48 protein-coding genes, 1 tRNA gene and 1 pseudogene are annotated in these 57,671 nt (G+C 67.5%); 28 read left to right on the top strand and 22 right to left on the bottom strand.

The genetic code is table 11. The features are described from left to right. Positions 1 to 671 precede the first annotated feature (671 nt). Both IEY91_RS11845 and IEY91_RS11840 read left to right on the top strand, forming a co-directional pair. Positions 672 to 2,114 (top strand): DNA phosphorothioation-associated putative methyltransferase, encoded by a 1,443-nt coding sequence (locus tag IEY91_RS11845; protein ID WP_189173934.1) that lies wholly within the window; start codon positions 672 to 674, stop codon positions 2,112 to 2,114. Positions 2,115 to 2,173: 59 nt separating this feature from the next. Next, positions 2,174 to 3,025 (top strand): hypothetical protein, encoded by an 852-nt coding sequence (locus IEY91_RS11840; protein WP_189173933.1) that lies wholly within the window; start codon positions 2,174 to 2,176, stop codon positions 3,023 to 3,025. Between the two features lie 113 nt (positions 3,026 to 3,138). Here the strand turns inward: IEY91_RS11840 and IEY91_RS11835 are convergent, their stop codons facing one another. The 5 genes from IEY91_RS11835 to IEY91_RS11815 all read right to left on the bottom strand — a co-directional run bounded on the left by IEY91_RS11835 (position 3,139) and on the right by IEY91_RS11815 (position 9,305). Then, positions 3,139 to 3,939, bottom strand: coding sequence for an adenine nucleotide alpha hydrolase family protein (locus tag IEY91_RS11835; protein ID WP_189174178.1), 801 nt, complete (start codon positions 3,937 to 3,939; stop codon positions 3,139 to 3,141). 230 nt (positions 3,940 to 4,169) lie between these two features. Then, the gene (locus IEY91_RS11830; RefSeq protein ID WP_189173932.1) at positions 4,170 to 4,817 is read right to left on the bottom strand and encodes a hypothetical protein; all 648 of its coding nucleotides are present in this window, start codon (positions 4,815 to 4,817) and stop codon (positions 4,170 to 4,172) included. Between the two features lie 86 nt (positions 4,818 to 4,903). Then, positions 4,904 to 5,800, bottom strand: a complete 897-nt coding sequence (locus tag IEY91_RS11825) for a phospholipase D family protein (protein ID WP_189173931.1) — start codon at positions 5,798 to 5,800, stop codon at positions 4,904 to 4,906. After that, complete coding sequence (locus tag IEY91_RS11820) at positions 5,797 to 7,680, bottom strand: ATP-binding protein (protein ID WP_229696891.1); 1,884 nt, start codon at positions 7,678 to 7,680, stop codon at positions 5,797 to 5,799. Before IEY91_RS11820 ends, IEY91_RS11825 begins: the two co-directional genes overlap by 4 nt. Continuing rightward, positions 7,677 to 9,305, bottom strand: a complete 1,629-nt coding sequence (locus IEY91_RS11815) for a DEAD/DEAH box helicase (protein WP_229696890.1) — start codon at positions 9,303 to 9,305, stop codon at positions 7,677 to 7,679. The genes IEY91_RS11820 and IEY91_RS11815 overlap by 4 nt, the downstream gene beginning before the upstream one ends. 436 nt (positions 9,306 to 9,741) lie before the next feature. On the opposite strand from IEY91_RS11815, the gene IEY91_RS11810 reads away from it, so the two are divergent. The 4 genes from IEY91_RS11810 to IEY91_RS11795 are packed head-to-tail and all read left to right on the top strand — an operon-like array spanning position 9,742 to position 16,542. Beyond that, positions 9,742 to 10,950 (top strand): cysteine desulfurase family protein, encoded by a 1,209-nt coding sequence (locus tag IEY91_RS11810; RefSeq protein ID WP_229696889.1) that lies wholly within the window; start codon positions 9,742 to 9,744, stop codon positions 10,948 to 10,950. Between the two features lie 44 nt (positions 10,951 to 10,994). Next, positions 10,995 to 12,116, top strand: coding sequence for a DUF4007 family protein (locus IEY91_RS11805; protein ID WP_189173929.1), 1,122 nt, complete (start codon positions 10,995 to 10,997; stop codon positions 12,114 to 12,116). Beyond that, the gene (locus tag IEY91_RS11800) at positions 12,113 to 15,712 is read left to right on the top strand and encodes a P-loop NTPase fold protein (protein WP_189173928.1); all 3,600 of its coding nucleotides are present in this window, start codon (positions 12,113 to 12,115) and stop codon (positions 15,710 to 15,712) included. The genes IEY91_RS11805 and IEY91_RS11800 overlap by 4 nt, the downstream gene beginning before the upstream one ends. Then, positions 15,709 to 16,542: a phosphoadenosine phosphosulfate reductase family protein gene (locus IEY91_RS11795; protein WP_189173927.1), complete on the top strand. Its 834-nt coding sequence runs from the start codon at positions 15,709 to 15,711 to the stop codon at positions 16,540 to 16,542. The genes IEY91_RS11800 and IEY91_RS11795 overlap by 4 nt, the downstream gene beginning before the upstream one ends. 328 nt (positions 16,543 to 16,870) lie before the next feature. Here IEY91_RS11795 and IEY91_RS11790 read toward each other — a convergent pair whose 3' ends face one another. Further along, positions 16,871 to 18,055 (bottom strand): IS701 family transposase, encoded by a 1,185-nt coding sequence (locus IEY91_RS11790; protein WP_189173926.1) that lies wholly within the window; start codon positions 18,053 to 18,055, stop codon positions 16,871 to 16,873. A 122-nt stretch (positions 18,056 to 18,177) separates the two neighbouring features. Here IEY91_RS11790 and IEY91_RS11785 point away from each other — a divergent pair. The 3 genes and pseudogenes from IEY91_RS11785 to IEY91_RS11775 all read left to right on the top strand — a co-directional run bounded on the left by IEY91_RS11785 (position 18,178) and on the right by IEY91_RS11775 (position 21,897). After that, positions 18,178 to 18,964, top strand: a pseudogene (locus IEY91_RS11785) (IS5 family transposase). A 251-nt stretch (positions 18,965 to 19,215) separates the two neighbouring features. Further along, the gene (locus tag IEY91_RS11780) at positions 19,216 to 19,407 is read left to right on the top strand and encodes a hypothetical protein (RefSeq protein ID WP_189173925.1); all 192 of its coding nucleotides are present in this window, start codon (positions 19,216 to 19,218) and stop codon (positions 19,405 to 19,407) included. 30 nt (positions 19,408 to 19,437) lie between these two features. Beyond that, positions 19,438 to 21,897 (top strand): DUF262 domain-containing protein, encoded by a 2,460-nt coding sequence (locus IEY91_RS11775; RefSeq protein WP_189173924.1) that lies wholly within the window; start codon positions 19,438 to 19,440, stop codon positions 21,895 to 21,897. 781 nt (positions 21,898 to 22,678) lie between these two features. On the opposite strand, the gene IEY91_RS11770 is transcribed toward IEY91_RS11775, so the two are convergent. Then, positions 22,679 to 23,116, bottom strand: a complete 438-nt coding sequence (locus tag IEY91_RS11770; RefSeq protein WP_189173923.1) for a hypothetical protein — start codon at positions 23,114 to 23,116, stop codon at positions 22,679 to 22,681. Positions 23,117 to 23,136: 20 nt separating this feature from the next. Further along, positions 23,137 to 23,781, bottom strand: a complete 645-nt coding sequence (locus IEY91_RS11765; protein WP_189173922.1) for a hypothetical protein — start codon at positions 23,779 to 23,781, stop codon at positions 23,137 to 23,139. Positions 23,782 to 24,439: 658 nt separating this feature from the next. Here IEY91_RS11765 and IEY91_RS11760 point away from each other — a divergent pair. The 8 genes from IEY91_RS11760 (at position 24,440) to IEY91_RS11725 (ending at position 30,708) form a co-directional block, all read left to right on the top strand. Further along, a complete protein-coding gene (locus tag IEY91_RS11760) occupies positions 24,440 to 24,679 on the top strand; it encodes an SPDY domain-containing protein (protein WP_373287928.1) in 240 nt (79 codons plus the stop codon). A gap of 27 nt (positions 24,680 to 24,706) precedes the next feature. Then, complete coding sequence (locus tag IEY91_RS11755; protein WP_229696888.1) at positions 24,707 to 25,237, top strand: hypothetical protein; 531 nt, start codon at positions 24,707 to 24,709, stop codon at positions 25,235 to 25,237. Between the two features lie 145 nt (positions 25,238 to 25,382). Beyond that, positions 25,383 to 26,612, top strand: coding sequence for a helix-turn-helix domain-containing protein (locus tag IEY91_RS11750; protein WP_189173921.1), 1,230 nt, complete (start codon positions 25,383 to 25,385; stop codon positions 26,610 to 26,612). A gap of 119 nt (positions 26,613 to 26,731) precedes the next feature. Continuing rightward, positions 26,732 to 27,151, top strand: a complete 420-nt coding sequence (locus IEY91_RS11745; RefSeq protein WP_189173920.1) for a hypothetical protein — start codon at positions 26,732 to 26,734, stop codon at positions 27,149 to 27,151. A 173-nt stretch (positions 27,152 to 27,324) separates the two neighbouring features. After that, positions 27,325 to 27,684 carry a hypothetical protein gene (locus IEY91_RS11740; protein ID WP_189173919.1) on the top strand — a complete coding sequence of 120 codons (360 nt, stop codon included), beginning with the start codon at positions 27,325 to 27,327 and terminating at the stop codon, positions 27,682 to 27,684. A 5-nt stretch (positions 27,685 to 27,689) separates the two neighbouring features. Beyond that, positions 27,690 to 28,991, top strand: a complete 1,302-nt coding sequence (locus IEY91_RS11735) for a radical SAM protein (protein ID WP_189173918.1) — start codon at positions 27,690 to 27,692, stop codon at positions 28,989 to 28,991. Beyond that, positions 28,988 to 29,896 carry a radical SAM protein gene (locus IEY91_RS11730; protein WP_189173917.1) on the top strand — a complete coding sequence of 303 codons (909 nt, stop codon included), beginning with the start codon at positions 28,988 to 28,990 and terminating at the stop codon, positions 29,894 to 29,896. Before IEY91_RS11735 ends, IEY91_RS11730 begins: the two co-directional genes overlap by 4 nt. A gap of 41 nt (positions 29,897 to 29,937) precedes the next feature. Continuing rightward, a complete protein-coding gene (locus IEY91_RS11725; protein ID WP_189173916.1) occupies positions 29,938 to 30,708 on the top strand; it encodes a hypothetical protein in 771 nt (256 codons plus the stop codon). Between the two features lie 58 nt (positions 30,709 to 30,766). On the opposite strand, the gene aspS is transcribed toward IEY91_RS11725, so the two are convergent. Next, positions 30,767 to 32,077 (bottom strand): aspartate--tRNA(Asn) ligase, encoded by a 1,311-nt coding sequence (gene aspS / locus IEY91_RS11720; protein ID WP_189173915.1) that lies wholly within the window; start codon positions 32,075 to 32,077, stop codon positions 30,767 to 30,769. 338 nt (positions 32,078 to 32,415) lie between these two features. Between aspS and IEY91_RS11715 the strand changes: the two genes are divergently transcribed. From IEY91_RS11715 to IEY91_RS11705, 3 genes are all read left to right on the top strand, one after another. Next, the gene (locus IEY91_RS11715) at positions 32,416 to 32,898 is read left to right on the top strand and encodes a GNAT family N-acetyltransferase (RefSeq protein ID WP_189173914.1); all 483 of its coding nucleotides are present in this window, start codon (positions 32,416 to 32,418) and stop codon (positions 32,896 to 32,898) included. A gap of 92 nt (positions 32,899 to 32,990) precedes the next feature. Further along, the gene (locus IEY91_RS11710; RefSeq protein WP_189173913.1) at positions 32,991 to 33,842 is read left to right on the top strand and encodes a hypothetical protein; all 852 of its coding nucleotides are present in this window, start codon (positions 32,991 to 32,993) and stop codon (positions 33,840 to 33,842) included. 44 nt (positions 33,843 to 33,886) lie between these two features. Next, positions 33,887 to 35,404: an amino acid permease gene (locus IEY91_RS11705; protein WP_229696887.1), complete on the top strand. Its 1,518-nt coding sequence runs from the start codon at positions 33,887 to 33,889 to the stop codon at positions 35,402 to 35,404. A 45-nt stretch (positions 35,405 to 35,449) separates the two neighbouring features. On the opposite strand, the gene IEY91_RS11700 is transcribed toward IEY91_RS11705, so the two are convergent. The 5 genes from IEY91_RS11700 to IEY91_RS11680 form a co-directional block, all read right to left on the bottom strand. Further along, complete coding sequence (locus IEY91_RS11700; protein WP_189173912.1) at positions 35,450 to 37,129, bottom strand: relaxase family protein; 1,680 nt, start codon at positions 37,127 to 37,129, stop codon at positions 35,450 to 35,452. Between the two features lie 4 nt (positions 37,130 to 37,133). Further along, on the bottom strand, positions 37,134 to 37,535 hold the full coding sequence (locus IEY91_RS11695; protein ID WP_189173911.1) for a plasmid mobilization protein: 402 nt from the start codon (positions 37,533 to 37,535) through the stop codon (positions 37,134 to 37,136). A gap of 319 nt (positions 37,536 to 37,854) precedes the next feature. Further along, positions 37,855 to 38,871, bottom strand: coding sequence for a DUF2637 domain-containing protein (locus tag IEY91_RS11690; protein WP_189173910.1), 1,017 nt, complete (start codon positions 38,869 to 38,871; stop codon positions 37,855 to 37,857). A 457-nt stretch (positions 38,872 to 39,328) separates the two neighbouring features. Continuing rightward, positions 39,329 to 40,042 (bottom strand): ATP-binding protein, encoded by a 714-nt coding sequence (locus IEY91_RS11685; protein ID WP_189173909.1) that lies wholly within the window; start codon positions 40,040 to 40,042, stop codon positions 39,329 to 39,331. Then, positions 40,039 to 40,959 carry a hypothetical protein gene (locus IEY91_RS11680; RefSeq protein ID WP_189173908.1) on the bottom strand — a complete coding sequence of 307 codons (921 nt, stop codon included), beginning with the start codon at positions 40,957 to 40,959 and terminating at the stop codon, positions 40,039 to 40,041. Before IEY91_RS11680 ends, IEY91_RS11685 begins: the two co-directional genes overlap by 4 nt. A 475-nt stretch (positions 40,960 to 41,434) precedes the next feature. Between IEY91_RS11680 and IEY91_RS11675 the strand changes: the two genes are divergently transcribed. The 5 genes from IEY91_RS11675 (at position 41,435) to IEY91_RS11655 (ending at position 45,600) form a co-directional block, all read left to right on the top strand. Continuing rightward, the gene (locus IEY91_RS11675; protein ID WP_189173907.1) at positions 41,435 to 41,692 is read left to right on the top strand and encodes a helix-turn-helix domain-containing protein; all 258 of its coding nucleotides are present in this window, start codon (positions 41,435 to 41,437) and stop codon (positions 41,690 to 41,692) included. A gap of 56 nt (positions 41,693 to 41,748) precedes the next feature. Continuing rightward, entirely contained in the window at positions 41,749 to 42,132 is a 384-nt protein-coding gene (locus IEY91_RS11670) for a helix-turn-helix domain-containing protein (protein ID WP_373287927.1), read from the top strand. Between the two features lie 27 nt (positions 42,133 to 42,159). After that, the gene (locus IEY91_RS11665; RefSeq protein ID WP_189173906.1) at positions 42,160 to 43,686 is read left to right on the top strand and encodes a LacI family DNA-binding transcriptional regulator; all 1,527 of its coding nucleotides are present in this window, start codon (positions 42,160 to 42,162) and stop codon (positions 43,684 to 43,686) included. A gap of 738 nt (positions 43,687 to 44,424) precedes the next feature. Then, the gene (locus IEY91_RS11660; protein WP_189173905.1) at positions 44,425 to 44,652 is read left to right on the top strand and encodes a hypothetical protein; all 228 of its coding nucleotides are present in this window, start codon (positions 44,425 to 44,427) and stop codon (positions 44,650 to 44,652) included. 105 nt (positions 44,653 to 44,757) lie between these two features. Beyond that, complete coding sequence (locus IEY91_RS11655; protein WP_189173904.1) at positions 44,758 to 45,600, top strand: PE-PGRS family protein; 843 nt, start codon at positions 44,758 to 44,760, stop codon at positions 45,598 to 45,600. Here the strand turns inward: IEY91_RS11655 and IEY91_RS41750 are convergent. The 5 genes from IEY91_RS41750 to IEY91_RS11635 form a co-directional block, all read right to left on the bottom strand. Next, complete coding sequence (locus tag IEY91_RS41750) at positions 45,530 to 46,159, bottom strand: hypothetical protein (RefSeq protein ID WP_229696886.1); 630 nt, start codon at positions 46,157 to 46,159, stop codon at positions 45,530 to 45,532. The two genes, IEY91_RS11655 and IEY91_RS41750, sit on opposite strands and share 71 nt — an antisense overlap. 33 nt (positions 46,160 to 46,192) lie before the next feature. Next, positions 46,193 to 46,615, bottom strand: a complete 423-nt coding sequence (locus IEY91_RS41745; RefSeq protein WP_229696885.1) for a hypothetical protein — start codon at positions 46,613 to 46,615, stop codon at positions 46,193 to 46,195. A 638-nt stretch (positions 46,616 to 47,253) separates the two neighbouring features. Continuing rightward, positions 47,254 to 48,042, bottom strand: coding sequence for a DUF1883 domain-containing protein (locus IEY91_RS11645; protein ID WP_189173903.1), 789 nt, complete (start codon positions 48,040 to 48,042; stop codon positions 47,254 to 47,256). A 273-nt stretch (positions 48,043 to 48,315) separates the two neighbouring features. Beyond that, positions 48,316 to 48,389: transfer RNA gene (locus IEY91_RS11640), tRNA-Pro, on the bottom strand. A 121-nt stretch (positions 48,390 to 48,510) separates the two neighbouring features. Then, entirely contained in the window at positions 48,511 to 49,446 is a 936-nt protein-coding gene (locus IEY91_RS11635) for a metallophosphoesterase (protein ID WP_189173902.1), read from the bottom strand. A 147-nt stretch (positions 49,447 to 49,593) separates the two neighbouring features. On the opposite strand from IEY91_RS11635, the gene IEY91_RS11630 reads away from it, so the two are divergent. Further along, positions 49,594 to 50,061: a GatB/YqeY domain-containing protein gene (locus tag IEY91_RS11630; protein ID WP_164322419.1), complete on the top strand. Its 468-nt coding sequence runs from the start codon at positions 49,594 to 49,596 to the stop codon at positions 50,059 to 50,061. 154 nt (positions 50,062 to 50,215) lie between these two features. Here the strand turns inward: IEY91_RS11630 and IEY91_RS11625 are convergent, their stop codons facing one another. Next, positions 50,216 to 52,504 (bottom strand): transglycosylase domain-containing protein, encoded by a 2,289-nt coding sequence (locus tag IEY91_RS11625; protein WP_189173901.1) that lies wholly within the window; start codon positions 52,502 to 52,504, stop codon positions 50,216 to 50,218. A gap of 591 nt (positions 52,505 to 53,095) precedes the next feature. On the opposite strand from IEY91_RS11625, the gene IEY91_RS11620 reads away from it, so the two are divergent. Both IEY91_RS11620 and IEY91_RS11615 read left to right on the top strand, forming a co-directional pair. Continuing rightward, positions 53,096 to 54,322 carry an IS110 family RNA-guided transposase gene (locus tag IEY91_RS11620; RefSeq protein ID WP_189173900.1) on the top strand — a complete coding sequence of 409 codons (1,227 nt, stop codon included), beginning with the start codon at positions 53,096 to 53,098 and terminating at the stop codon, positions 54,320 to 54,322. Positions 54,323 to 54,749: 427 nt separating this feature from the next. Next, positions 54,750 to 55,091, top strand: a complete 342-nt coding sequence (locus tag IEY91_RS11615) for a WhiB family transcriptional regulator (protein WP_189173899.1) — start codon at positions 54,750 to 54,752, stop codon at positions 55,089 to 55,091. Positions 55,092 to 55,235: 144 nt separating this feature from the next. On the opposite strand, the gene bagB is transcribed toward IEY91_RS11615, so the two are convergent. Both bagB and bagA read right to left on the bottom strand, forming a co-directional pair. Further along, positions 55,236 to 56,630, bottom strand: a complete 1,395-nt coding sequence (gene bagB / locus IEY91_RS11610; protein ID WP_189173898.1) for an ATPase BagB — start codon at positions 56,628 to 56,630, stop codon at positions 55,236 to 55,238. Next, the gene (gene bagA / locus IEY91_RS11605) at positions 56,627 to 57,601 is read right to left on the bottom strand and encodes an ATPase BagA (protein WP_164322414.1); all 975 of its coding nucleotides are present in this window, start codon (positions 57,599 to 57,601) and stop codon (positions 56,627 to 56,629) included. Before bagA ends, bagB begins: the two co-directional genes overlap by 4 nt. Positions 57,602 to 57,671: the final 70 nt, after the last annotated feature.

The raw sequence follows: 57,671 nt of genomic DNA, 5'->3' as shown, positions 1-57,671 counted from the left end.
CGGTCTCGAAGCGGAGCTCTTCGGCACCTGGACGTCATCGCCGCACAGTCCCCATCCAGGCCCCTCACGAGCTGACCCACGGCCCCTACGACTCTGGTGACGCTCCCGGCCAACTGTGCATCACACATACGGAAGACAGCGGCGGCCCCTTCACCTGCTGAACCTTGTGGGTCGGGGTCAACCTGGGCCAAGCCGGAGTCGCGTGTGACTCGCCGGGGTGGCCGGATTCCGAACTCGGGTCCATGCGCAAACCACTCAGGGGCCTGATCCGTAAAACGGATCAGGCCCCTGACCTGGTACTTCAGCTGTCGGGGTGGCGGGATTTGAACCCACGACCTCTTCGTCCCGAATGAGGTTCGGGTGGGAGTGGCACCGGCTGTGTTGCTGTTTTGCCTGTTCAGGACGTTGGTGTGCGGTGGTCCCGGACGGTCCGGGAGGGTTCCCGGGAGGGATCCGGCTCCCAGATGGCTCCCAAGGGGGAGTCATCACTAGGACGCGTCGCTTAGATACCAAGGCTATGCCGGTGGTGTGGTCGACGGCGGAGCCCCGAGCCGTGTGGCATGAGATCAGTCTTGGCACGCGTCTCGCCTGTAAGCCGGACCGCTGGAGCGAGTGTCACGTAAAGTTCGGAGCTGTCGCACGCTGGCCTATCCGTGAATCAGGGAACGCTGATGACGCAGCAGCTCTGGACCAGTCAGAGACATAACACCGCCATCGGTCGTGTCGGCCTGTCGCTCCCCGCTCGTCGTGCCGTTGGCGACCTTCAGCTGGAACCAGACATGGGGGTACTCGATTACGGGTGTGGACGTGGCGGCGATGTACGGGCATTGCTGCACCTCGGCCTCGATGCTGTGGGCTGGGACCCGGTGCACTTTCCTAACGGGCGGCGTGAGCCGGCCGAGGTGGTCCTTCTCACCTATGTCCTGAACGTGATTGAGAATCCCGCCGAACGACGCGAGACGCTCCTTCGGGCCTGGGACCTTGCCAAGTCGGTGCTAGTGGTGTCCGCGAGGTTGAGGTGGGAGCGCAACCAGATCAAAGGCACCGAGTACGGCGACGGCATCCTCACCCAACGCCGTACCTTCCAACACCTCTACGCCGCCGGCGAGCTTCGCGACTACGTCGAGGAGGCCACCGGTGTCCGCTGCGTGTCGGCTGCGCCCGGGGTCGTTTACGCGTTCAAGGACGATGCGGCCCGCCTGAGTTACCTCGCCCGACAGGTCGCTCCTGACGGGGGGTGGCTGGCGTCCGAGGACACCGCCTCGGCGATCACCTCGGTCGTCGATCATCTCGAACAGCGCGGCAGGATGCCTCAGCTGGAGGAAATGCCGCAGCCCATCATCAGCCTCCTTGGCCACCTGCGCCCCGCTGAACTCAAGCGCCTTGCCGAGCAGGAAGCCGACCCCGCGAAGGTAGAACGAAGCGCCGAGCGCGGAGCCCTCGACACACTGCAGTTCCTCGCGCTGGAGCTGTTTCACGGCCGAGGCCCGGTTAGCAGTCTGCCCCTGCCGGTTCAACTGGACATCCGTGCCTTCTTCCCGTCGTATACCGAGGCGTGCCACCGAGCGGATCGGCTGCTGTTCAAACTGCGCGACGACGCCTACGTCCGCCGGGCGATGAACGGATCGATCGCCGGCAAGTTCACCGCGACCGCTCTGTACGTTCACCGCCGCGCACTCCATCGGATCCCGGCCGTGCTGCGCCTGTACGAGCAGTGCGCGAGCATTGCCGCCGGCCGTCCTGGCGAGTGGTCTGTCGTCAAGCTCCGCCATCAGGGCCGCGGGGTCAGCTGGCTCGATTATCCCGAGTTCGACGCGGATCCCCACCCGCGAATCGCGGCCTCGTACGCCGTCGACCTGAAGACCCTCAAGTCCTCCTTCACCTCGTACGCGGACTCCACCAACCGTCCCCTGCTGCATCGCAAGCACGAGTTCCTTGCCGAGGATGATCCCGACGCACCCAAGTACCGGAGGCTCACGGACGCCGAGGTTCGCGCCGGTCTTTACGAGAGCCCGCACCTGATCGGCACAGAAGAGGGATGGGAGCGCGAACTCGTTCGCTGCGAGCGGGAGTTGCGAGGCCACAGGCTCGTACGGCGCACCACCAGTACCTGAGCCTCGCTCCGGCTCTCGGCACCGCAGTGATTGTCAGTGCCGTGTGCCACGCTCCACCCATGACCACCACCCGGATGGAGGGCTCCTGCTTGCCCTCATACCGAACGCTGTCCACCCTCGCGCTGTCCGAGCCCGAGGACCATGTCCGTGAACTCACCGACTGGGTGGAGCATGCCTCCGCCGTCACAGGAGCCCCCGGGGCGCAGAGCGGCTGGGATACGGCCTACAAGTGGCTGCGTCTCGCCCAGGGCCTGCGCACGGTGACGTTCGACATGTCCTACGACGACGGCGGCATGTGCTCAGCGGGCCTCGACTTCGACGCCGTCTGGACCGAGATGATGGAGGAGTGGCAGCAGCACCAGGTCCGTCTCGGCTACCTGCGCGCAGCACTCGAAGGATTCGTCCGGCTGCTGCACCCGGACACCGCGGAGTCTGGTCTGGCGGTGGAGGCCGCTGAGCAGCAGTTGCAACACCACGCCGACGCGTGGCCGGTGCACGCGCATGCAGTCGCCGACCATTTGCGGACGCATGCCTCGGACGGCGTGCCGGGCGCTGGCCCCTCGGTGGCGGCAGCGGTGACCCAGGCGATTGTCCTGCACGAGATGGCCGTCCGGGGCCGCGCCGCCATCCCCGAGCCGGGAAGCCACGATGACGGAAAGGTCTTTCCCACTGGACACGCCGAGGTCTGTGCGACCAAGGAAGCCTCCACGGTACTGCTGCTGGGGATCCAGCTGTTGATGACCGCGGCGGTGAAGGAAAACCGCGTCGCTGTCTTCGACGACAAGTACCTCCTCGACGGCATGTGGATTCCCGACTCCGCAGGCGGCAGTCGATGGGTGGGCGAAGAAATGCCCTACGGCGAGTACCTCGCCGTTCTCCACCTCCAGCCCGGCGAGCCGCCCGAGCTCTGATTCCGCCACCAGCAGCGCCCTGCGACGGCCACGTCGGCAGCCTAGAGGCAAACGACGGGTGGGCCCGACGCCAATGGCTTCGGGCCCACCCGTCGTGGCCTGCTCGGCAGGTATCAGGTCATGCACCAGCCGGAGTCACATGCCCCGTCATCCTCATCGGCTTCGCCTTCCCCCGGGCTCTCATCGGGGATGGCTTGAGTGAGCGGGATCCCGTACCGCGTGAGATAGACGTCATCCCGGCCGAGCGCCGCCCGTCGGTGGTTGATCGTCTCCTCCAGCCGGACCGACTGTGCGAACAATTCGGGCTCGTGGCGACGCTGGTGACGCCAGGCGTCGACGGTACGGAAGGGACAGAAGAAGCAGGAGCTCTTGGGCGGTACCGGCAGGCCGGCCTCGGTGATGATGCGCTCGCAGTCGTCTCGGCGCAGCCCGAGGTCGAGGAGGGGGTACTCGATGACCTCGTGGGCTTCCCTCCGCCGACGGTTGGCGCGATGGATTTCGTCGAGCGAAATGCCGATGCCGACCGCCGCCGGTGCCTTCGCGGTGGCGCCATGCTCCCGAAGCCACCGCCCGACCACCTTGATCTTGAAGTCTGCGGTGCAGTTGCGGCGGCCAGGAGCGCCGTTGGCCATACGGACCGGGATGGGGATCGACCGGGTATCCGGCCGGTTCAGCCGCTGCATGAGGGTTTCCGTGGCCCCGTCACGGCGGCGTCGCTTGAGCTCGTAGATGTGCAGTCCCGCACGCTCGGCGTAAGGGATGGCGATCTCGCGAACGTACGCGAGAGTCGCCGGGTGCTCGCTGTCGTCCCCGACATTGGCGAAGAGGAAGGTGGAGAAGTCGATCCCGCGCTGGGCGGCTAGCACCAGCAGCGCCGTCGACTGGACGCCTCCTCCGTAGGAGATAACCCTCATCGGGGATTCACTTGACTGGTGAGCCGCCAGGTCGAGGACGGCCCGTGGGCTCGATTCCGTCGGGTTGTCGTGGTGGGCTCCGGGGGTGCGTGACAAGATCGACATGTGAGAGACGGTATGGATGAAGCATCGCGGCATCAAGTGTTTCTCTCACAGCTGTCGGCGAACACTGCTTAGCTAGGCGGCATAGCGTCTTGGGGATCCGTCCCAGTCAGGCAGGGGGAGGCCGACTAAGGTCGCGGCTCGATGACCACAGAGTGTCCCTCCGCCAGGACTGCTGCCAGGAACTCGGCCGCGGCTACTTGGTCGGCACCAGTGAATGTTCGTGCTGCGGGCGGGGCCTTGTGTGGCGGCTGGGAGAGGGGCTCTCTTTGCCTGCGCCCACGTGGTTTCTGCGGGGCGCGGTGACCTGTACGCAGCAGCTCGACCTCGGACGAGAGGATGGTGCGCTGCCGCTGTTGCGCATCATCCACGATGGTGTCCAGGAGCCAGAGAGGGGACCCGGAGAGGGTCAAGTCAGCCTCGGCGATTTGTCGCCGATTACGCCATCGGGAGATCGCCTGCGCGTCCCGCGCGAGGACGCGGGCGGCCTCCTGGATGCCGAGGATGACGGGCAGGTCCTCCTTGTCCTGGACCTCGTAGCCGCGGGGGATGCTGGTCTTGTAGGAGGCCAGCCGGTCTCGCGCCACGTGGCGGTCGCCGACGTCGTCTAGCCGCATTACCGTCGCCAGCAGCCAGTACGGGTTGCCGGACGCGACCAGGTCAGGTGCGGCGAGGGCGCCCTCTGTCCGCCATTTCTGCGATGTTTGGCGCTCCACTCGATAGAGGGAGGCGATTTCGGCATGGCCCAGCAGGAACGGGACCCGCACCTGTGCCATGAGGGGGCCTTCCCATCACCTTCGTCTCCGTGGGGTGGCGATGAGCGGGGGAGTTGCTCCGCCGCTCTACGCCGTGCACGCAGATCTTAGGTGTGCTCACGTCCTGGCCGCAGCTCCCACGAGCCCACCTCGGTGTAATAGCGGCCGAAGTGCTGCAACCAGGCCGCGAAGGTCTCCGTCGTCCTCCGGGCCTGGTCTTCCGGGTCTCCTGTCCGTTCCACGATGGCCTTCTCGAGCTCGATGTTGCTGAGGCGCTCGCCGACGAGCAGCTTGTGGAGTTCTGGGATGGCGTGCAGCCGAGCTTCGACCGCCGAGTTGAAGTCGTGCTCCGCCAAACCTGCCGGGACATCGAGCAGGGCAAGGTCCTGGATGATGCCGGCCTCAACCGGCGAGGTGAATCGCGTTCGCCCGCTGTAGAGCGCAAACACGTTCTCCGGGCGCCTCGTCTCCGGGTACCAAAGGGGGGCGGGTTCACCCTCGGCCGGGGGCGCGATGCGTTCCTCCTTGAGAAGTTCTGCTTGCTGCCGGACGAGGGCGGCCACCACAGGTGTGGCCGCTGTCGAGCGGGACTCGATCAGACTGAGAACGCGCTGCACTTCGGGATGGGTGACGGGCGCATCCAGCAAGAGCTCCACGTTGGCGTTGGGGACTCGGCCGGTGGCCTTGCCTGTCAGGTTCGCGGATCCGACCAGGCATCGGTCGTCGGCAACGTAGATCTTGGCATGCAGCGACGGGCAGAGAGTGATCTGCACGCGTTCGTCCCGCTCCGCCGCCTCGATGATCTCGGGATCGGAGACTCCGGCGGCTACCTCCGCGGGAGTCCAGCGCGTGACGCATTCGATCTTCTCCACCGAGGCCGGCACCGAGGCGAGGGTCTCCTCGAAGACGGCCTTCTTGATGAAGGGCGCCACGAGGATCACTTGCGCGGTGGCGTCCTTCATCAGGTCGGCTATCTGCTGCCAGACGTGGTCCGGCTGCGTCACTCGTCATCGCTCCCGTCTTCGATGAAGTCACGGGCGTAGCGGCCCCAGTCGCGCCGGGCGTCCGAGATCCTGGCGCGGTCCCGCTTGTTGGGGATCTCGTCCTCCATGCGGGCCCAGGAGAAGACGAGGAGTTTGAAGGTGTCGGAAGCGCGGGCGAGGCGTTGGCGGAGTTCGGTCTCACTCGCGTCTTCGGGCACGTCTTCAAGGACGATCATCAGCTCGCTGTGCAGCGGGTGTTCGGTGTTGAAGATCACCTGAAGCATGCCGGCCATGAGGTCGATGTTGAAGAACGCCGTGGAGTCCTGCGGGCTGGAGATCCAGCGGACACGCCAGTCTTTCTCGAGTGCCTCGTCGACCATGGACTGGGCGGTGTCCTCGTCGAGGTGATGCCGCTCGGTGAGCGCCGCGAACTGCTCCTGGCGCTTGTCGTTCTCGGTGGCCTCTTCTGCCAGGCGGTCGGTCGTTCCCGTGTGGCCGTCCTCCTGCCGACGCTTCACCGCATCTGTGGCCTTGGACGTGACGACGTCGTCGTGGCGCTTCTTGCCTCCCCGCTTGCCCAGCGTGTGTTGCTTCAGCTTCCGCCGCATTTTGGGCAGGAGGTTCTTCTCCAGGTAGAGCGCGAGATCGATCAGGGGCAGGCGAGGGTCACCGAATTCGGCGATGCGGTCCTTGAACGCCTTGGGCGTCTCGTCCCCTTCGGCCTCGGCCGTCCAGTCGAAGTGAGCGAGCGACGAGAAGACCGTGGCGGTCTGCTTGTTGTTCGTGACGCCGAAGATGTCGTCGAGCTCCGGGGGGAATTCCACCTCGATGCCCCACCAGCGCTCGACGGGGTCGTACCCGATGGCCCATTTGGAATCGAGGTCAAGTTCGCGTCCCTGCCGGACAAGGGAAATCCCGATGTTCCTTCGAGCATGCTGACCCCACGGATGGAAACCGGCGTCGCGGTTGGGGCTCGCGTTGTCGGGCCACGGGTGACCTTCGACGTCGGCACGGCGGGCCTCGGGCCGGGCGATGGATGCCCGCACCTTCACATTGTGCTTCGTCCCGTCGACCGTGATCGGGAAGTAGGCGACTCCGGGTTCCTTCTCGTTGCCCATGTCGAAGGGCTCGAACATAGGCTTGTTCCCGAACGGCGGCGGCGTCCCGGTTGAGTCCATGAGGTACAGGGGATCGTTGGGCTCGGCGAAGTAGGCCCCGTTGTCCCCTTCGAGGACCTTTCCTTCGCGTACCGGCGCCATCTTGATCTCCACCCTGCCGTCGTGGAGGTAGTGCCGGTACACACGGCCGATCAGCTCGGCAGTGTTCCGCAGGGTGGCGCCGGCACCGTGCCATTTGACCCGGTCAAGGTCCGACCAGACCACGAGGGTGCCGGTGGCGCCCAGCGGTGCCTCGCTGAGGTCGCTCCAGTACTCCGGCACAGGGCGGTGTACGGGAGTGGGGACGTCGTCGAGTCCGCTGTTGATCTCCGCAAGATCGAGGTAGGTGTACATGGCGTTCGGGGACCCATTGGTCCAGGACCAGACCTCGACCTTGGTGCACTGGGACATGCTGGAGTTGGGCAGGCCCATGCCGAATCGCCCGATGCGGTTGCGGTCGCCCCCGAGGCCGTCGCCGTACTTCAGGGCGCGCCGCAGGCGTTCGGTGTCCATGCCCTTGCCGTTGTCGAGGACGGCTATGGTGTCCACCCGGTGCCTCGTCTGGGTGGCGCCCTGCACCGGGCTCTCACAGGCGAAGACCTGAACCAGTGTGGCTTCCGCGTCGATGCTGTTGTCGATCAGCTCGGCGAGCGCGTAGGCGGTGTTCTTGTAGCCGCTGTCGCGCATGGCCTTGACGGTCAGCGAAGGGCTGACGATCCGGTATTTGCTTCCCTCGCCGGTCACGCGGTCTCCCATACGTCTTCCCAGTTGGTGAATGCCTCGGCCACGTCTCCGAACCCGGGCAGCTCCGGGTCGACGACGGTGACGATCTCGCAGGTGGCGGTTCCGCCGGCCTTGGGGCCGCGGATGACCCGGCCGACCATCTGGCTGTACAGGACCAGCGACTTGGTCGGTCGGGCGATGATGGCAGCACTGGCCGCCGGGGCATCGAAGCCTGTGGTCAGGACCCCGAAGTTGCACAGAATCATGGGGCGTCGGCCGGCGCCCTTGAAGCGTCTGATGGCATCGTTCCGGTGCCGGGCAGAGGACTCGCCGGTGACGAAGTCGGCATCGAGGCCGAGCGCCGACAGGACGGCGGCGATCAGGCGGCAATGGTCAACGGAGGCCGCGAATACCAGGATCCTGCGGTGCTGGCGTTCCAGTAGCTCCAGCACGGTTTGGACGACCTTGAGGTTCCACTGCTCGTCGCTGGCCAGCGACGCGATGATGTCCGACGGGATGTCGAAGGACTTCGCGAGCAGCTGCTGATCGCGCGCGGACAGATGCAGGCCGGCTTCGGAGGCGACGGTCTTCATGATGGGCTTGGCCAGGTAGCCCTGTTCGATGAGGGCGGTTACCGGGTTGCTGTATCCGTCGATCTGCAGCATGACCTTCTGGCGGGCGAAGAAGTCCGACAGCCGCTCATCTTGCGTGACGTCCGCCCAGGTCCGGCCGGGGGTGGCCGTCAGGCCCAGCAAGCTGGCATCGGGGCGGATGGTGAGGGCGTCCACCACTCGCTGGTAGGTCGGCGCGATGATCTGATGAGCCTCGTCGAAGACTGTGAGGGTGCTGCGCGATGCGAGTTTGCGGAGAAGCTTCGGATCGCTCTTGTCCGCGGAGACGGCCTTCTCTAGCCCGAGGATGACAAGGCCGTCCGTCAGCGCCTCCACATCGGTGGGCGCCTCACCCCACATCCGGACGACCGCAATCGGACGGTCGCCGAGCTTGGACCACGCGCGCTCGAACTCCGCAGCCGCCTGCTCCAGCAGTTCCTGCCCACGCGCCAGCCAGACCACGAGCGTGGGCTCGTGCTGCCGCAGATGGTCGGCGATCAGGTTCATTCCGGTGCGGGTCTTGCCCACGCCTGTCGGCAGGTGAAGGACAACCCGCCGCGGCCCGTCGTACAGCAACTCCTTCACGCGTGCGGCTGCGCGCCGTTGGTGGGGGAACAACCCGTATTCGGGTTCGGAGTCTTGCCGAAAGAGCGGGGGCAGCGCGGGTGCCCTGTCGACGCTGAAGCCGAAGAACTCCAGCAGCTCCCGCTGTTGCTCACTCGCCCACTTCAGACCGTTCAGGTAGACCAGGGCATCGGTGCCCGCGCCGTCCGCCCCAAGACGTTGGGCAAGCTCTGTCTGCTTGTCGGCGGGCAGGAGCCGCAGCAGCTCCTCGCGGTCCGTCTGATTGGACACGAGCTTCTCGGCGTCCACCGCCACGGCAGAGACTGCTCGGAGCCGCTCATCGCCGGCGCTTCCGCCGTCGATGAGGTCGAGCAGAGCGCACATGTGCTTGCCGAGCAGCTCGCGGATGTACGGCATGGGAGCGCTGTCCAGCACGGCTTGGAAGGACAGGCCGGGCGACCACGCTGTCATCGATTCACCACCCCTGCGGAACAGGGGAGATTTCCCCCGATGTCTGAATGTCCGTCAACTTGCGGAGCCCCCGCCTCAGTTCTGTGCATGCAGAGCTGCCCGCAACTCTGAGTCGCCCCAAAGTTACAGTGCCCGATCACCATAAACCCACGTACTGACACTCGGATCTCGGCGATTGATATTCGCAGCTCAGGGGCGCTGATGAGGTGCGGTCGGCCCCTTAGAGGATCCCGTGCCGCCTCTGCGCCGATGTCCTTTCCCGATATCGGTTGCAGGCGCCCAAGCAATAGGGAACATTAGTTCGAGTTACAGTTTGCGCTCCGGGTTGAGTGTCGGTTTCGCTGACTGATCGATCTCGATCGCTACGATCGCGACTCACTCCTGGTGCCGCCCCCGGTGCGCACGTCCGGGTTCCACCAGGAGTAGATTGTGTGCGGTGCTGAGCGAGACGAGGTGGGGCATGAGGGATGAGTCTGATGGGCCGGTTTCGGCATATCTCGACTACAATGCGACGGCGCCAATTCGGCCCGAAGCGTTGGCGGCCGTTGTGGATGCCCTGCAGGTCGTCGGTAACGCGTCGAGCGTGCATCACCCCGGCCGGGATGCCGCCTATCGCGTAGAGGTCGCTCGTCGGCACCTTGCTGACCTGCTGAACTGCTCGCCCGGGGAGATCATCTTCACGTCAGGGGCAACCGAAGCGAACAATCTCGCGCTGCGCGCGGCTCATCGCCGCGGTGCCCGGATTGTGACGGGTAGTGCAGAGCACCCTGCGGTGCTGGAGACATCCCGGGATCTGGCCCAAAACGAGCCGGGATCGCTGACCGTCTTGCCGATGCGGGCGGACGGCCTGGTGGAAACCGTGGCCCTGGAGGAAGAGCTCGGCCGGGGCGACGTCGGTCTCGTCTCCCTGATGGCGGCCAATAATGAAACCGGCGTTCTCACCGACCTCACGCCGGTCGTCAAGGCGGCGCATGCCGCAGGCGCGCTGGTCCACACGGACGCCACACAGATGATCGGCCGGCTGACCCTGGACCTTTCCGAAGTGGACGTCGATCTTCTGTCCCTGTCTGCCCACAAGTTCGGCGGCCCTCAAGGCGTCGGTGCACTGTTCGTACGACGCGGTACACCGCTGCCGTTCAGGCCGCTGATCACCGGTGGCGGGCAGGAGAAGGGGTGGAGGGCCGGCACCCTCAACGTGCCCGGGATCGCCGGTGCCGGAGCTGCCGCTGCGGCCGTCAGCCGTGACCTTGCCGACGACGTCGCCCGCGTGACCCAACTGCGCGATCAGCTCGAACACATGGTGACCACGGCTGTGGACGGATGCCGTATCAACGGGCAGCAAGCCCCCCGCCTGCCCGGTGTGGCGAGCATCACCTTTGCGGGTGCCCCGGCTGACGCAGTCATGGCCGCCATGCCGCGCATAGCCGCATCCGACGGAAGCGCCTGCGCCTCGGGAGCCCCAACCCCCAGCCATGTCCTGCTCGCTATGGGGCTGAGCCGGGAGGAAGCGGAGTGCACTGTGCGCTTCTCGCTCGGCTACGCCACAACCGCAGACGAGATCGCCGTAGCCGCCGAGGCGGTGGTCCGCGCGGTCCACCAGGTGCGCGCCGCCATGGCAGCGACAGCCGGCGCGGCTGCTCACTGACTTCAGCAGTTCCCTTATCTCTTCTTGTATTGAGAGGCCCTCGTATGGCAGACAGTAGGCTCGCGGAAGCCGCACATTCCAGCTTCGCGCGCCATGAGACCTTCGCCCCCCGCTTCGGCTGGCTGCATAAGGCGTACATGCAGGTCAAGGAGAATCCGGCAGCTTTCCTCGCTGAAGATGCTCCGGTCCTGCTCGGCGTGGGTAAGAACATGGTCCATGCCATGCGGTACTGGTCAAAGGCGTTCAAGCTCACCCGTGAGCACGCCGACCCGGCGGGCAAGACGAAGGCCCAGTACGCCTCACCTACTTGGGAAGCGCGATGGCTGCTCGACGAGAAGGATGGCGCCGATCCCTACCTTGAGGAACCCGGCAGCCTGTGGCTGTTGCACTGGTGGCTCGTGTCGTCGCGGCCGGGCGCCAAATGCTGGGCCCCCGCGTGGTACACGGCGTTTCACCTTGCTCCGTTCTCTCGCTTCACCGTCGCGGATATGACGCAGGTCGTGACGCGGCATGTCAACTTCTCCTTCAGTGATGGACCGGTGGAGGCGTCGATCACCCGGGATGTCGAGTGCCTGACCAAGATGTATGCGCGCACGCCTGTCGAACAGAGCGGTTCCCGCGCCACCTATGAAGACCTCTTGGCCTGCCCTTTCCGTGAGCTGGACTTGCTGGCCTCCGTGGGCACCCGGGGCAAGCAGGAGTGGCAGTTCACCACTGGCACGCGCACCTCTCTCCCGGCCCACGTCCTGGTCTATGCGTGCCTCGACTACGCAGCCCGCGACACCCAGGGTCCCGGCTCCATCTCCCTGGCGCGGCTTGCCAACGAGCCCGGAGCGCCCGGCCGGGCCTTCCGGGTCCGCGAGCCTGAGATCGTCGCCGCCCTGGACAAGGTCGCCGTGGGTCGCCCGGAACTCAACAGGGTGGACGCCGTCGGCCAGCGGACCATGTCCTTCTCCAGCGATCCGCGGGCGCTCGCCTGGGACATTCTCGACGAGCAGTACGACCACGTCACCCGGCGCCCCGGCTTTCCCACCCGGGACGAATGGAGCGCGCAGTACCCGCAGTTGGCCGAAGCAGAGGAGGCTGAGAAGGCTGAGAAGGCTGAGAAGGCTGAACGCAAGCCCCAGGACCACCAGCAGCAGTTCACGACTCAGGAGAACGCGTGACCACCGCAGCTCCCACGCGGACCTCCCGCACCCCCCAGGACGAGGCAACCCCTCAGTTCCCGTCCGGAATCGAACTGGTCGGCTCCCAGATGCGGTCGACCAACCTCGAACGCGACGTCGAGGACGAACTGCACGGACCGTATGTCGGCGCGAAGGCAGTTGACGTACTGGAGCGCATCGTCAACGCGGTCAGCGATCTGCGGCGTCCCCGCGCGTGGTCCTTCACCGGACCCTACGGCTCCGGGAAGTCCACGCTGGCTAACCTGATCGAAGCGCTTCTCGGCCGCGACGAGGACCGCCGCGACGAGGCTCACCGGATCCTTGCGGACACCAGCCCAGCCCTCGCCGAGCGTCTCGCCACGGCTCGGGCTGAGCGGACGGGAACCGGGTTCCTCGGAGCCGTGGCCACCGCGCGGCGTGAACCGCTGGTCGCAACTGTGACCCGTGCGCTGGAGACCGCGGCAAGGCGCCGCTGGGGCAAGCGCATCCCGAAGAACATCGCCGCAGCACTCGCGGCCTGCGAAGACCCGACGACGACCGGGCCGAAGACGAAGCAGGTCATGGCCGCCATCAAGGCCCTGACCGACAATCAGCAGCCGCTCCTGCTGATCATCGACGAGTTCGGCAAGACCCTCGAACACCTTGCCGGACACAACGAATTCTCCGGCGCCGAGCACGATCTTTTCCTCCTGCAGGAGCTCGCCGAGCACAGCGCCGGGCCCAACGGCCTGCCCGTCTTCCTGGTCACCCTGCAGCACCTGTCATTCATGGACTACGCGTCACGGTCCAGTGAGCTCAAAATCCGCGAATGGGCAAAGATCCAGGGCCGCTTCGAGGACGTCACCTTCGTCCCGCACCACGGCGACTCCCTGCAGCTCCTGCGCCGGCGTCTCGACCACTCCGCGGTCGACGCAGCGGGTCAGGACCTTATCCGCGCGTCGGCCCAGGCATCAGCCCTCGCGTGGAAGAACCACGGTCTGAACGTCCTTACCGAGCTGTCCAGCGACGACTTCGCTGGCCTCTACCCGTTGCACCCACTGACGGCGATCGCTGCGCCGATCCTGGCGGCGCAAATCGGCCAGCACGACCGCAGCCTGTCGGGCTTCCTCAACAGCGGAGAGCCCAACACTGTCCGCGACTCGCTGGCCGCACACTCCCAGCCGGATGCCGAACTCGCCAGCACAGTGCAGCTGCCACAGCTGTACGACTACTTCCTCAACTCCGGCCGGACCTCGCTGCTCGCGGCCTCCAACGCCGGCCGCTGGATCGAAGTCGACGCGCGAATCAAGGAAGCCAACGGACTGCCCGACGCTGACCAGGCGCTGCTGAAGACCATCGGCGTTCTGAACCTCATCGACGCCGACGGCGCGCTCAGCGCTACCAGCGAGATGATCCACCTCGCGCTCCACGACCCCACCGATCTGACCGACGCGGGCGCTTTCGCCCGCCTTGAGGAGCAGCTCGCCGACCTCGTCCGCCGCGGCTTCCTCGTCCACCGGGAGTTCAGCGGTGAGTATCGCGTCTGGCAGGGCACAGACTTCGACATCGACGCCCGCCTGAAGGAGATCATCAGTCACCTGGACGATGCCTCCATCGTCCAGCGCCTTGGCGCACACCTCCCCAGCGCCGTGGTCGCCGGCCGCCACAGCCAGGTCACCGGGATGATGCGGGTGTTCCTCACCGCCGTCAGCGGCCCAGAGACCCGCGAAATCCAGGCGCCGGACGAGCTGAAGGACCCGGCCGACGGCCTCCTCGTCTTCCACCTCGGCCCCCGGGACCAGCTGCCCACCGTCAATTCGGCGCTGCCGGTGATCCTCGGAACAACCACCCACCCCGACGTGGTACTCAGCTCCGCCACGCACCTCATCGCCCTGAAAGAGCTGCTCGAAGACAAGGAACTCGATCACGTCGCCCGGCGCGAGGTCACCGACCGCGCCGTCCAGGCGGAGGCCGAGCTGCGGGAGGTCATCCAGGCGGCCTTTTACCCGCCGACCCAGGACGCCACCTGGGACCTGTGGAACGCCGGACTCGCCCCGGGGGCGGACCCCGACAGCTCGAGCCTGCCGGCCCGCAGCCTCAGCGGCCTGGTCTCCCTCGCCTGCGAGAGCGTCTACCCGCACACCCCGCACATTCGCAACGAGATGCTCGGACGGCACTCACTCACCAGCAACGCCGCCCGTGCCCGCAGCGATGTGCTGGACGCGATGCTCACCCGCTCCGGCGAGCAGTACCTGGGCTTCGACGCGACGGCCGGAAGATACGGTCCGGAGCGAGCCATCTACAGCGGCGCGCTGGCCTACCTTGGCCTGCACCGGGCCAACGGCACAATCCAGGCAGAGAATTCCCCCAACAGCCTGCTGCCGTACGGCTTCTCCGCTCCAGGCGAGGGCCACGAGCACGCTCAGCCCGTCTGGGAGGCGCTGCAGGAGGCGCTGGACGCAGCAACCCGGCGTACCAGCCTCGACCACATCATCCGGGTCCTGATGAGCCCGCCCTACGGGGTGAAGGCCGGTGTCTGGCCGCTGCTGGTCGTCACCGCCCTAGTGATCCGCCGGCACGATGTCGCCCTCTTCGAAGAGGGCTCCTACTTGCCTCGGCTGACGCCGGACGTCGTCGACCGCATCCTCGCCGCCCCCGCCCGTTTCGACGTGAAGTACACGCCGGTCGGACAGGGGCAGCGCGCCAGCGTGATCAAGAAGCTCCTGGTGTCTTTGAAGGTCGAACCACCACGCTCACAGGCACTGCGTAACCCAGATCTGCTGTCCGTAGCCAGGGCGTTGCTCGAACGCGTCATGGTTTTGAACAGCTACGGCCGCAAGACCAAGCGCATCTCTCCGGATGCACTCGCCGTGCGCAATGCCCTGGCAAATTCCCAGGATCCGGACGACCTGCTCTTCCGGGCTCTGCCTAAGGCGCTGGGCCTCGCCCCCATCGAAGCCGGCACCCGCGCCAACGCGGCAGCCGCCGCCGAGTACGCCGACAGGCTGACCGCAGCGGCAGACGAGATTACCGGAATCGAACGCACGCTGCGGGAAGAAGTGGTCGCGGTTCTCGCCGAAGAGTTCCGTCTGCCCGCGACGCTTCCCGAGCTGCGGTCGACACTCGCCGCGCGGCTGAGCGGCTTCGCCACGGTGTCACTGAACCCGGAGCTGCGGGGCTTCGTCGACTTCGTGCTCAGCGAAAGCCTCGCTGACGAGGACTGGCTCGACCCGATCGTCGTCCGCCTCACCAACAAGGCCCTCGGAGACTGGGACGACCGGGACGCAGGCATGTTCCCTCGCCTTGCACGCGAGATGTCCGCATCCCTCGACCGCGTCGCCCACCTCTACCAGGACAGCAGCGAGACCCGCGAGCAGGAAGTAAATCTGGAGACGCGGCTGTTGACCTTGACGGACAAGACAGGAGCGGAACGACGGACGCTGATCTACGTGCCGGAACAGTCCCGCGGCCAGGCCGACCAGCTCGCGGCCGACGTACTGCAGCAGGCTGAGCAGGCCCTCGGACCCGACGGCGCACGGATCCTGCTCGCCGCTCTTGCACAACGCGTTGCCGATGGGCCGGCTGTCACAGCAACTGAAACGAAGGAGCGGCCATGACGGATCCAGTCACCCAGGAGAAGGTTCGCCACGTCCTAGGTATCTCAGGCGGCAAGGACTCGTCGGCGCTCGCCATCTACATGCGCGATCGCGTGCCGGACATGGAGTACTTCTTCTGCGACACCGGTGCTGAACTCCCAGAGACGTACGAGTACCTCAACCGGCTGGAAGCAGCCCTTGGTAAGCCCATCGAGCGACTCAACGCCGACCGGGACTTCGATCATTGGATGGAGGTCTACCAGGGCACCCTGCCCAGCCCGCAGATGCGCTGGTGCACCAAAAATCTGAAGATCAAGCCGCTGGAGGAATGGGTCGGCGACGACAAGGTCATCTCATACGTCGCGATCCGGGCCGACGAGAACCGCCTCGGCTACGTCAGCACCAAACCGAACATCGATGCCGTCTTCCCCTTCCGCGAGGACGGCATCGACAAGGACGGCGTGATGCGCATCCTCGACGAAGCTGGCATCGGACTCCCCGGCTACTACGAGTGGCGCACGCGTTCTGGCTGCTACTTCTGCTTCTTCCAGCGCAAGCACGAGTGGGTCGGCCTCAAGGAGCGCCACCCCGACCTGTACGACAAGGCCGTCGAGTACGAGGAGAAGGTCCGCTACCGGCACACCGCCATGAAGGGCCGCAACTACACCTGGTCGCAAGGTGAATCTCTTCCGGAGCTCATAGAGCGCAAGGACGAGATCGAAGCCAAGCACCAGGCGGCCCTTGACCGCGCGGCCAAGCGGATCAAGCCCAACCGACCCCTCCTGGAAGTCCTCTCGGACGCACTCGACTCTGATGACGATGAGGCCGGCTGCTCCGTCTGCCACCTCTGACGCGCAACCACACACACAGCGGCCCCAGCAGCTCGAGCTGGGGCCGCTGTTGCTTTCCCGACTTCCAATCAACCTTGTCCCGCTTGAGGTTGTGACCTCGCCCAGACTCTGTCCCTGACCTCTCGAAGGAACGCAGCGCACTCGTCTCCACGACAAGTCGAGTTAGTACTGCAACGGTGTTTGTGGTGTCTGCTGGGCAGTTGTCATGGGCTGTGTCCGCGTCGTTTGTGGTGGCTGACGCGGGCTTGGTGTTGTCGTCTGCGGCGCCATGTCGACCAGTGCCAGATGTGGTCGATGGGCGGGGGCTGGCGGTGGGTGAGGCGGGTGATCAGGCGTCTGATCTCCGCGAGGCTGAGGTGGATGAGCTGGGAGGATCCGTTTCTGCTTTCTCTGTGTCGAGTTCGCGGGCCCGCAGGACGGTCAGGCAGGCGTGAGCGGCGATGGCCAGGGTCATGTGGCGGTGCCAGCCGGGGTAGCGGCGGACTTGGTAGTCGTCCAGGCCGCACTCCTGCTTCGCGCTCTGGAAGCACTCCTCAACAGCCCACCGGCTGCCCGCAACTGAGACCAGCTGGTCCAGGGTGGTCTGGGCGGGACAGTAGGCAATGTAGTAGGAGATCTCCTCGGGCCGGCTGACGCTGCGGCGGGCGATGACCCAGTGTCGGCGGTCTTCGCGATGCCAGGGCCGGACCTCGACGCGAGCCCAGTCATAGAGCCGCGGGCCGTGTGCTCCCGCACCGCACGAACGACGTTTCCACTTCTGCCGTGGCAGGCCGGGAAACAGATCGTGGACGGGGTGGTCGACGGACCAGCGGGTGACGACGGTGTCGTGCCGGGTGGTGGCCATGACGTGGAAGACATCGGCCTGTTCCAGCTCAAAGCGCCAGCCCTTGCTGAAGCCGTAGGCGGCATCCGCCGTCACCCAGCCGAAGGGAATCTTGTCCCGGACCGCCCGGCGAACCATTGCCTTGGCCATGACCACCTTCGTTGCGAAGGCGACACTGTCGTCGATGCCGGCGCCTCGGCACCTTTCCCGGTCATCGGTCCATGACGTGGGCAGATACAAGCGGCGATCGATCAGTGTGCGTCCGCGGGGCGTGGCGTAGGCGAGGAACACGCCGATCTGGCTGTTCTCGGTGCGTCCCGCGGTGCCGGAGTACTGCCGTTGCACGCCGGCCGAGCGAATGCCCTTCTTGAGGAATCCGGTGTCATCCACGATCAGGACAGCCTGCGGGTCTCCAAGATGTTCCACGACGTAGCCGCGGACATCGTCCAGGACCTCGTCCGCGTCCCACTCGATCCGGTTCAGCAACCGGTGGATGCGATCAGGCCCCGCGTGCCCGGCCTCCTCCGCGAGCGTCCAGCCGTTCTTCCGCTCCAGCGAAGCGATCAGCCCTCGCATGTAGACCAGCGCAGTCTGACGCGGCTCCTGCCGATTGAACCGGTGCACGAACCGCTCGTGCACCATGCTCAGTTCACCGGCCCACAACCTGACATCAGCAATACCCCCACCCATAACCACACCAACGACTGACCTGCCCAGCAGTCACCACAAACACCGTTGCAGTATTAGACGCCATTTCGTTTGGCGTGATCTTGCGGCAGTCTGAAACGGTGACTGCCTCGCTTGTTGAGCGGATGGCGCCGGATGGCCTGTGGGAGTTGTTCGAGCGGGTGGTGCCGCCGGCTCCGGAGCGCCCGCAGGGCGGCGGCCGACGCCGGCACGGGGATCGGGAGGTATTGGCCGCGATCATTTTCGTAGCCACCTCGGGGTGCACGTGGAACCAACTGCCGCCGGGCTTCGGTGCCTCGGGAGTGACCGCCTTCCGCCGGTTCACCGAGTGGACCGAGGCGCGAGTGTGGGCCAAGCTCCATCGCCTGGTCCTGGACGAGCTCGGCGCCCGGGGCGAGCTGGACTGGTCGCGGTGTGCGATCGACTCCGTCAGCGTCCGCGCCCTCAAAGGGGGCGGCTGACGGGACCGAATCCGACCGACCGTGGCAAGAGCGGATCGAAAATCCACCTCATCGTCGACCGGCACGGCCTGCCGATCTCGCTCGGGATCTCGGCCGCCAACCTCCACGACAGCCAGGCCCTCATCCCGCTGGTGCGGGGCATCCCGCCCATCCGCTCCCGCCGCGGTCCCCGGCGCAGACGACCCGCGAAACTCCATGGCGACAAGGGATACGACTACGCCCACCTGCGGCGTTGGCTCTCCTTGCGCCAAATCACCCCCCCCGCATCGCCCGCAAAGGCACCGAGTCCTCTCAGCGCCTGGGCCGCCACCGCTGGGTCGTAGAGCGGACGGTTTCTTGGCTGTCCGGATGCCGACGCCTGCACCGCCGTTACGAACGCAAGCCCGAGCACTTCCTCGCCTTCACCGCCATCGCAGCAACCCTCATATGCCACCGCCACATCTCCAAATGAAATGGCGTCTTAGTATGCGATGGAGTGACGTAACGTCACATGTGGGACATGATGGACACATGGCTCTCCTGCTACCTCTGCCGACCACTCATATGCCACCATGAGTGACGGATTGCTCACAGGTGTGGAGCGGTGACGGAGAGAAACCGGGGACATGGAAACTCGCGGGTTTTTGATGCGGCACGGATGTCAGCTTTTCAGTTCCTCAGTGAGTCCAGTCAAGGGCTCTATGCCCCCTCCTATCAGTGTGCATGCGGCTGGAGCTGCCCGAGATCGGACGCCTTCTCGGTGGCGTCGCGCCCGGTCTTGACAGCTTGCCGAGTTCGAGGGGCTCGATCTGTTTCCTCGGTACTTTCATCGCGCTTCGCGACATCAACTACACGATCGTTGAGCCGAAATGCAGGTTGCAGGTCCCTTTCAAGGTGACGCCGAATCTGATCTGATGAAACCTGCTGAACGAAAAGGGACTACGCATGCCTACGCAGGCCAAGGAAATATTCGAGGCGCAGAGTAAGAGTGTCCGCGAGCTGCTCTCTGACAATGGCTTGGGCCTCTATCTGCCGCCCTACCAGCGTCCGTACGGCTGGGGCAAAGACAAGGTCGAGAAATTGCTCGACGACACGCTGCATGGCCTCAAGAATCTAGGTAAGGCGCCGGACAGCTTCACTTTCTTGGGGACCGTAATCACCATCCATGATGTCAACCACGTTACGGTGAAGCCAATTGTCAAGTCCGAGGTCCCGTCCAAGGTCCTTACCGTGATCGATGGGCAGCAGCGTTTGTCGAGCCTTCTGATCCTGCTGGTCGGCCTGCACAACCTCATTCGTCAGCGTGCATGGAAGGTCTTCAAGGGCAAGACGCCGGATCCGACTGACAGCGCTCGGACTCACCTCTACTCGGAAACGAGCGACATCCTGCAGATGCTCGGGGCAGCGTTCTACGAGCGAAAGAACTTCGGAACTACGCCGATCTACCCGCGCCTCATTCGGGCCTTCGATGATCAGTGGGCTAGGGACGAGAAGTACAAGCAGTATGAGTCGCCGATCGCCAATCTTATCTACCAGTACTCATTGCTAGCCGAGAGCGAGTCGGCAAATTTTAAGCCGACGGACTTCAGGCCGACGGCGCGACAGAACGCCGGCGAAGGTGAAGGCGACCTCATCAAGAGGTACAACGAAATCCGCACAGGGTTGACCAAGCTGTCGCAACGAAAGTCCATCGAGGAACTGGAGGATCTGCCGCCGCTAGCAACCCTCGCCACCAACATCGAGTTCCAGCGTGCGCTTTTCAACCATGAACTCGACTCCGAACTATGCGCTTGGCTGGGAGAGTTGCAAGACGAGCCCGAGGCTGAGCTGATGCGACTCGTCATGTTTGCCGCCTATGGCTTGAACCGCATCGCTCTGACGGTCGTCCAAGGCAAGGACGAGGACTACGCCTTCACGATCTTCGAGTCATTGAATACCACGGGCGAGCCCCTGACCGCCTTCGAGACCTTCCTCCCTCGGGTGGTTATGGCAGAGAAGATTCAGGATTACCAGGACTCGGACGCACACGCATACATGAAGGCCGTTCAGGGCTACCTGGACCGTTTCGACGTCGGAGACAAGCTTCAGAGCGCAACTCGAGACCTGCTGGTCACTTTCGCGCTGGCAGAGACTGGAGAGAAGCTATCCAAGCGCCTCCCGGATCAGCGGATCTACATGCGCGATACCTTTGAGCGCCACAAGGACTCAGTCGATGATCGTAGCGCGTACCTGCGCCACCTACGCGACACTGCGGCCTTTATCGGGAATGCCTGGGAGCCCGCGAACAACTCTCCTCGCACGCTACCCGGGCTAGAAGCGACAGCCATGACGGACACCGTGAAATTGTGTCTGGCCTTCCTCAATTCGCTCAATCACACCATTGCCATCGCGCCGCTCTTGCGCTTCTACTCCGAGGCTGTCCAAGCGGACGAAGGGGAAGAGAGGGCCGAGCGCATCGCCGAATTCGAGAAGGCCATTAAGGCAATCACTGCCTTCACGGTCTTCTGGCGAGCAACTCGCCGCGGCACGGGCAACATCGACAGCCAGTACCGTGCGGTCATGGCTGGGGTGGACTCGCTCACGGGCATTGGTCCGCTCGCTCGCCATTGGGCAGCTCCCGATGCGTCGAAGCCTGATCCGATCGTCGACGCCGAGGCGCTGAAGAAGGAACTTGCGGCGCGCTTGTCGCACCCTAAGCACGGCGCTATCCCAAACTTGCCCTCGTTCCTGGCAGATGCTTCCGCGCTACCGCTCTACAAAATTGCCCGCCCGCTGACGCGTTTCCTTCTTCTGGCTGCATATCACGACACAATTGAAGATCTGGAGAATCCGGGACTGATCGTCCAGGGCAAGGCGGGGGTCGCCTCATGCTTCACCGCAGACGGTTGGGATGACGAGAAACACCTCACGATCGAACACATCGCACCACAGCAGGACACGAGCGGGTGGGATAAGGAGTTCTACAGCGACAAGGAGACCGTCCACAAGCTTGGCAACCTGGTCCTGGCTCCGGGCGCTGCCAACACGTCCCTCAGCTCGCGGCCTTGGATCGAGAAGAAGGTGCTGTACGCGGCACTCGGTGCCCCGACGACCGACGACGCCAAGTCAATCCTCAACAGTTCTGGCTTCACTTTCGCGCAGACGACCGAAGACCTAGCGGCCATGTCGCGCTACCTCCCGCACCTGCGAGCACTGGGCCAGCGCGACGACGAGTGGAATCCGACGTTCATGGATCAGCGTGCTGACGTCCTCCTGCGTCTGGCCTACACACGACTCAAGGGTTGGCTTGGCCTGGAGCTGTCTGACTCCAGCAGCGATCTGGTGTTCAAGGTCGACGATGCGGAGATCGAGAACGGTGAGCTCGACGAGAGTGAAAATGCCACGGGCGCGGTTGGAACTGCGTGATGTCACGGGGCAGCTGAGCGGCGGAATGAGATTTGATTGGTGATGTCGGACATGCTGTCCTCGTTTTGTCATCTCCGTCAGCCTCTCGCGCCTAGCTGGGGTGGTTCGACCGAGCGTAAACACGGACAGTGACAGCGCGAGGCGGTCGCTGGCGAGGTTGCCTCCTCACCTGCATCTGCGCATAGCGCACTCGGACGGGTGGTCGTGAGGCAGCCTGGCTGGCAAAGCCAGGTGGGGAGGAACCTTGCCGCTCAACGGCTTGAGTGGAACTGTGCCTCGGGACGTCAGGTGAATGGCTAAATCGGGTTGGTCGAGGCTTGGGGCGCTGCCGCCTGGTAGAGGATCAAAGGCGGTCCAGGCATGCCCATCTGAGTAATTCTGCCCAGCTTTTCGCCAGATCACCAGGGGGGGTGTCGGCACCCCGAAGGCCGCTCTGAAGGCCCTGTGCGCCTGCCGCGTGCAGCACAGGGCAGGGCCCGCGACGCCGCCGCCATGTTGCTGCTTCGGTACGGGGGAGGTTGATGCACACCGCACCACCGAACGGAGGCGACGGACACGGCCATGAGCCAGGGGCCTGATCCTTGGTCGGATCAGGCCCCTGCTGAACTTGATTGGTCGTCTACGGGGACTGCTGCTCTGCCTGGACGACGGGCCCGAGGTCCCGCGTCCGCGCGTTCGCGGAATCGGGGTCACCGGTAAACCGTCTGGCGGAGCGTGCGGGCCACTCGTCGGCGCTGGTGCCGGCACCAGCCGGACGAGCTCGGGCGGTCTGCTCCGTGGCCTACGCGGGTTTTCCGCTCGGCGCGGAGGGTACCGCGTCGTCGAGGGTCACCGCGGGTACCCGGGTGTCGGGCCCGGGGTTGGGTCTGATCGCGTCCACCATGGGGCTGATCACGTCGTACATGCGCTTGGCCTCCTGCTCGTTGATACCTCGGCCCCATTCGGGGCCGTAGGCATCGCGTTCGAGCTCTCGGAGGTACTCGACGAGCTCCGAACCGGTCAGCTCGTACGTGTACACCTTCCCCTTGCGACGGGTCACGGTGACCTCGGTGAGGTCGTCGTATGGCTTGGTCGCTTCCCAGATGTCCTTGGTGTAGGTGATCCGGAACCGGGTGACGCCTGCCGACTTGAGGAGCCGCTGTTCATGTCCCTGCGGTGTCTTCCCGCTCCCACAGCCGCCCACGAGTACAGTTCCGACCGCCGCGGCCAAGGCGGCCACTTCGGCCGCGTTTCCGCGTTTCATGCCACGTCGGCCAGTTCGGCCCGGACGCGGTAGGCCGCGATGGCCGCGGCGAATGTCTCGGCCAGGTATCCATTGCGGTACGGCTCGCCCGCCGTCGGGCGGACGGTCCCGTTGTTGGGTCGACTGATGCCGACGTCACGGAGGATCTTGGTCATGTCCTTGCCGACCTGCTGGGCGCGGACGCCGAGGACCTCAGCCAAGTCGGTGCCGTACATCGCACCGCCGGCTGCCAGGACGGCGTGGTAGGCCCGGAGCAGGAGGCGCGGCACCGCACCGTCCGTATCCTCGTCGTCACCTCCGTCGTCGATCCGGTCTTCTCCGTCCCCGGTCGGGCCTTCCACGGTGGTCGTGGTGCCCGAGGCGGACGCGCTCGCAGCTTCCGGACGCGGGGTGACGGTGTCTGTGGCCCCGCCGTCGACAGTGGCACGTGGCACTGGCAGCCGGGTTGCCGTGTACGGCAGCTTGATCCCTCCATCGCGCGGGAGCGGGACATCGGCTTCCGCCAGGAATGCGTAGGCATGGCCCACCTCCACCAGGGCCACGGCGGCTTCTTTCTTGCCGTCAACCAGGGCAGTCCTGGCCCTGCTGGAGAGATAGATGGCTACTTCTGCTGCGCTGAGGTAGCGCTCGTTGTCTGTCACGGCGGGCTAAACCGACCGCGGCCGACTGCGGAAACGCTCCGCCTGTCGACAAGGTGACCGTCGGCGCGCCCGGCGATGTCCGTTCAATCGGATTTACCTGCAGAAACGCTCCTGGAGCCAGATGGCGCAGGCGGCGTGCACGGACCGTGAATACGCGCTCCCGTGCGCGGGGTTCGTCGGCGCACATCCCCCGAGCGGGCCGTGACCTCAAGGCCATGGTTGACGCGCCAGGACAGCCCGGAGTGACTGCGCGAGACAGTGGCTGACGCCCCAGGCGTCAGCGTGACCCGCCACTCGTCCAGGACGCCGCCGCAGAAGGTCAGTTCGGACAGCTGAACCGCTTTGGGATCGGTGGAGGCTCCCGCCTGCCCGCCAGTTCGCCGGGGGCAGACAGGGAAAGCCCAGCTAGGACTGGTGCGCTGGCACAAGCCATGCCAACGTACAACGCCCTGCCGGAGAACCACCCCCGAACCCACGGAGGCGCCCCTGCACCCGCACCTCCCCATGGAGCCCTCCTACCCCAGCGCGCAGGACCCGGTGTACTGGGTCACCCCCCGCCACGGACTGGTGATGACGGCGATCTTGCCGAGCGGATGGGTGACGTCCTGGCCGGCCCCGCACGACCGCCACCGACTCTGGCTCCTCCTGCACAGTGTCCATGGAGCTGCTGCCACCGCTCGTCCAGGACGCCGACCCGCGCCCTGACCTGGTGGGCTGGCAGGCGTGGGCGGAACCCGTTCTCGGCGCCCCGTACCTGTGGTGCGCGAGCTTCAGCGCCAGCGTCCCCCACGACCTGGTCGCCGCGTTCGCCTCCTCGCTCGCCTCACCGGTCCCGGTGCCCCGCCGCAGCCTGCCCAAGTGCGCCGAGGGGCGGCTCAGCGTCGTCCACCGCAGCTGACGATCTGAGCCGCGAGGAGCCGCTGTTGTGCGGCTCGTCGCCGACTTTCCCTGGGTGCTCGTTCGCTGTGCCCGTCAGCCGAGAGAGATGGAGTTGTGCATGTTCTTCCGACGCCGTGCTCGCGCCGACCGCGAGTTCCGTAAGGCTCAGGAGGAGGGGTTCGCGATGCTGCAGAAGCTTGCGCAGGAGCCGTCGCCGTTTGACGCCGCCCAGGCCGAGGTACCGGTGGCACCGGCCGGATCGGGCGCGGAGTCGCTCGCGCCCGACTTCCCGCCAGCCGGTCTGCGGGCACCGTCCCGGCAGGACGTCGACGGGTTCATGATGCGTTGGGTCCAGCCGCTCGTCATTGACGGCGAGGTCCGTACGTGCCCGCAGTGCGGCGCGTACCGGGACTGGATTGTCTTCTGCATGCGCGATGACACGGTGTGGTTGCGCTGTCGGGCCGGTCACGAGGCGAAGGAGGCGGGCTTGGACGCGGCTTGGTACAACCACAACTCCGGTCCGGTAGACCGGTTCCACCCCACCATCGAAGAGGGGCTGCGTCATCTCGGCCACTGACAGTAGGTACTGACAACGGGGTTGGGCAGAAGCATGGCGGGTGAGCAGAGCGGCCGCCCCGTTAACTCTTAGCGATGGGCCTTCTGGACGTCGTTCGAAGTCCGTACTCTGGCCACAATGCTCCGATCAGCGAGGTGATGCCGACGTGGGTGAGAACGTGATGCTGGGGGACCGGCTCCGGGTGGCACGCAAGACGCGAGGGCTGTCCGCCGCGCAGCTCGCCCAGCGGGTAGCGGTGTCCGCCAGCCAGATTCAGAAGCTGGAGTCCGGCGCGCGGAAGGCGACACCGAGTCTGACCCTCGCGTTGTCGCGGGCGCTGCATTTTGGTCCGGAGGTCCTGACCGGTCAGCCGTACTACGGGGCCCCGGAGGCAGAGGACGGGGTGCACGCCGTCATACCGGAGCTCCGCCGCATCCTGCTGTGCTTCGACACCCCCGATGGACTGGAGACCCGTCCGCGGGCGCTGCCGGTTCTGGCCTCGGAGGTCGACCAGATCGCCGCTCTCCGCCGCGATGCTCGTTACGTGCCGATGGGGCCGCTCCTGCCCCCGGTGATCACCGAACTGACCCACGTCGCGCTCAGTGCGCGCAACGACGAACAGCAGAAGGCGTTCTGGCACTTGGCCCGCGCCTACCGTGCGGTGAACAGCCTGGCCCACAAGATGGGGCACCACGACCTGGGCAACACGGCGCTGGAGCGGGTGCGGTGGGCTGCTGACCGATCTGGTGATCCGCTCATGCAAGTCACCGCCGGCTTCCTCGTCGCAGGGTCGATGCTGCGCCAGGGTGCGACCGACTCGGCTCGTCACAAGCTCCAGGGGCTGCGCCGCGAGCTGGAGCGGCTCCAGCCGGAGCGTTCGTACACCGACGACGCCCTGGCGGTCGACGGAGCCCTGCTGTTGAAGCTTGCGGTGGTGGAGTCGCGGGAGAACAACCCTGACGGCGCCGAGGAGCTCCTGCGGGAGGCCGAGGACGTCGCGCGCGTGGCGGGCAACCGGGACAGCCTCGCTTACGAGATGAGCTTCGGGCCGACGAACATCAAGATTCACGCCGTACACGCGCTGATCGACACGGGCGACAGCGAGCAGGCCCTGGCCCGGCTCACCGAATGGGGCCAGGGCGGATCCGAATGGGCACCCCCGGCCTCGACAGTCGGCGAGCGATCCAGCCACCACTACATCGACCTCGGGTACGCGCGCCTGGCGGAAGGCGACCGCTGCGGGGCGTTCGCCGAGCTGAAGCGAGCGAGGAAGATCGCCCCGAACCACACTCGATTCCACCCATCCGTACGCGAAACGCTCGGGTCGCTGCTGCGTATGGACGCGCACCCGTCCGCCGAGCTGTCTGCGTTCGGCGCGTGGGCAGGGGTTGCCTAGCACAACACCCCTTGCGCTTACGGGAGTTGACTCGATTTGGGTGCGGACAGTTTGTCCGCGCACACCCGCCTTGAGAATGGAATGGTCCTCTCACACCCAGTTGTGAGGGGGCCTTTCCTATGTCGGACGCGATCCCGAGCGCGCGGCTGCCGTTGTGGATGCCCATCGGCAGCGAGCCGGAGCTGTGTCCTGGCGGCACGTGGTGGGACGCCATCCGCGTGCCTGAGCAGGTGGGGCACCGGGCCGTGGCTCTGGTCGAGGAGCAGGTGCTGCCCGTAGGCCCCGTGATCCTCGACGACGGGGGTCGCGAGCCGCGGATGTACTTCCTGGTGCCGGTCGGCACCGCGGCGCGGTGGGAAGAGCCGGGAACGGTCGCGCTGGGGCTGACGTGTCACGTCGTGGTTCCGCAGGCGGATCGCACCTCCAAGCCGGGACTGCACTGGTACCGGTTGCCCACAGGACCGCGAGCGTTGGGCCTTCCCGACGGCCTGCACCCTGCCCTGATCAAGGCGCGCCGGGAGCGTGAGGGCACCTTCTAGGACTTGCTCCGCGGCCCCGGGACTTTGTCGGCCTCCGCGATTGCGCACTGGGCCGGTTGCCGCAGGGCTGATAGGCGCCGCCCCGCACTACTCCCCGAGTGGGGCGGTACCCGCCGGACTCCGGCGGACGCACGAGGTAGTTCAACTCATCCAGCACAGAGAGAGGATCAGCCATGCCTCAAGCAAGGCGAGAGAAGCAGGATCACTTAATCTACGCGGACGTCGTGGACTCCAAGACCAAGGCGGGCGTGTGGATGGGCGAGCGCGCCGCCTTCCAGGAGAAGCAGGGCCGCATCATCGAGGCGCTCAAGGAGCAGACCGACTGGGTCGAGCTGAAGGACGCCGTCATGGTCATCGGCACCGACCCGGCCGGCATCACGGTCATCGCACCGAACCCGACGCTGCCCGGTGTGATCGTCCTCGCTGACGGTGGCTCCCCGGCAGCCTCCGCGAAGCTCCAGAGTGCCGCCGAGGAGAAGGTCCGCGCGGTCATGGCAGAGCTCGGCATCGCCGAAGAGGAAACGGCGGCCTGACCACCATGGCCGTCCCCCGGATGCTGTGGGGGAAGTACTTCCAGTACGAGCGGGATGGGGAAGCGGTTCTCCTCGATCCGGTCGCGCTGGACAGTGTGTTCATCGACTCCGGCGAGGTCCACGACCTCGCCGGGGTCCCCCCGACCGCGACTCATGAAGCCCTCGAAGGGCTCGGCTTCACCCCCGGCGGCCCCGCGGCCGACCGGCGCGAAGCACTCCGTGACCGTCTTCGGCTCCTTGGCCTCGACCCCACCCCCTGCCGCATCAGCGGCCTGCGCGTGGTCCTCACCGACCGCTGCAACATGGACTGCACCTACTGCTTCGTCGACACCAATACCGGCAAGCCGGACATGACGAAGGAAGAGCTCGCGGAGGGGCTGGAGTTCCTGTTCGAGCAGAACGCCGAGCAGGAAGAGGTGTCCATCCAGTGGTTCGGCGGCGAGCCGACCATTCGCTTCGACCTCATGCAGTACGGCGACCAGCTCGCCGACACCCTCGCCGACCGATACGACGTGGCGAGAGTGCGGCGCACGGTCGTCACCAACGGCGCTCGCCTGACCGACGAGGCCCTCGACCACTTCGTCCGCTACGAGTACGGGGTCGGCATCTCCATCGACGGACCCCCGGGCATCAACTCCGCGAACCGGCTGCTGCTCGGCGGGCAGCCTGCCGACGCCCGGATCCACCGCAACGTAGCCAGGTTCATCGCAGCCGAGGGGCTGCACGTGGGCTGCAACCTCACCCCGACCGCCGCGAACATCGGACGCCTCGCCGAAACCGTCCGGTGGATCATCGACGACCTTGGGCTGAAGTTCATCTACGTCAACACGCCCATCCCGACCGCGGGCCACTGGCAGGTCAACGGCACCGACCTGGCCCGTGAGCTGTACGAAGCCCGCATCGCCGCCCTGGCGCGGGGCGGGATGCTCTTCTCCGTCGTGGACCGCGCTTTCCAAGCCCTCGACACCCGTCGGCCGATGCTGCTCGACCACATGCAGGGCGACCACAGCTTGAACGCCGCCCTACTGCCCGGCAGCCGGGTCAGCCTGTGCGACATCAACTTCACCGAGCCGTCGTTCCTGCACACCCTCGACGAGCTGCGAGCCGAACCCAGCCTCTTGGCCAAGGTGGCGAAGAAGGTCGCGCCGATCCCGGAATGCGGTGACTGCCCGGCGCTCGCCATCTGCGGCGGACCGTCCCGCAACGAGCAGTCCCTCATCGGCGGCAGCACCCCGGACCCCCAGATGTGCGCCTTCTACAGGACCACCGTGGAGATCGCGGTGTGGGACAACACGGGGGTGCAATGAGCACCCAGATCCGTACCGCACTGGTGTCCACGGCCGGGCACTGCAAGATCGCCTGCGGATTCTGCTTCCGCGCCGACCGCACGGCCGGCTTCCTCGACACCGCTACGTACACCCGCACCCTGTCGCGACTGAAGGAAGCCGGCGTCGAGGGAGCGTGCCTGACCGGCGGTGAACCGACCCACCATCCGGAGATCCGGCAACTCGTCAGGCTGGCGCACCAGTTCGGCATACCGGTGTCCATGGTGACCTCGGCCCGCACCGTCACTGAGGTCGCCACCCTCTCGAAGCTGGCGCACCTGCTGGAGAACGTGACCGTCTCCGCCGACTCCCAGGGAGCGATGGAGCTGGGTCGCACGACTCGCACGGTCGAGTCCGCCCTCAGCACGCTGCGCGCCATCAGTACCGACACGAAGATCCTGCACGTCACCTGCTGGGATCTGACCGATGGCGAGTGCCAGGACTTGGCCAGCCTCGTGGCCGGGGCTGGGGTGGACCTTCAGTTCAGCCCGGTCGTCCTCGACGCGAGCGCGCTGCACCGCGAGCGCCGATCGGTCCAGGACTACCTCCTTCAGCAGCTACTCGACGCCAAGCTTCTGGACCGCTACTTCCACCTGTCCGAGCGGTACTGGGCCAACCTTGAGGAGCTGCGGGCCCTGCACTTGCCCCCGGACAAGGGCGAGCGGCGGCGGTGCTGCGCAGAGAGCGCGTACGTATCCGCCGACGGCGACCTGCGGCGCTGCCCCTACGGCCAGGCGTCGGTCAGCGTCCATGCGCCCCGCGCGGAGATCCACCGGTTCCTCACCGACCCGGCGCAAGACCGCGTGACTCCGGACTGCGCCGCCATCTGCCGCCCTGCCGACCTGGCTGACGAGTACGACACCTCGTGCGACATCGCGTCGGCGTAAGGCCGGCGAGACACCCCCGACACGTCTTCCTGGACTGCTCCATGACGATCACAACGCCCGAAGACTTCACCCGCCGATGGCGCCAGCCCCCGAACTTCCCGCTGGAGATCCCCTTCGACTACACATTTCTGCCCGCCGTCGACGTCCTCGACTACCTCCGCAAGGACGAGGAGGTCAGGTTCACGCTCCTCGGGGACGACGACTGGCAGGTGCGCATGGACCGCACCGCTGCTTTCCGCACCGCACCGATCGAGGAGATCATCAGCTGGCCGTTCAGGCTGGTGCACTTCAACCTCACCCGGTTCTACAGCGACCTCCTGGACGACTTCCCGGAGGAGGTCATGGTCCCGTGGCGGACCCACCTGTCGGCCCTGGGCTTCACCTGGCAGCGCCTGGCACCGATCCTGTTCCTCTCCACCGAGGGTGCGTCCTCGACGTACCACAACGACAACTCTCATGGCCTGGTGTGGCAGGTCTACGGCACCAAGACGTTCCACAGCTACCTCGATCCCGACAAGCACCTGTCGGCCGAGGCGGCGGTCGTCGGTGAGACCACCGGCGAGGAACCGCCCGAGTACGACGTAGCCGACCGCCAGTCCATCACCATGCGGCCCGGAGACCAGCTGTGGAGTCACGCGCTGACACCGCACTGGGTCACCACGGCGTCCGCGCTCGCCATGAGCGTCACCCTCTCCCACGGCGGACTGTGTCACCAGGGCCGCTTCTCCGAGCGTGAGCTGGCGCTGCGGGCCTACTGGGACAAGAACCCCGCCGAGGCGTGGACGCATGACCTGCGCAATGTCCGGTACTGAGACCGCGTCCCACGGCACGAGGCAACCGCTCGTGCCGTGGGACGCGGCCCGCGGCCGATTAGGGGGTGAGCCGGTTCGGCCCGCGGAAGAGAAAGGTCGCCTCACGGATCGAGTCCAGGCCGAGCATCACCATCAGCACCCGCCCAAGCCCCATGCCGAGCCCACCGTGCGGAGGGCACCCGAACCGGAACGCGTTCAGGTAGTCCTGCAACGGCTCGGTGTTCATGCCCTTCTCGGCGGCCTGCTTGAGCAGCACGTCGTAGCGGTGCTCGCGCTGGGCGCCGGTGGTGACCTCCAGGCCCTTCCACAGCAGGTCGAAGCTCAAGGTCACATCCGGGTCGTCGGCCGATCGCATGTGGTAGAAGGGCCGGATGCCGACCGGGTAGTGCGTGATGAACACGAACTCATGCCCGGTGGCCTCCTTGATGTGAGCCGAGATGCTCCGCTCACCCTCCGGGTCCAGGTCCTCCTTGCCCCCTTCCGGGTCCCAGCCGCCCTTACGCAGGATCTCGTGCGCCTCGGCCATGGTGATGCGCGGGAAGGGCGTCGTGGGCACGGTGACCTCGACGCCGAAGTGCTCGGCGATCGCCTCGCCGTGCGCGTCGGCGACCTTCGCGATCGCGTGGGCGAGCATCTGCTCCTCGAACGCCATCACGTCCTCGACGCCGTCGATCCAGGCGAGCTCCACGTCGACGCCGGTGAACTCGGTGGCGTGCCGGGAGGTGAACGACGGCTCGGCGCGGAAGACCGGCCCGATCTCGAAGACCTTCTCGATCCCGGCCGAGATCGCCATCTGCTTGTAGAACTGCGGCGACTGCGCCAGGTAGGCGGAGCGGTCGAAGTAGCCGAGCTTGAAGACCTCCGCGCCGGACTCCGAGGCGGTGCCCATGAGCTTGGGCGTGTGCATTTCGGTGGCGCCCAGCCGGTAGGCGTACTCGCGCATCCCCTGTTCCAGGGTGGTCTGCACTGCAAACAGCAGCTGGATGGCCGGGCGGCGCCGGACGTCCAGGAAGCGCCAGTCGAGACGCTGCTCCAGGCCGGTGTGCTCGTCGATCGGCAGCGGTGTGGCGGCCCGGTTCAGGACCTCCACCTTCTCGGGGACGAGCTCCAGGCCGCCGAGGTTGACCTGGGCGGCGTCGACGATGCGGCCGGTGATCCGTACGGCGGACTCGGGGGTGAGGGCTTCGAGCTGGGCCTCCAGCGGCCCGTCGTCGCGCTTGTGCGTCACCTGCACCATGCCGGTGCTGTCGCGCACGATGACGAACTGCATCTTGCGCTGCAGGCGGAGGGTGTTCACCCACCCGCAGACGGAGACGGTTTGGCCGTCGTGTTCTCGCAGGTCGGAGACGTGTACGCGGCTGTGGATCATTTCGGTCCTCCGAAGGACGTCGTCATGATCCCTTGGGAGTGCGGGCGAGAAGGGTGCTCGCGGTACCACCGCACTTTCGCCGCCAAGAGCTGGCGGCCTCATTCAGGCCCGGTGACGGGGGCCAGCCGGCGGGGCATTGGACCACGACGTGGTCGTTCCTCCCCGCGCTCGGGAGGGTCTTCACCTCGGGGCGCGAGACCGCCTTCCCAGCTACCGGCGGCTCTCTCGGCTCGCGTGATCCTTGGCTACTCGTCTCCGTCAGCGCGTTGCCCAGCAGGATACGGACCTCGCGGGCACCGCCGCAATCAAGAACGCACCCATGATCGGGAGGACCTGCTGTGACCGCGTCCGTGCGACGGGCGGTGGCCGCCGACGCCGGGGAGCTGGCCCGCCTTCGACATCTTTCGCTGACCTGCCCGGCTGTGCCGTGGACCAAGCCGAGGGCAGTGCCGGACGGGCCGTGGGTCAAGGAGTGCGAGGAGGCCATCGCCGCCCTGCTCCGCGACCAGGACACGGTCGCCGCGTTCGTGGTCGACGCCGCACCCGGCCACATGGCGGCCTGCGCGATGGGCTTGCTGCTGCCCCGGCTGCCGGGTCCTAGCAGCGGCAAACCGTTCAACGGTGACATCAGTACCGTCGCCACCGATCCGGAATTCCGCGGGCGCGGCTACGCGCGGGCCACAGTGACAGCGCTCATGGACTGGATGACCGTCAGCGGCTGCAAACGCATCAGCCTTGCCTCCAGCCCGGAGGGCGAGCCGCTGTACACGTCGCTCGGGTTCACTTACGACGACCCGCGTATGTCCTGGCGGGCCCGTTGAGAGCGCGACACGGCCACGACCGCAGCCCCCCGCTCGACCAGCATCCGGCTCGCGACGACGCGGCGCTACGGCCAGTGGTGGAGGACGCGGCGATGGGGCGGTGGGAGAGCGCCCGGGATCTGCTTGCCGTGACGGGCCCGGACTGGGACCGGAGGATCTTCCGTCTCCAGATCCTCGCCGAAGCGGGGGCGCGGCTCAGGTTTGCCGACACCTGGGCCAAGGCCGAGCCCCGCTCTCCGCACGCCCTCGCTCTCCTCGCAAACGTGCAGGCCCTACGCGCGATGATCGCCGGGCGCGATGCCGGACGACCCCTAATGGAGGAAGCCTGGTCCACCTGCCACACCGCTCTGGACGCGTGGCCCCAGGACGTGGCGCCGCTGGTCGTCATGCTCGCGCTGCTGCGTACCCACACCCCCGACCGGGACACGCTCGGCCGAGTCTGGGAGGAGATCAAGCAGCGCGACCCGTGGAACCGCGAAGCGCACCATGAGGTCGTCACCTACATGTTCCCCCGCCATCACGGCGCTCAGGGTGAGGCGGCGTGGTGGGCCGAGGAGCAGGCGTCCATCGCCCCGCAGGGCTTGCCCGTCGCCGTCCTGCCCCTGGTCGTCCTCGCGGAGGCACACCGGTCCCGTCAGGAGCAGGACGGGAAGGCGTACGGGCTGACGATCCACCCCTGGGTCGATTGCCCGCAGATCGACCCGGTGCTGGAGCGGTGGTGGCGCTACCGCGCCCCGCGCCCGCACGCCTGCTTCGCCGATGACGCCAACTACCTCGCTCACGCCTTGTCGTTCGCGAACCGGCATCACGAGGCCCTGGAGGTCTTCGACGCGATTGGCCCGTACGCCACCCAGGTCCCGTGGGCGTACTGCGGCCAGGCCCGCGAGCTGTTCTTGCGGCACCGCGGCTGGGCCTACAGCCCGCCGCGCCGCCGGCGCCGCTGAGTACCCGAACCATCCCCCTTTCACGTACGAAGGACGGAATCCCTGTGCCTCTCGATGTCTCCCGCGTCTCCGACGAGGAACGCCTCAAGCAACTCGGCTACCAGCAGACGCTGTCCCGCTCGATGTCCGGCCGTGCGAACTTCGGCGTCAGCTTCACGATCATCTCGATCCTGTCCGGCTGCATGACCATGTACGGCTATGGCATGAACACCGGCGGCCCCGCGGTCATCATGTGGGGCTGGCTGTTCGTCGGCCTCATGACGCTCTTCGTCGGGCTGTCCATGGCGGAGGTCTGCTCCTCCTACCCCACCAGCGCGGGCCTGTACTTCTGGGCCCACCGAATGGCCCCCAAGCGCTCGGCAGCGGCATGGGCGTGGTTCACCGGCTGGTTCAACACCCTGGGCCAGATAGCCGTAACCGCGGGCATCGACTTCGGCGCCGCCACCTTCCTCAACGCCTTACTGGACTTGCAGTTCGGCTTCGAGACCACGCCCGGCCACACGATCACCCTGTTCGGGATCATCCTCGTCCTGCACGGAGTCCTGAACACCTTCGGTGTGCGCATCGTCGCCTTCCTCAACGAGGTGTCGATCTGGTGGCACATCCTCGGCGTCGTCGTCATCTGCGGCGCCCTGGTCCTCGTCCCCGGCCATCACCAGTCATCCGGCTTCGTGTTCGGCGAGTTCGTCAACAACGCCGGCTTCTCGTCCAGCCTCTACGTGGTGGCCATCGGGCTGCTGATGGCGCAGTACACCTTCACCGGCTATGACGCGAGTGCCCACATGACCGAGGAGACCATCGACGCCTCCACCGCCGGGCCCAAGGGCATCGTCCGCTCGATCCTCGTCTCCCTCGCGGCCGGGTTCGTCCTCCTCTTCGGCTTCACCTACGCCATCCAGTCCTATACGGGCTCTCTCGACTCGGCTACGGGCGTGCCCCCGGCGCAGATCCTCATGGACGCCCTCGGCGCGGCGGCCGGAAAGTGGCTGCTGCTCGTCGTCATCGTGGCCCAGCTCTTCTGCGGGATGGCCTCGGTGACCGCCAACTCCCGCATGATCTATGCCTTCTCCCGCGACGGAGCCCTGCCCTTCTCCAGGACGTGGCACAAGCTCCACCCCGGCACTCGCACCCCCACCAACGCCGTCTGGCTCGCAACTGGCGGCGCCTTCGTCCTCGGCCTGCCCTACCTGTGGAACAGCACCGCCTACGCGGCCGTCACCTCGATCGCGACCATCGGCCTCTACATCGCGTACGTGATCCCGACCTTCCTGCGGCTGCGTCTGGGGAGCCGGTTCGAGCGCGGCCCCTGGCACCTCGGTTCCTGGTCCACCGTCGTCGGCACGATCGCCGTCGTGTGGGTCGTGGTGATCACGGTGCTGTTCATGCTGCCGCAGAGCTCCCCGGTCACCGTGGACACCTTCAACTACGCCCCGATCGCGGTCGGCGTCGTCGTCGCCTTCTGCAGCACCTGGTGGCTCGCCTCGGCCCGCAAGTGGTTCCTCAACCCTGGCCACCCCCGCAACGCCAGCCCCGCTCGTGAGCGGGAAGCGGCGCGGTCGTAAGGCCGCGACGGAGGGGAAACGGCGTTGCTCCGCCCGCTTGCGCGGTCAGCGCCGACGAGCGGCACCGTTCGCCGGCCTGACGCCGGGTGTGCTGGTGCCGGGGGCGGGGTGCTGCATGGTGGCCTGGGCGCGGGGGCCGGGGGCGTGGCGTTGGCCGAGGCGCTGGATGCGCCAGGTCAGGGCGCGGGCGGGGTTGCGGGCGTCGTCCAGAGTGCGTTGGCTGACGGCCTGGTCGAGGACGGTGGCCGCGTTGTGCCCTGCCTTCTCGGCCTCGGCGAGCACTGTGGCCAGGGCATCCCAAGCGGCGTCATCAAGGATGCGCTCGGCGTAGGCGGGCGCCGCCCTATGGACGTACTGGGCGAGGCGATGCTTGGTCTTCAGAGTGGGCGCGTGGCGGGCGATGTTGTCCAGCACAGGTGCGGCGATCTGTGTGTACGCGGTCTGCAGGTGGAGGAGGGCCTGTTCGGCTGCCGCTTCCTGCTGGGCGTGCTGGCGGGTGCGGTGCCAGTGTCGGGCGAAGGCGATGGCGGTGAGTGCGGCGTCGATCAGCATCGCCAGGCCGGACCCGTCGCCCACGGATGCGGGGCTGTGCCAGATGGCCTGGACGCTGCGGCGCAGGACACGGGCGCTGTCGAGGTCGGCGGCGGTGCGGGAGCGGGTGGCACGCTCGAACGCCGCAGCGGCCCGTTCCAGTTCGCCCCTCACTGCGGCCGGTGCGGTGAGCGGCAGTAGGTCCAAGGCGGCGCCGAGCGCGACGAGCTGGCCTTGGGCGGCGTGCTCGTCGCCGTGGGTTAGGTGGTGGGGGATGCGTTCGGTGGCGGCGGTGGCCTGGTGCCACGGATTGCCCGGTGGGATGGCGGCGGTTTCGGGGCTGGTGTCCGTGAGGCGCTGGCGGATCTTGGGCAGGGAGAGGTCGCTGGCGAGGGTGGAGCCCGCGAACCAGATGGGTGCGTCCTGTTTGTTGACGTCGCCGGGCAGGGCGACGCTGTAGCCGGTCACGTCGCCGGATGGCTCGGTCTTCGGGCGTACGTTCACGCCGGTCGCCTCCAGGAACGCGAAGAACTCGGCTTCGCTGGAGGCGGCGGCCACGGCGCGGCGTACGCGCAGGCGCAGGATTTCGCGGGAGGTGGCGTCCTGGCCCAGGCGCTTGGCCTTGAAGTGTTCCTTGCTGGTGGGGCGCTTGGCGGCGGTGCCGTCGCCCTGCTTCAACCGGCGCAGCCCGTAGTCGATTTCGATCTTGCGGGCCTCCTCTTGGACGGCGCGTTGGTCGTAGTCGCGTTTGGGGCGGCGGCCGTCCTGGCGGACGAGGGTGGCGGCGATGTGGATGTGGTCGTCGGCGTGGCGGACGGCGACCCAGCGGCAGGCTTCCTCGTCGCCTTTGGGGGCGATGCCGGCGGCGGCCACGATGCGGCGGGCGATGTCGGCCCACTGGGCGTCGGTGAGGATGGGGTCCTCGGGTGCGGCGCGGACGGGGCAGTGCCACACGGTGTACTTGGGCGCCTTGTCGCCCAGCATTTGCACGGGCTGGTCGAGCTGACGGGCGAGCTGGTCCTCCACGTCCTTCGGGTCGCGGTGGGGGCTGCGGCCGGGGTCGGGAGCGAAGTTGTTCCAGGAGGCCACCAGGTGCGGATCGACGTGCTCGTTGGCCCGGCCTTTGCCGAAGAGGTAGCCGATCGTGCGCCGGATGGCCTTCGGTCCCTTGCCAAGGATGATCTTCGGTATCACCGGGTCACCGCCCCTCTGTGATCTGGACGACGGCGCTGTCCAGCTCGGCGATGGATGCCTCGACGCGCTCCAGGAGCCGCTGGACGGTGTCGTGGTGGGGCCAGGCGCCGTCCTTGTTGAGGTGCCATGTGAGCTGGTTGAGGTTGTTGCCGATCTGGCCGAGCTGTCCGTTGGCGGCCATCAGGGTCTTGACCATGGCGCGATAGTCGGCGACGGCTGCCGTGGGGTCGCCGGAGCGGGCAGCGGCGAGAGAGCACTCGGCGACGTAGCCGCCGGGCTTCATGCGACTCAGGGCGGCGGCGTTCTTCACGAGGGCGAACTCGTCGTCGTTGTAGCGGGGATGGACGCGGTGCTCGCGCAGCTGCTTGTCACGCAGACGGCGACGCGGCGCGTTCTGCTGCGGCACGTTCGACGACGGCTCGAAGCCCCCTGCCTCGGTCGGCTCCCCAGGGCCGGTCGACTCCGGTGCCCCCTTGGCGCCGGATGCCTCCGCCCCCTGTGGGGCGGGGGCCGGGTAAGGACTCCTTACCTGACAACTTGCTCGCGCTGTGGGGCTGGCGGGGGCTGCGGTATCTGCGTGGTGGGTGGGGCGTTCCTGGTGCTGCTCGTGCATGGGCTGGTTCTCCGTGGGGTGCTGGCGCCGGGTGCTTGGCTGCGCGCGGCCCCTGTATCCCGTGCTTGTCTGCACGGGACACGGGGTGGGGCTATCGGTGCGTTGGCGGGGGTCAGGCCGCGTCGGCCGGGGCTGTGCTGAGTTCCCTCTGCGGCTGGGAGGCGGCCTCGTCGGGGCCGTCGAGAGGCTCGGCCTCGAAGCCGTCGTACGCGACGGGCTCGGTCTGGACGGTCCGCTCGGCCTGCAGCTGGTCGCGCAAGACGCGAGCGCGCTTCTGGCCGATCCGTAGTTCGGTGCGCAGACGCTCGGCGGTCAGCTCGTCGTCTCCCCAGGCAGCGGTCAGGAGGCGGGCCTCGTCGAGGACTTCGGCGTCGGTACGGGAACGGGTGCGGTCGGTGGTCGACTTGGCGGTGGCGGGGACCCGACCGGTCGCCTGACGCGGGGCGGCTCCGGTCGACTCCGCCACAACCGACCGGAGCGGTCGGGCAGCGCGGGCGGGGGCCGACTCGTCGGTCTCGGTCGGCCTCGTCACGGGCGCCTCGGCGACTTTCTCAGGGGGTGACTCGGCCAGCTGCTCGGGGGCCGATTCGGCCTGGCCAGGTGCCGACCGGACAGCCCGCACGCTGGCTTCCTGACCGGCCGACTCGTCAGCTTGTCGGCTGGCCGACTGGGCAGAGGCCGCTTCGGCGGAGTCGGCCGACTCGGGGTTGTGGTGCAACACCTTCGCCACGAGGTCCGACCCGAAGTAGATCGACCCGACCGGGAGTGAGGTCGCCAGCAGCACGAGGCCCCAGTTCGCAGGGGCCCAGTCGGCCAGTCGGCCCCACCGGTTCGACGAGGTGTACAGGGCCGGAGCGAGGCCGTGCACGTAGTTCAGCAGCAGGCTGGCGATCGTGTAGGTCGCCAGGACCCGTAGCGCGAACTTCCGGTCGGCATCGGGCAGCACGAGTGTGGCGACCAGTGCGAGGGCCATCAGCCCGTCGACCACGATCGGGTAGAGCAGGGCGGCGGTGGAGTCGGCGCCGATGGCACGGGCCACGTCGGACAGCGCGTTCCACGAGACGCGGAAGGCCATGAGGACGACGGCCGCCAGGCCGATTACCAGGGTGATGCGTCCGTTGCGATTCACGCGACGCTCCCCAGTGGGTGCGGGTGCCCGGCGAGCATCGCCAGGATCGTCATGCTGGCGAGGGCCTTGTCGTCGGCGGCCGGATCGAGCGGGAGCAGGGTCGATGCCTGCGTGGGTGCTGCGGTTGCCGCGTATGGCTGTCAGTGCGCTCGGGGCGGGGGAGTGCAAGGCAGTGGGCTCCAGGGTGGAGAGGTGGGGCTTGTGGGGTGGGAGTGAGGGGCATTCACGCGGGCCCGTTCTGAAGGGGGCCCCACGCGTGTATGCCTGGGCGCGTGTACGGCGTGGACGCTCGCGTGATCGCTTCGCGCGCACCGGTAGGGGTTCAGCCGACGGCGGTGAGGTGTTGGGCGGTGGCGTAGGAGCGGGTCTGCTCGCCCCCTCCGGCAACGTCGTCGGCCTTGGTGGCCAGGTTGCTGTCGACGAGGCGGGTGAGGCGGCGCCGGGGCGCAAGGGCCTGTTAATACCCGCGCGGGCCGGTGACCGTGCCGCGCCTGCGGTCGGGGCCGTCGAGGATGACGCGGCGGGTCATCTCTGCGAGGCGGGAGACGACGCGGTCGCCGACGGCGGTGCGCAGGTCGGCGATGGGGAGGTTGGTGGTGATGAGGGTGGGCAGCTCGTGGACGTACCGGTGGTCGATGAGCCGGTAGGTCAGCTCCTCGGTCCACTCGGACGCCTTGGCGGCGCCGAGGTCGTCGAGGAGCAGCAGCGGGCTGCGGGCCAGTTCCTGGAAGTGGCGTTCGCCGTCGTGGCCTTGGCGTGGGCGCAGGGTGGCGTGCAGTTCGGCGGTGGTGATGGCCTCCCATCGCAGCCGGACCCCGGCGCCGAGCAGCGAGCGGATGGCTCCGTACGCTTGGAAGGTCTTGCCGGTTCCGGTCGGGCCCGCGATCAGCAGCGAGGGACCGTAGGCGATGCCCGGTGCGCCGCCTGGCCCCGGTCGTCCGGCAGCCGCGATCTCCTCGACCCAGGCCGATACGTGGGCGTGGTCGGCCAGGGCGTCGCGGTAACGGCGCGGGATGCGGGCGGCGGCCAGCTCCAGCGCGGTCACCGGCTCCGGCGGCGCGGCGTCGACCGCGGCGGCGGGGTCGATGTCGCGGGCGGCCAGGATCGCTTCCAGCTTGGCCACGGCGCCGCCGAGTTGGCGTGGAGCGCGTGCATCGGTTGTCGTGGTCACAGATCACCCCCGTACGCGGCCTGCGCGTCGACCGGGTTGGTCCACGGCCGGTGTCCTGCGGATGTGCCGCCTGGCGTGGGCGGGTTCATGGCCTCGTTGACCAGGCTCGGCAGCACGCTGGGATGCAGGCCCTTGGCACGCAGCCGCTCGAGACCGGCGCGCACGTACGCCGCGTCGATGCCTTCGGCGAGCAGACGGGCGGTCTCCTTGCCGAGATGCCCCAGGAAGCTGCTGGGCGGTCGGTTGGCGCATGCGGCGGCGTACTCGGCGATGAGTGCCTTGGCCGAGACGGACTCGGGTGCGGGGGCGCTCGCGCCCCCCACCGGAGGTGATCCTAGATCCAGGATCCTAGGTCCTAGATCCGGACCATGAGGGCTCACTGAGTCCTCAGTGAGCCCTCCCGGAATCCTCCGTGACGCCTCGCTGTAACCCTCCTGAGCTGCGGGTTCGCCGTTCGTCACCGAAGGCTCCTGCAGAGTGCGCGAGTCCTCGGCGAGGACTCCGGGAGGGCTCACCGAAGGCTCCGCGAGTCCTCCGTGATGGCTCTCGGCGGGCTGCGCGGGCCGTCTGCCCTCGTGATGCGGGCAGGCCGGGAAGCGGCTGCCGCTGGGCCGGTTGATCTTCTGGTGCTTGGCCCAGGTGACGATATGCAGGTAGTTCTTGCCGTCGTCGCCTTCGTAGCGGCAGATCAGTCCGGCCCCGGCGAGCTGGGTGAGGTCGTCCTCGACCGCCAGCGGGCCGTGCTCGGGGCGCAGTGCCCACAAGGCACCGGCGATGACGGCGGCCTGGTCGCGGAAGCGGCCGTGGTCGTCGGCCTGGGTGAGGAGCCCGAAGAAGGTCCGTTCCGCAGAGATCGAGACCTCGGCCAGCGACTCGGAGATGAAGGCTTCCGGCTTGATGGTGCGTATTCGTGCCAAGGCAGGTGGGTGTCCTCACTCGGTGGCCGGGCGGTTGGGGCCAGGGCTCACCGTCGTCGGTCGGGGGAAGGGGAGGGGCGGTTTGGGACCTACGGCGTGGCGTGCGCTGCAGGCATCCGCGTATTCGGGGGTGTCGTCAACACAGCCACACCCCACCGCATAAGTCCATCCCCATCTCTCACGGCAGAAATGCCGCTGGAAATGAGGCGGGCGGTGCCCCGCCAAAACAGTAAGGCGCGATCCCCGGTCGCCGAAATCGTCGGCACAATTGGCCGCGCCAGTAGGATCACATTGCCGAACCGTTGACGGCTCGCTGCCGGGGAAGCTACAACACAACACCGCACGTCAGAGCAGGATCGGGCATTCCACCTCCGATCCCTGAATGCCCGAATTGCCGGTTTGGGAATCGCGGCGGTGCTTTATAGCAGACGATCCCCGGTTAGCGAAACCGGAGAAGGCGAGCTACAAAAAACCCATGGCAGCCCGACCCCTTGAAATCGGTCCAGCAGGAATCCGGACCGCCCGCACCATCGAAATGCTCCGCACCGAGCGCGGGCTTTCCCAACGCCAGCTCGCCGCCCGCATCACCGCCCTTGGCCACCCGATGTCGAACACGGCGCTCTCCCGTATCGAACGCGCCCACCGTCGCTGCGACATCGACGACCTCACTGCCCTGGCCCAGGCCCTCCGCGTCCCGCCCTTCGCCCTCCTGGAGGGCGACACCGCGCTGTGATCGCGGGCATTCCAACTCATGCCCCACAGCACCGTCTACGTAAGGACCCCTCACTCTTGCCCCAAGCCGCAATACCCGCCGCGCCCACGCCTGCTCCGCTCCGACCCGACGGCGGCTCCTCGCTGTCGCGCCTCTACGTCCCCGAGGAGATCGCCGACGTACTCGGCTGCTCCGCCTGGTGGGTCAAGGACCGCGCCCGCCGACGGCTCATCCCCTTCACGAGGGTCGGCCGTGCCTACCGCTTCACCGACGAGCACCTAGCGGAGATCATCCGCATGCACGAGACCCGCCCTGCCATTCCGCGGCAGCGAGCCGAAGCTCCGCCTGCGCCCAAGTCCCCCTCACCTCAGCCTTCTCCGTCGTCTGCCGCGTCCACGGCTCGCCTGCGCGCCCGGCCACCACGCCGAGCCCGCCAGAGCCAGTTCGGGACCGCCGCCTAGCCGACGACGCAGGAAGGGGAGGAATACGTGGGTTTCGCGGAGAAGCGCGGAAACTACTGGCGCGGCCGGTACAAGATCGCGCCCGGCAAGCACCTCACGGTCGCCGACGACAACGGCAAGGCGATTAAGTTCGCCACCAAGGGCGAGGCCCAGCGTGCCGCGAGCGAGGCCGAGAACAAGTACCGGCGCGGCGACTGGCGCGACCCGGCACTGGGCCAGGAGACCTTCGGTGAGTACGCGAGCCGCTGGTATGCCGCCCAGGACCTGGCCGCCTCGACGATGCAGAACTACAAGCGTCACATCGAGGAGCACCTGCTCCCCGACTTCGAGGACAAGGCGCTCGCGGGCATCCTGCGCACGGACGTCGAGCTGTGGGAGAAGAAGGAGCGGGCCGCGTACGCGGCCTCCAGCGTCAAGACCTGGCGCTCGACGCTCCACCTGATCTTCGAGGACGCGATCGACGAGGGGTTGATTACGTCCAACCCGGCGGCCAGGCGACGCGGGCGCGGCAAGCGCGCCGGCCGCTCCCGCGACCGCGGCCCGGAGAAGGTCGTCACCGACGCGCTCGGCATCCTGCTGACCGCCGAGCGGGCTTCCCTGCTCTCCGGCCGCGACGACGAGTTCGTCGCCACGGTCTTCAAGGGCTACACCGGCAAGCGCTGGGGCGAAATCGTCGGCTTGGAGACGGAGTTCGTGCGCCCTGGCGCGTTCCGCGTCGAGTGGCAGCTGTACGAACTGGACACCGGCGAGCTGGTCCGCTGCCCGCCCAAGGACGACAGCTACCGCACCATCGACGCGATGGACTGGCTGTCCGCCCTGGTCTTCAACCACGTCGCCCGTACGAAGCCGACGGCCTGCCCGTGCCACGGCAGGACGTACGTCTTCCGAGGCCAGGGGGCGGCCCGTACCGGTGGCCACCAGGGTGCGAAGCTCGTCGACGTCGCACGCCGTGCCGACGTCTCCACGGGCACGGTGTCCAACGTCCTCAACCACCCCGACCGCGTGCGGGAGGACACTCGAGTCCGCGTCGAGCAGGCGATCGCCGACCTCGGGTTCGTACGGGGCGGCACGACGACCGAGCACGCGGCTCACTGGCGCCGAAACGGCTTTGCCACCTGGCTGTTCACCCCAGCGGTCTCCGGCTGGTACCCGAAGAAGGCGCCCCAGGAGGCCCGCCCGGTGCCGATCCTCGGCGAGCCGTGGCCCGGCATCCCGGCCCGGGGACGAGGCGCCACCGCTCGGGCCGACGCCTGCTGGCTCCCGATCGCCAAGGGCCTCACGCCCCACGGCTTGCGTCACACCCACCGGACCGTGATGGAGGACCTCGGCACCGAGAAGGTCCTCATGGACGAACGAATGGGCCACATCGACGGATCCGTCTCGGCGCGCTATGCCCACGTCACCCCTGGCATGCGCAAGCGCCTCATGGCCGGACTGACCGAGCAATGGGAGACGGCGCTCGACGCCCGTCTGGCGATGTACCCCACGTCACCGGTGCGCGTGCTCAACGAGCTTCTGCAATCGCGCAGGCTCGCTCTCCACGGCGTTGCCTAGACGCGGTTGGGCCTCTGCTGCCGGACGGGGTGAGTCCGGCAGCAGAGGCCCGCGTCACGACCCTGCTCTACTTCCGGGTACTAACGCCTCGTTCCAAGGATCCGGCGGCGATGAGGGCGATGCCTGCTCCCTCGTGGCCGGTCAGGGAGAGGACCACACCGGCGGTGCAGCAGACTGCGGACAGCCCGACGGTGACCCAGGCGAGGGCGTTCTGTGAGCGCGGGCGCTCCGCGGGGGTCTCGTCCGGCGTGTGCGGCTCGGTCGGCGGCGTTCCGTGCGGCTGCGGGTCATCCGGGTGGCCGTTTGTGGTGGGCATGGCAAACCTTTGTTTCTCGGGCGTGCGGCAGCACGCGGTGAATGGGTGAAGGGACCATGGACCGGCAGGGAGTTAGCCACGCAAGTCCGTTGGTCGTGTCCGGTGGCGCCCCCGGACACGGAGGAGACTGCACCGCGCGGGGAGTCGATTCGAGTTCTCGCGAGTTTGCGAGTTCGGGCTCTTGAATGAGTCGCGTGATGCCGTCACGAGCTCGGATTTTCGCGACCGCTTGAATCGGCCCGACCCCGCTGCTACGGCCATCGGCCGTACACCGCTGCCCCGTGCACGTCCCCGTCTTTCGCGCCCTACATGCCTGGGGATAAGCCGCGCAACCGGCATGACCAGGCAGTTCGGCTTCCTCCGTCATCGCCGAGGCCAAGGTCAGCCTGCCGATGAGGGGCGTTTGCGGCCTGGACTCGGCCATGAGCATCGCCATGATGGACGGGAGTAGCACCGACGCCAACTGCCACGCCGGCATCTCGGCGCGCTGCGCCCACGTCACTTCCGGCACGAGCAAGCTCCTCATGCTCGGCCTGGCCCAGCCGTGGGAGATGGCGCTCGACGTCGGCCTGGCGATGAGCCCGACCTCGCGGGTGCGCGTACTCGGCGAACTCCCGTGTGCACGCCGGGAGTCACGCGTGCTTGTGTAGCACTGATGCCTCGATGGAGCAGCGCCAACCTTGTGCGGTCAGCTCGCTCTGGCAGTTAGGGCGAATGCCCAGTGGCGGGGCCAACAGACCTGGCTCAATAGGCACATGGAGATTGGCGAACACTGGGCATACCGCGCGAGGCCGAAGGATCTGGGTAGCGCAGTTCGACAGGTGGAGGTCGTTCGCGTGGGCGGCCCTGGCAGGTCTGGCTGGGTCCACGTGCGGTTTCTCGAAGGTGATGCCGCTGGCCTGCAGGAGTGGGTTAGTTCCGGCTCTCTCGTGGCACCGTGGGCAGATGTCGATACGTTCCGCGCGGATGACGCGGCGGAGTTGGCACTGGTCGAGGCATCCCGCCACGTCCGGGGCAGCACGGATTTTGAGGCCGCCCGCATGATCCTCGGGTTCGTTCGCCCGAAGAACAGGCTGCGCCTGCGCCGAACGGTGGCGGACGCAGGGGTTCTGGAGCTGAGCCGCCTCGACGAGACGGCGCCGCTCATCGGCATGGACGCCGCCGAACTCCGTGGCGACGCCATGGTGTACGAGGACCGCCACGGCATGTGCCTGGCCGGGTGGCCGGTCACCGAGCGCATCGCCCGCCACGTGGCCGGCCGCCTCGCTGACGAGATCCTTCCGGAGGTGGACCGCAAGCAACAGGACATTGAGCAGGAGCGTGCCCAGTCCTCCTGGTACTCCTACAGTCGGCGGGACGAACGAAAACTGGACGCGGAAGCCGCCGTCCTACGAACCGTCCGGGCGTGGTGCGGCCAGGACAAGGCCGACCGCTACGACGAGTTGGTTGCCCTACGTGCCGAGGTCATCCGGCTCGGAGAGCTGGTCGAGAAAGCGGTCAAGGCCCTCCGCGACCGCGGCCACGGTGTCATCGCCTCCACCATTGAGCGCGACCTTGGCGTCCATATCTCCAGCCTTGATCCCGATGTGCGTCGATGAGGCCGTGCCACGGATCCGGATCTGGTTCCGGTGGCGTTGGCTGCGTGGCGGGCTTCTTCTCCTTCTCCGGTCGTTGCGGATGCCAGCCGTCGAGAAATGGTCGTAGCTGATCTCCCGTCGGCTCCGCGTGGAAGTTGAGAGCGGCCAGGCCCTTGCTGTTCCTGGTGGGGTCGATCCGGTCGGCCTCCGCCTTCCCCCAAGACGACCACTCCCGCAACCTCTCGGCTTCGAGGGTGTCCTCCGACGTGGCTGCGGACTCGTCAAGAGCGGCGCAGAACTCCCGGATCTCGCCCGCGGCCCGCCAGCGCTCCAGAGCTGTGCCGAAGTGATCGGTCCGTACCGCGTGAACCGCCTTGACCGAAGCGGCGCTTACGGCGGCCTGCCACTCCTTCCGCGTCCGCTCCTCCCGTTCCGCTTCCAGACGCCGGCGCTCCGCCTCCTGCCGTTCCCGCTCCTCTCGCAGTCGTCGCTGCTCCGCCTCGCCTTCCAGTCGAGCCTGCTCCTGTTCCTCCGCTCGCGCCTTCAACGCCCGGAAGATCGAGCCGATCTGATCCTCCAACGGCTTCTTGGCGGTATCGGCCCACTCCTTCTTCTAGCCGTAGTTGTAGCTGTAGCCCGAGTGCTCGCTGACCACCAGCTCCAGTTCGCCGGACGGCTCGAACTTCTGCGCCGGAGTCACGCGCTGCCAGTCATACGTACGTCGGCCCGGTTGCTTGGGCACATACCGGACTTGCTTCTGCCGCTCACGGAAGCTGATCTCGTACGTCCTGCCGTGGACGGTGAGCAGCGGCCTCGGCTGCCTGCGCTTCTTGGACACCGCGATCTCGCCGTACCTCGCGAGAGCCTGCTCGGCGAGCAGCCGGAGCAGCGCGAGCACCCTCGGCAGGACCTCCTCGGAGATCTCGAAGGTGCTGTGGTCTTTGGTGACCGCAGCGAGCACGTCGTCGACGTCGGTGATCACACGGCTGCGCGCCAGGCGGATCCGGTTCCACTCGGTGTCGTCTTCACCAGTCACCCGGAGCAGGCCGAGGAAGAAGTCCCCTTTCGCCCGCCCGCTGTACTTCAGGTGGTACCCATCCGGAGCGCACTGCCGCGCCGCGTCGAAAGCTCTGCGGTACCGAGCCCGTTCTGCCTCGCTGGGATCCGGAATCCTAAGGAACCGTCCGGCTTCCTGCACTTGCGCGATCAGTGCTGCCCCGACGTTTGCCCCTGGCGGGGGTGGGGGTTGCGAGGCCGACTTCGTCTCGGGAGGGGGAGTGGTGCCCTGCTGAGAGCGAGGGACTGCCGGTGCCTGGGCACCAGGTGCAGTAGAACGAGGTTTGCGTGGGGCTGGCTCGGGGCGGTCTGGATGATGCCCGTGTTCCAGATAGAAGCGTCCAGCGCCGGTGATCTCCGCTCGCCACTTTCCGCTCTTCCTAGGCATAGTGATCAAGCCTCGGTCCTTGAGCGCGCGGGCCGTGATGGCGAACTCGGGGCTGTCCGATGTGACGGGGTCGGCTCCGTCCCCGATGCGGGCGAGGAGTGCGAGCTGCCGGTCATTCAACGGAGACCATCGGTGCATGTCGATCGTCGTACCGTCTGTGGTCTCCCCGGCACAAGCCCACCACTCGCTGGAACCGGTACACACCGAAGCGGCGTGCTGATGGTCTGGAGCTACGCGGCGTTCTCCTCCTGCACTACGTCAGCGATCTGCTGCGCGATCTCCTCGATGGAGTAGTCGCTGGTGCTCATCGCCACCTTGTCTGCGAGGGAGGGGCTGTAGTGCCGGACGCCATCTGCACTCAAGTTGTGCCAGATCGGCAGGAGTGATTGCTCCCCGGCCACGTTACGGGTGACGAGTCCGTCGAGTTCGTGGTTGGTCCAACCCTTGGCGAAGAAGGGGGCCGAGAGCACGACGATGCCGAAGCGGCTCGCCCTGATCCCTTCATCGATCTTGCGGCGGAGGCTGTGGCCGATCCGCATCTGGGCTTCGTCGAGCCAGACAGTCACGCCCAGCTTGGTCAGTGCTTCTCGAAGGGGGCGGGCAACAGCTCCTTTGTCCTCGGACGCGTGGGAGATGAAGACGTCCCAGGTCTGGCCACCAAGCACGTCGCCAGTGGGCTCCTCCGGTTCATGGACTGCGACGGAGCGGGCTGGACTGCCCTGCAGGTCGCGGGCCGGGGGCAGGAAGCCCCGCGGAGGCGGCTGGACTTGGACAGACGCAGAGATGCGGCCGGAATAGCCGCCAAGGTCGATGGCCACGACCCACTGTCCGTTACTGGGGATGGTGATCTGGTGAGGCGAGCGAGCGACGCGACCGCCCAGGTACCGGTAGCTCTTCCCCGACTTGTATTTGCTGTACTCGCTGCGTGTCATCACCTGGACGTTGGCTTGGTTGCGCAGGGTGACGATGACCGTGGAACCTCTCTTGAGGTTGCCGAGGTCCTTGTAAAAGTAGTCCACGGGTGCTCCTGGAGATGTGCGGCCAAGCACGTCTCAGGGTAAAGACTGCCACTGACAACCGGAGGGCGACGATGTCTGAAGCGGGGTGGAAGCCCACGTCGGCTGGACGCTCATCTCTGCCCTGGCACTAGTCCTTCTTGGCAGTACTCGTGGGAGCCGTCCAGGAGCCGCTGCCCGAGGTCGGCTCCCAAATGGCTCCCAAAATGGGCCCACAAAGCAAATCAGGCCCGGTACTGATCTCTCAGTACCGGGCCTGACCTGCTGTTTCAGCTGTCGGGGTGGCGGGATTTGAACCCACGACCTCTTCGTCCCGAACGAAGCGCGCTGCCAAGCTGCGCCACACCCCGATGTCGTTGATCCGACGGCCTGCTGCGCAGGTCTCGGCGACATCGATTACTTTAGCGGACCGGCGGCCGGAGACGAAATCCGGTTTTGCGGGGTGGGCGGCGGGGCCGGAGGCGGCCGGGGTCAGGAGTGCGGGGGGCGTTCCGTGAGGGTGAGAAGGGTGGCCTCCGGGGGGCACGCGAAGCGGATCGGGGTGTAGCGGCTGGTGCCGCAGCCCGCCGAGACGTGGAGGTAGGAGGTGTGGCCCCCGGACGCGTGCGTCGACAGGCCCTTCACGCGGTCCGTGTCCAGGTCGCAGTTGGTGACGAGCGCGCCGTAGAAGGGGATGCAGACCTGCCCGCCGTGGGTGTGGCCCGCGAGGACCAGGGGGTAGCCGTCGGCCGTGAACGCGTCGAGCGCGCGCAGGTAAGGCGCGTGCACGACGCCCATGGAGAAGTCCGCGCCGGCCACAGGCCCGCCCGCCACCTGCGCGTACCGGTCCCGCTTGATGTGCGGGTCGTCCAGGCCGGTCAGCGCGATCTCATAGCCGTCGACCTTCAGGGCGCCGCGGGTGTTCGTGAGGTTGAGCCAGCCCGCCGCGTCGAAGCCGTCCCGCAGGTCCTCCCACGGGTTGTGGACCGCGCCCACCACGGGCTTGTTGCCGTTGAGGCCGTGGCGGCCCTGCGCCTTCTCGATCAGGTAGCGCCCGGGGTTGCGCAGCGTCGGGCCGTAGTAGTCGTTCGACCCGAAGACGTACGCCCCGGGGAACTGCATCAGCGGGCCGAGCGAGTCCAGGACCTCGGGGACGCCCTCGGGGTCCGACAGGTTGTCGCCCGTGTTGATCACGAAGTCGGGGCGCAGGCCCGCGAGCGAGCGCAGCCAGCGCTGCTTCTTGCGCTGCCCGGACACCATGTGGATGTCAGAGACCTGGAGCACGCGCAGCGGCCGCATCCCCGGGGGCAGGGCCGGGACCGTCACTCTCCTGAGGCGGAAGAAGCGGGACTCGATGCCCACCGAGTAGGCGATGCCTGCCACGGCCGTCGCCGTGATTCCCAGAGGTACTGCGTATCGCGCGCGCATACGACCATCGTGTCAGACGCCACACACCGCACGGCGAGTGAGTCCGATGATCGGAGGGGATGGTCGGACGGCGTGGCCGCCGGCGTGATCCGGCAGCGGGCGCGAAAAGCGTGCGCCCCCTCCGTGCCCACCTGCCACAATTGCGCCATGACCACGCTGAAGGCCAGGCTCAAGGAAGACCTCACCGCGTCGATCCGGGAGCGCGACGAGCTGCGCTCCTCGACGCTGCGGCTGACGCTCACCGCCATCTCCAAGGAGGAGGTCTCGGGCACGACCGCCCGCGAGCTCTCCGACGACGAGGTGCAGAAGGTGATCACCCGCGAGGCGAAGAAGCGCCGCGAGGCCGCGGAGGCGTTCGCGCAGGGGGGCCGCGCCGCGCAGGCCGAGCGCGAGAAGGCGGAGGGCGAGGTGCTCGCCGAGTACCTGCCCAAGCAGCTCTCGGACGACGAGCTCGAGCGGATCGTCGCGGAGGCCGTCGCCGAGGCGAAGGGCGCGGGCGCCGAGGGGCCGCGCGCCATGGGCCAGGTCATGAAGATCGTGAACCCGAAGGTGGCCGGCCTCGCCGAGGGCGGCCGCGTCGCCGCGACGGTCAAGAAGCTGCTCGCCGCCGGCTGACACGTTCGTCGGCTGCCATGTCGGCATACGTACGTCTCCACATACGCGTACGACGATGGGGCGCCCCCCGAGTCCGACTCGGGCGGCGCCCCATCGTCGTACGCAACGTATTCAAGGCGAAGCCTCGGCGGCTTCAGCCCCGCCAGCGGCAGCCTCAGTCCCGCCAGCCGCCGTCCCCGCCGTCCCCGCCACCGCCACCGATGACCCCCGGCGGAAGCGAGACACCCGGCCACGGGTTCCCACCACCGTTGTCGTCGTCGCCACCGCCACCGTTGCCGTTCCCGCCCCCATTGCCGTTGCCGCCGCCCGGCTTCCCGTCGTCGTCACCGCCGTCGTCCCCGTCGTCGTCGCCGTCCCCGTGGTCCCGGTCCCGGTCGCGGTCCTTGCCGCCGGGGATGTGGACGGTGTTGAAGTCGGGGTCCGGCTTGCCGGAGAGGGCGCCGCTCATGGCGTCGCGCCAGATCGGGCCGGGGACCTCGCCGCCGAAGACCTTGCCGTAGGAGCGGCCGCCGATGCTGATGGCGACCATGCGGCGCTCGTGGGCCGGGTCGCCGACCCAGACCGCGCCGGACATGTTCGGGGTGTAGCCCGCGAACCAGGCGGCGTACCGGCCGTCGGTCGTACCCGTCTTGCCCGCGCTGTCGCGGGAGCCGAGGCCGGCCTGCTTGCCCGTGCCGTCCTCGACCACGCCCTTGAGGAGGGTGTTGATCGTGTCGGCGGTCTTCTCCGACATGGCGCGCGTGCACGTGGACTTGGGCACCGGCAGGGACTTCCCGCCGAGCGTGCGGATCGACTCGATGGCGATCGGCGTGCAGTGCGTGCCGCGCGAGGCGAAGGTCGCGTACGCGCTCGCCATCGTCAGCGGCGACACCTCCTGGGTGCCGAGCGCGATCGACGGCGCCTGGTCGATCGGCTTGCCGTTGGCGCGCTCGACGCCCATCTTGTCGGCCATCTTCGTCACCGGGCAGATGCCGATGTCGCCGATCATCTCCACGAAGTAGGTGTTGACCGACTTCGCGGTCGCCTCCCGCATGCGGTAGGGCCCGACCTCGGACTCGTTCTCGTTGGTGAGCTTCTGGTTGCCGAAGTTCCGCCAGGTCTTGCCGTCACAGGCGGAGACCCGCTCGGGGTAGGGCATCTCGTACGGTGAGTCGTACCGCTTGCCCGGGGACATCCCGCGCTCCAGGGCCGCCGCGGCCACGATCGGCTTGAACGTCGAACCGGGCTGGTAGCCCGCGCCGCCGCCCATGTTGTCGTCGACGGAGAGGTTGATCTCCGTCTCGTTCTTGTTGTAGCCGTACGGGCGGGACTGGCCCATGCCGAGGATCTTGCCGGTGCCGGGCTCGACGATGGTGGCGGCGGTCGCCACGTCGTCGGTCTGGTAGACGTGATCCTTTATCGAGGCCTGCACGGAGGCCTGGGTCTGCGGGTCGAGCGTGGTCTTGATGCGCAGGCCGCCGCGGGTCCACAGCTTGGCGCGGGCCTCCTTGGTCTTGCCGAAGGCCCGGTCGTTGAGGAAGACCTTCTCGACGTACTTGCAGAAGAACCCGGCGCCCTTCACGGCGGTGATGCAGCCGTTCTTGGGGCGGCTCACGTCCAGGCCGAGCGGGGTCTTCTTGGCCTCGTCGGCCTGGCGCTGCGAGATGTCGTGCGTCTCGGCCATGCGCTGCAGCACGACGTTGCGCCGCTGCTTGGCCTCCGACTCGTCGTTCACCGGGTCGTACCGGCTCGGGGACTGCACGATGCCGGCGAGGAGCGCGGCCTCCTGGAGCTTGAGGTCGTCGGCCGGCTTGGAGAAGTACCGCTGGGAGGCGGCCTCGACGCCGTACGCCTGCTGACCGAAGTACGTGATGTTCAGGTAGTTCTTGAGGATCCGCTTCTTGCCGAGCTCCTCCTCGACCTGGATCGCGTACTTCAGTTCGCGGATCTTGCGGCCGAGCGTCTGCTGCGTGGCCTGCGCGACCTTGTCCGGGTCGTCGCCGGCCTCCTCCACGAAGACGTTCTTCACGTACTGCTGCGTGAGCGTGGAGGCGCCCTGCGAGACGCCGCCGCTCTGCGCGTTCTGGTTGACCGCCCGCAGGATGCCCTTGAGGTCCACCGCGCCGTGCTCGTAGAAGCGGGAGTCCTCGATCGCGACGATCGCCTTCTGCATGTACGGCGAGATGCGGTTCAGCGGGACCACCGTGCGGTCGCGCGAGTACACCGTGGCGATGGCGCCGCCCGCCGAGTCCATGATCGTGGTGCGCTGCATCAGCGGCGGCCGCTTCAGGTTGGCCGGGATCTCGTCGAAGCTGTCCACCGACCCCTTGGCCGCGAGCCCGATCACGCCCGCCGCGGGCAGCGCGATCCCGGCGAGCACCGCGCCCGCGAGCACGCTCACGCCCAGGAACTTGGCGGCCTGCTGCACAGGGGAGAGGCCCCCGCCCGATCGCTTGTTTGCCATGGGGGCAGCCTAATCCGTAGACAAGGGCGTTCCGAGGGAGCGAGTGGATCTCGGGATGTTCGAGTGCCGGATCGTGATATCTCGGGGCAGCCGGGCCGGGTGACGCCTCAACGTAGATCGGTGCACGGTGCGGTGTGTGGTGGTGGTCGAGTGGGTGCCGAACGGACGTCTGCACCCGATCCGGCAGGCAATGCCCAAACGTAGACCGGGCGACGTTCGGCACCCGCACGACCACCACCACACGGGACGAGTGTTGGCGCTTGCAGGCGCCGGGCGGACGTTTGGTACGCGTCGGGTCTCAGAGACCTCCGGCTAGACAATGCGCCGTCCGGCGCTGTCATGCGTCAACACCCGGCACCTTGATCACTCGTTGGTGTTGGTGGTGCGAGCCCATCTCACGGTGACTTCTTGATACGTCCGAGCCCCCGAGCTCCGACGCAGACCGAGGCCCGTGGGGTGCGCTGGTGTCACGAACGGCTAATGAGGTGTCGGCACAACCGTGAGGCGGTTGATGCCTGGGATTAGGTCGCTTGCGTGGCCCCGCATGCGCTCGTGACCAGCGCAAACACTTGCACATCGAGAAGGAAGAACATGATCTACTGCGGCATCGACTGGGCGGAGAAGACGCACGACGTTGCCCTGGTCGACGACACCGGCCAGCTCATGGCCAAACGCCACATCACCGACGACGCGACCGGCTACCAGCTCCTACTGGAGTTACTCGCCGAGCACGGCGACACCGAGGAGAACCCGATCCCAGTCGCGATCGAGACCAGTCGCGGCCTCCTGGTCGCGGTTCTACGGACCGGCAGTAGGAAGGTGTTCGCGATCAACCCGATGGCCGCGGCCCGCTACCGCGACCGCCACTCCGTCTCCCGCAAGAAGTCCGACCCCGGCGACGCCCTGGTGCTGGCGAACATCCTGCGCACCGACATGCATGCCCACCGGCCGTTACCCAACGACTCGGATCTCGGCCGCGTGATCGCTGTCCTGGCCCGCGCCCAGCAGGATGCCCTGTGGAACCGGCAGACGATGGCAAATCAGCTCCGTTCCCTGTTGCGCGAGTACTACCCGGCCGCCCTGGACGCCTTCGCCACCTGGGCCAACGGCCTGTGCCGCCCCGAGGCTCGCGAGCTCCTGAGGGCCGCACCGACCCCCAGCCGGGCGGCGCGGCTGACCCGCACTCAGCTCCAGGCCGTCCTCAAGCGCGCCGGCCGCAAGCGCGGCATCGAGGCGGAGGCCGAGCGCCTGCGCGACGTCTTCCGCGCCGACTGGGCCCATCAGCCGCCGCTGGTCGAGGACGCACTGGGTAAGCAGATGCTCGCGCTCCTCGTCCAGTTGGAGGCCGCCTGCACCGCCGCCGACCAGCTCGCCGAGGCGGTGGAGGAAATGTTCCCTCAGCATCCGGACGCCGAGGTGATGTTGAGCTTCCCCGGGCTCGGCATCCAGCTCGCCGCCCGGATCCTGGCTGAGATCGGGGACGACCACACCCGCTTCGCCGACGCCCGCGGCCTGAAGTCATACGCGGGCTCCTCGCCCGTCACCAGGGCCTCCGGCAAGAAGTCCTCCATCACCCGGCGGTGGGTGAAGAACGATCGGCTCAACCACGCGGGCTACCTCTGGGCCTTCGCCTCGCTGCGGGCCTCAGCTGGCGCGAACGCCCATTACCGGCGGCGACGCGAGATCGGCGACTGGCACGCAGCCGCCCAGCGCAACCTCTTCAACCGCTTCCTTGGCCAGCTCTACCACTGCCTCCAGAACCACAAGCTGTTCGATGAGAACACCGCCTTCCCTACCCAACTCGCGGCTGCCGCTTGACGCGTTGGCATCGTGAGGTGCCTACGTTCTGATTCGCCGGACACGCGTATATGCCTTGGCCTAAGCTGCTCTCAACTGTCACAGCAGTGCGGTCCCGCAACAAGCCCCGTGCCGTTCCCGAATCCGGACTCGTTCCGGCGGGCCTCTGGAATCCGTGTCCGATCCATGTCCGAATCCGCCACATGCGTCTTGTCGAGTCCGCTGTGACCCAACTGAACTGCCCACATTTGTCGGGTTGGTTACGCATGTCGCCAGCTCACTCCGTCGGGTGATCTGCCGCTTACGCATAGTCCGTTCGGGCCATTCAAGATTGGGCCCGAAGGGGGTGTTGCGCTGTGCCCACCTTCCGTAACGTCCTCAACTGGCGGCGGTGAATATGCCGCTGCCGCCGTGGGGGAGCCTCGATTCGGGAGAGGACGGCGCCGGTATGGGCTGGGTAACCGACTGGAGTGCGCAGGCCGCCTGCCGCACTACCGATCCGGACGAACTGTTCGTACAAGGAGCAGCGCAGAACAGGGCCAAGGCGGTGTGCACCGGCTGCCCGGTGCGGACCGAGTGCCTGGCCGACGCGCTGGACAATCGCGTCGAGTTCGGCGTGTGGGGTGGCATGACGGAGCGGGAGCGGCGCGCGTTGCTGCGCAGGCGCCCCACCGTCACCTCGTGGCGCCGGCTCCTTGAAACCGCACGCTCCGAGTACGAGCGTGGCACGGGCCTGCTGCCCGACTTGGAGGACGAGGAAACCTACGAGAGCTACGCGGCAGTGGGCTGACCCCACGCCACGTACCGAGACATCACGTACCAGGCACCACCAGCAGCAACCATCGCCTACCACCGGCCCCCAGGGGTGTCGCCGAACTCGGGCGGCACCAGGGCCGCCGGGGGTGGGGTCACATCGGCGGGCGGGACCACGCCGTCACACCCGGCGCTCCGCGAGGCGGTCGCCGATGGTGCGCAGGCCGTCCAGGTCGTGCACATCGCCCGGCAGCGCGGCCACCTCGGCCACGGCCACCTCCGGGTGCAGCGCGGTGAAGCGGTCCCGCGTGTGCCGCTCGCGGGCGAGCAGGCGCATGCGCTCCGCGTGCAGCCGCAGCAGGCCCGCGGTCAGCTGCTCGACGGACGCGCCGGACTCGACGGGATCGCTGTCTTCGGTTGAGTGGGAACTGCCGGGAACCTCAGGGGAGTTGGGAGCCTCGGACTCTGAGGAGTTACGTCCTCCTACCTTCCCGCCGTCCTGATCCACAATGCCGGACGCCTCAAGATTTTCCCCGGCGGCGCCCGCGGGCCCCTCGACCTCGGCGTCCTCCTCGCTCTCCGCCTCGCGGTCCTCCAGGCTCTCCGCCGCCGCCAGCGCCCGCTCCGCCGAGAGCTCCGCCGCCCCGCTCCCGTGCACCCGGTTCAGGACCAGACCCGCCAGCGGCATGTCGTCCGCCGCCAGCCGCTCCACGAAGTACGCCGCCTCCCGCAGCGCGTCCCGCTCCGGCGACGCCACCACCAGGAACGCCGTCCCCGGCGCCTGCAGCAGCCGGTACGTCGCGTCCGCGCGCTTGCGGAAGCCGCCGAACATGGTGTCCATCGCGGCCACGAAGGTCTGTACGTCCCGCAGCAACTGGCCCCCGAGCAGCTTGCCCAGGGCCCCCGTCATCATCGACATCCCGACGTTCAGGAACTTCATGCCGGCCCGGCCGCCCACCTTGGCCGGGGCCATGAGCAGCCGGATCAGCTTCCCGTCGAGGAACGACCCCAGGCGCTTCGGCGCGTCCAGGAAGTCGAGCGCGCTGCGCGACGGCGGGGTGTCGACGACGATCAGGTCCCACTCGTCGCGCGAGCGCAGCTGCCCCAGCTTCTCCATCGCCATGTACTCCTGCGTGCCCGCGAAGCCCGCCGAAAGCGACTGGTAGAAGGGGTTGGAGAGGATCGCCTTGGCGCGGTCCTCGTCCGCGTGCGCCTCGACGATCTCGTCGAAGGTGCGCTTCATGTCCAGCATCATGGCGTGCAGTTCGCCCGCCCGTCTCCCACCACCGCCCTTGTCCGAATCGCTGCGCGATGCATCTTCTGATGCCTGGACGCCCTTCACCCGCCGCGGCACGTTGTCCAGCGAATCGATCCCCATGGACTGCGCCAGCCTGCGCGCCGGGTCGATCGTCAGGACCACCACCTTGCGGCCCCGCTCGGCGGCGCGCAGCCCGAGCGCGGCCGCCGTGGTCGTCTTGCCTACGCCGCCGGAGCCGCAGCAGACCACGATGCGGGTCTTCGGGTCGTCGAGCAGGGCGTCGACGTCGAGCGGGTCACCTGCCGGGTCGAGGCTCATGAAACCCCCTGCTGTCGCAGTTCGGTGGCGAGTTCGTACAGACCCCCCAGGTCCAGGCCGTCGGCCAGCAGGGGCAGTTCGTGCAGGGGCAGGCCGTGCTCGCCGAGTACGGCGCGCTGGGCGCCCTCCAGGGCGTACCGCTCGGCGTACTCGGCGGCCTGGGCCAGGAGCGGGTCCACGAGCCGTCCGGCGGCGCCGCGGGCCCCGCCGAGGCCTGCGGCCGCCAGGGTCTTCGCGAGGGCCGTACGCGGCGTCCGCTCCAGGCCGAGCTCCAGCTCCGCCTCGTCGAGCAGCGCGGGGCGCACCATGTTCACGATGACGCGGCCCACCGGCAGTTGCGCGGCGCGCAGCTCGGCGATGCCGTCGACCGTCTCCTGGACCGGCATCTCCTCCAGGAGGGTCACCAAGTGCACGCTCGTCTCGGGGGACTTGAGCACCCGCATGACGGCCTGCGCCTGGTTGTGTATCGGCCCGATCTTCGCGAGCCCCGCCACCTCGTCGTTCACATTGAGGAAGCGGGTGATGCGGCCCGTCGGCGGGGCGTCCATGATCACGCAGTCGTACGCGTAGCGCCCGCGCTTGTCCTTGCGGCGCACGGCCTCGCAGGCCTTGCCGGTCAGGAGTACGTCGCGCAGGCCCGGCGCGATGGTCGTGGCGAAGTCGACGGCGCCGAGCTTCTTCAGGGCGCGGCCCGCACTGCCCAGTTTGTAGAACATCTGGAGGTAGTCCAGAAGGGCCAGTTCGGGGTCGATGGCGAGGGCGTACACCTCCCCGCCCCCCGGAGCGACGGCGATCTTCCGCTCCTCGTAGGGCAGCGCTTCTGTCTCGAAGAGCTGCGCGATGCCCTGCCTGCCCTCGACCTCGACGAGGAGGGCGCGCTTGCCCTCGGTCGCGAGGGCGAGCGCGAGGGCGGCGGCGACCGTGGTCTTGCCGGTACCGCCCTTGCCGCTGACGACCTGGAGCCTGCTCACGTCTTCGAGCCTAATTCCTTCTTAAGCGCTCCGGGGAGGCCGGGTCGGGATCACCGGAGTGTTCGAGTGG

It is taken from the genome of Streptomyces lasiicapitis (genome assembly GCF_014646335.1).
GTDB lineage: Bacteria > Actinomycetota > Actinomycetes > Streptomycetales > Streptomycetaceae > Streptomyces > Streptomyces lasiicapitis.
Note: the sequence above shows the minus strand (reverse complement) of the source record. Positions and strands in the feature narration are given on the sequence as shown.

What these genes read in the sequence shown, in the direction of transcription:
- IEY91_RS11845 (WP_189173934.1), top strand. Translation starts at nt 672, where the DNA reads ATGACGCAGCAGCTCTGGACCAGTCAGAGACATAACACCGCCATCGGT.
- IEY91_RS11840 (WP_189173933.1), top strand. Translation starts at nt 2,174, where the DNA reads ATGACCACCACCCGGATGGAGGGCTCCTGCTTGCCCTCATACCGAACG.
- IEY91_RS11835 (WP_189174178.1), bottom strand. Translation starts at nt 3,939, where the DNA reads ATGAGGGTTATCTCCTACGGAGGAGGCGTCCAGTCGACGGCGCTGCTG.
- IEY91_RS11830 (WP_189173932.1), bottom strand. Translation starts at nt 4,817, where the DNA reads ATGGCACAGGTGCGGGTCCCGTTCCTGCTGGGCCATGCCGAAATCGCC.
- IEY91_RS11815 (WP_229696890.1), bottom strand. Translation starts at nt 9,305, where the DNA reads ATGACAGCGTGGTCGCCCGGCCTGTCCTTCCAAGCCGTGCTGGACAGC.
- IEY91_RS11805 (WP_189173929.1), top strand. Translation starts at nt 10,995, where the DNA reads ATGGCAGACAGTAGGCTCGCGGAAGCCGCACATTCCAGCTTCGCGCGC.
- IEY91_RS11795 (WP_189173927.1), top strand. Translation starts at nt 15,709, where the DNA reads ATGACGGATCCAGTCACCCAGGAGAAGGTTCGCCACGTCCTAGGTATC.
- IEY91_RS11790 (WP_189173926.1), bottom strand. Translation starts at nt 18,055, where the DNA reads ATGGGTGGGGGTATTGCTGATGTCAGGTTGTGGGCCGGTGAACTGAGC.
- IEY91_RS11780 (WP_189173925.1), top strand. Translation starts at nt 19,216, where the DNA reads ATGCGGCTGGAGCTGCCCGAGATCGGACGCCTTCTCGGTGGCGTCGCG.
- IEY91_RS11775 (WP_189173924.1), top strand. Translation starts at nt 19,438, where the DNA reads ATGCCTACGCAGGCCAAGGAAATATTCGAGGCGCAGAGTAAGAGTGTC.
- IEY91_RS11760 (WP_373287928.1), top strand. Translation starts at nt 24,440, where the DNA reads ATGGAGCTGCTGCCACCGCTCGTCCAGGACGCCGACCCGCGCCCTGAC.
- IEY91_RS11745 (WP_189173920.1), top strand. Translation starts at nt 26,732, where the DNA reads ATGTCGGACGCGATCCCGAGCGCGCGGCTGCCGTTGTGGATGCCCATC.
- IEY91_RS11740 (WP_189173919.1), top strand. Translation starts at nt 27,325, where the DNA reads ATGCCTCAAGCAAGGCGAGAGAAGCAGGATCACTTAATCTACGCGGAC.
- IEY91_RS11735 (WP_189173918.1), top strand. Translation starts at nt 27,690, where the DNA reads ATGGCCGTCCCCCGGATGCTGTGGGGGAAGTACTTCCAGTACGAGCGG.
- IEY91_RS11730 (WP_189173917.1), top strand. Translation starts at nt 28,988, where the DNA reads ATGAGCACCCAGATCCGTACCGCACTGGTGTCCACGGCCGGGCACTGC.
- IEY91_RS11725 (WP_189173916.1), top strand. Translation starts at nt 29,938, where the DNA reads ATGACGATCACAACGCCCGAAGACTTCACCCGCCGATGGCGCCAGCCC.
- aspS (WP_189173915.1), bottom strand. Translation starts at nt 32,077, where the DNA reads ATGATCCACAGCCGCGTACACGTCTCCGACCTGCGAGAACACGACGGC.
- IEY91_RS11710 (WP_189173913.1), top strand. Translation starts at nt 32,991, where the DNA reads ATGGGGCGGTGGGAGAGCGCCCGGGATCTGCTTGCCGTGACGGGCCCG.
- IEY91_RS11675 (WP_189173907.1), top strand. Translation starts at nt 41,435, where the DNA reads ATGGCAGCCCGACCCCTTGAAATCGGTCCAGCAGGAATCCGGACCGCC.
- IEY91_RS11660 (WP_189173905.1), top strand. Translation starts at nt 44,425, where the DNA reads ATGAGCATCGCCATGATGGACGGGAGTAGCACCGACGCCAACTGCCAC.
- IEY91_RS11655 (WP_189173904.1), top strand. Translation starts at nt 44,758, where the DNA reads ATGGAGATTGGCGAACACTGGGCATACCGCGCGAGGCCGAAGGATCTG.
- IEY91_RS11635 (WP_189173902.1), bottom strand. Translation starts at nt 49,446, where the DNA reads ATGCGCGCGCGATACGCAGTACCTCTGGGAATCACGGCGACGGCCGTG.
- IEY91_RS11630 (WP_164322419.1), top strand. Translation starts at nt 49,594, where the DNA reads ATGACCACGCTGAAGGCCAGGCTCAAGGAAGACCTCACCGCGTCGATC.
- IEY91_RS11625 (WP_189173901.1), bottom strand. Translation starts at nt 52,504, where the DNA reads ATGGCAAACAAGCGATCGGGCGGGGGCCTCTCCCCTGTGCAGCAGGCC.
- IEY91_RS11620 (WP_189173900.1), top strand. Translation starts at nt 53,096, where the DNA reads ATGATCTACTGCGGCATCGACTGGGCGGAGAAGACGCACGACGTTGCC.
- IEY91_RS11615 (WP_189173899.1), top strand. Translation starts at nt 54,750, where the DNA reads ATGGGCTGGGTAACCGACTGGAGTGCGCAGGCCGCCTGCCGCACTACC.
- bagB (WP_189173898.1), bottom strand. Translation starts at nt 56,630, where the DNA reads ATGAGCCTCGACCCGGCAGGTGACCCGCTCGACGTCGACGCCCTGCTC.